At 40.4% G+C, this 57671-nt stretch carries 46 protein-coding genes and 2 tRNA genes (1 of these 48 cut by a window edge); 22 read left to right on the forward strand and 26 right to left on the reverse strand.

All coding sequences use genetic code 11. The annotated features are described in order from the left end of the window. Nucleotides 1-34: 34 nt before the first annotated feature. From H7U17_RS02080 to mltG, 4 genes are all read right to left on the reverse strand, one after another. Nucleotides 35-119, reverse strand: a tRNA-Ser gene (locus H7U17_RS02080). 133 nt (nucleotides 120-252) lie between these two features. Further along, entirely contained in the window at nucleotides 253-1191 is a 939-nt protein-coding gene (locus H7U17_RS02085; RefSeq protein WP_186754263.1) for a YihY/virulence factor BrkB family protein, read from the reverse strand. 14 nt (nucleotides 1192-1205) lie between these two features. After that, nucleotides 1206-1610 carry an acyl-CoA thioesterase gene (locus H7U17_RS02090; RefSeq protein ID WP_186754265.1) on the reverse strand — a complete coding sequence of 135 codons (405 nt, stop codon included), beginning with the start codon at nucleotides 1608-1610 and terminating at the stop codon, nucleotides 1206-1208. Between the two features lie 3 nt (nucleotides 1611-1613). Continuing rightward, nucleotides 1614-2660, reverse strand: coding sequence for an endolytic transglycosylase MltG (gene mltG, locus H7U17_RS02095; RefSeq protein ID WP_186754267.1), 1047 nt, complete (start codon nucleotides 2658-2660; stop codon nucleotides 1614-1616). Between the two features lie 181 nt (nucleotides 2661-2841). Here mltG and H7U17_RS02100 point away from each other — a divergent pair, with 181 nt between their 5' ends. From H7U17_RS02100 to ctlX, 5 genes are all read left to right on the forward strand, one after another. Continuing rightward, nucleotides 2842-3471: an L-threonylcarbamoyladenylate synthase gene (locus tag H7U17_RS02100; protein WP_186754269.1), complete on the forward strand. Its 630-nt coding sequence runs from the start codon at nucleotides 2842-2844 to the stop codon at nucleotides 3469-3471. A gap of 262 nt (nucleotides 3472-3733) precedes the next feature. Beyond that, nucleotides 3734-4363, forward strand: a complete 630-nt coding sequence (locus H7U17_RS02105; RefSeq protein ID WP_186754270.1) for a WbqC family protein — start codon at nucleotides 3734-3736, stop codon at nucleotides 4361-4363. Between the two features lie 82 nt (nucleotides 4364-4445). Beyond that, complete coding sequence (locus H7U17_RS02110; RefSeq protein WP_186754277.1) at nucleotides 4446-6974, forward strand: ATP-dependent Clp protease ATP-binding subunit; 2529 nt, start codon at nucleotides 4446-4448, stop codon at nucleotides 6972-6974. Between the two features lie 254 nt (nucleotides 6975-7228). Beyond that, nucleotides 7229-8155 carry a hypothetical protein gene (locus H7U17_RS02115; RefSeq protein WP_186754279.1) on the forward strand — a complete coding sequence of 309 codons (927 nt, stop codon included), beginning with the start codon at nucleotides 7229-7231 and terminating at the stop codon, nucleotides 8153-8155. A 42-nt stretch (nucleotides 8156-8197) separates the two neighbouring features. After that, nucleotides 8198-9139, forward strand: coding sequence for a citrulline utilization hydrolase CtlX (gene ctlX, locus H7U17_RS02120; RefSeq protein ID WP_186754281.1), 942 nt, complete (start codon nucleotides 8198-8200; stop codon nucleotides 9137-9139). Between the two features lie 229 nt (nucleotides 9140-9368). Here ctlX and purB read toward each other — a convergent pair whose 3' ends face one another. Continuing rightward, the gene (purB, locus tag H7U17_RS02125) at nucleotides 9369-10712 is read right to left on the reverse strand and encodes an adenylosuccinate lyase (RefSeq protein ID WP_186754283.1); all 1344 of its coding nucleotides are present in this window, start codon (nucleotides 10710-10712) and stop codon (nucleotides 9369-9371) included. 155 nt (nucleotides 10713-10867) lie between these two features. Further along, a complete protein-coding gene (locus H7U17_RS02130; protein WP_230981233.1) occupies nucleotides 10868-11602 on the reverse strand; it encodes a DUF4397 domain-containing protein in 735 nt (244 codons plus the stop codon). A gap of 399 nt (nucleotides 11603-12001) precedes the next feature. Between H7U17_RS02130 and H7U17_RS02135 the strand changes: the two genes are divergently transcribed. Together H7U17_RS02135 and H7U17_RS02140 are read left to right on the forward strand one after the other, a co-directional pair. Then, on the forward strand, nucleotides 12002-13111 hold the full coding sequence (locus H7U17_RS02135) for a ferredoxin--NADP reductase (RefSeq protein ID WP_186754287.1): 1110 nt from the start codon (nucleotides 12002-12004) through the stop codon (nucleotides 13109-13111). 11 nt (nucleotides 13112-13122) lie between these two features. Further along, nucleotides 13123-13602, forward strand: a complete 480-nt coding sequence (locus H7U17_RS02140; protein WP_186754289.1) for a hypothetical protein — start codon at nucleotides 13123-13125, stop codon at nucleotides 13600-13602. Between the two features lie 407 nt (nucleotides 13603-14009). On the opposite strand, the gene H7U17_RS02145 is transcribed toward H7U17_RS02140, so the two are convergent. The 9 genes from H7U17_RS02145 to H7U17_RS02185 all read right to left on the reverse strand — a co-directional run bounded on the left by H7U17_RS02145 (nucleotide 14010) and on the right by H7U17_RS02185 (nucleotide 22837). Continuing rightward, nucleotides 14010-14933 (reverse strand): DUF4097 family beta strand repeat-containing protein, encoded by a 924-nt coding sequence (locus H7U17_RS02145; RefSeq protein WP_186754290.1) that lies wholly within the window; start codon nucleotides 14931-14933, stop codon nucleotides 14010-14012. A 58-nt stretch (nucleotides 14934-14991) separates the two neighbouring features. Next, entirely contained in the window at nucleotides 14992-15786 is a 795-nt protein-coding gene (locus H7U17_RS02150; RefSeq protein WP_186754292.1) for an outer membrane beta-barrel protein, read from the reverse strand. A 31-nt stretch (nucleotides 15787-15817) separates the two neighbouring features. Then, nucleotides 15818-16834 carry an outer membrane beta-barrel protein gene (locus tag H7U17_RS02155; RefSeq protein ID WP_186754294.1) on the reverse strand — a complete coding sequence of 339 codons (1017 nt, stop codon included), beginning with the start codon at nucleotides 16832-16834 and terminating at the stop codon, nucleotides 15818-15820. Between the two features lie 24 nt (nucleotides 16835-16858). Beyond that, nucleotides 16859-17659 (reverse strand): hypothetical protein, encoded by an 801-nt coding sequence (locus H7U17_RS02160; RefSeq protein ID WP_186754296.1) that lies wholly within the window; start codon nucleotides 17657-17659, stop codon nucleotides 16859-16861. Beyond that, a complete protein-coding gene (locus H7U17_RS02165; RefSeq protein ID WP_186754298.1) occupies nucleotides 17652-18221 on the reverse strand; it encodes an RNA polymerase sigma factor in 570 nt (189 codons plus the stop codon). The genes H7U17_RS02160 and H7U17_RS02165 overlap by 8 nt, the downstream gene beginning before the upstream one ends. A gap of 303 nt (nucleotides 18222-18524) precedes the next feature. Next, complete coding sequence (locus H7U17_RS02170; protein ID WP_186754300.1) at nucleotides 18525-19007, reverse strand: carboxypeptidase regulatory-like domain-containing protein; 483 nt, start codon at nucleotides 19005-19007, stop codon at nucleotides 18525-18527. Between the two features lie 65 nt (nucleotides 19008-19072). Then, on the reverse strand, nucleotides 19073-20473 hold the full coding sequence (locus tag H7U17_RS02175) for an MBL fold metallo-hydrolase RNA specificity domain-containing protein (protein ID WP_186754302.1): 1401 nt from the start codon (nucleotides 20471-20473) through the stop codon (nucleotides 19073-19075). Between the two features lie 116 nt (nucleotides 20474-20589). Continuing rightward, nucleotides 20590-22503: a PspC domain-containing protein gene (locus H7U17_RS02180; RefSeq protein WP_186754304.1), complete on the reverse strand. Its 1914-nt coding sequence runs from the start codon at nucleotides 22501-22503 to the stop codon at nucleotides 20590-20592. Between the two features lie 4 nt (nucleotides 22504-22507). Continuing rightward, nucleotides 22508-22837, reverse strand: coding sequence for a PadR family transcriptional regulator (locus H7U17_RS02185; RefSeq protein WP_186754306.1), 330 nt, complete (start codon nucleotides 22835-22837; stop codon nucleotides 22508-22510). 453 nt (nucleotides 22838-23290) lie between these two features. Between H7U17_RS02185 and H7U17_RS02190 the strand changes: the two genes are divergently transcribed. Together H7U17_RS02190 and porU2 are read left to right on the forward strand one after the other, a co-directional pair. Continuing rightward, nucleotides 23291-24379 carry a putative type IX sorting system protein PorV2 gene (locus H7U17_RS02190; RefSeq protein WP_222439124.1) on the forward strand — a complete coding sequence of 363 codons (1089 nt, stop codon included), beginning with the start codon at nucleotides 23291-23293 and terminating at the stop codon, nucleotides 24377-24379. 10 nt (nucleotides 24380-24389) lie between these two features. Next, nucleotides 24390-29417 carry a putative type IX secretion system sortase PorU2 gene (porU2, locus tag H7U17_RS02195; protein ID WP_186754308.1) on the forward strand — a complete coding sequence of 1676 codons (5028 nt, stop codon included), beginning with the start codon at nucleotides 24390-24392 and terminating at the stop codon, nucleotides 29415-29417. A gap of 58 nt (nucleotides 29418-29475) precedes the next feature. Here the strand turns inward: porU2 and H7U17_RS02200 are convergent, their stop codons facing one another. From H7U17_RS02200 to H7U17_RS02220, 5 genes are read right to left on the reverse strand one after another with little or no spacing between them, the layout of a single operon-like run. Next, nucleotides 29476-30672: a hypothetical protein gene (locus H7U17_RS02200; protein WP_186754310.1), complete on the reverse strand. Its 1197-nt coding sequence runs from the start codon at nucleotides 30670-30672 to the stop codon at nucleotides 29476-29478. After that, nucleotides 30656-31360, reverse strand: coding sequence for an ABC transporter ATP-binding protein (locus H7U17_RS02205; protein ID WP_186754312.1), 705 nt, complete (start codon nucleotides 31358-31360; stop codon nucleotides 30656-30658). Before H7U17_RS02205 ends, H7U17_RS02200 begins: the two co-directional genes overlap by 17 nt. 11 nt (nucleotides 31361-31371) lie before the next feature. Further along, nucleotides 31372-32586 (reverse strand): ABC transporter permease, encoded by a 1215-nt coding sequence (locus H7U17_RS02210; RefSeq protein ID WP_186754314.1) that lies wholly within the window; start codon nucleotides 32584-32586, stop codon nucleotides 31372-31374. A 6-nt stretch (nucleotides 32587-32592) separates the two neighbouring features. Beyond that, nucleotides 32593-33816 carry an ABC transporter permease gene (locus tag H7U17_RS02215; protein ID WP_186754316.1) on the reverse strand — a complete coding sequence of 408 codons (1224 nt, stop codon included), beginning with the start codon at nucleotides 33814-33816 and terminating at the stop codon, nucleotides 32593-32595. Beyond that, complete coding sequence (locus H7U17_RS02220; protein ID WP_186754318.1) at nucleotides 33816-34556, reverse strand: outer membrane lipoprotein-sorting protein; 741 nt, start codon at nucleotides 34554-34556, stop codon at nucleotides 33816-33818. Before H7U17_RS02220 ends, H7U17_RS02215 begins: the two co-directional genes overlap by 1 nt. 457 nt (nucleotides 34557-35013) lie before the next feature. On the opposite strand from H7U17_RS02220, the gene H7U17_RS02225 reads away from it, so the two are divergent. Then, complete coding sequence (locus H7U17_RS02225; protein WP_186754319.1) at nucleotides 35014-35658, forward strand: hypothetical protein; 645 nt, start codon at nucleotides 35014-35016, stop codon at nucleotides 35656-35658. Nucleotides 35659-35938: 280 nt separating this feature from the next. Here H7U17_RS02225 and H7U17_RS02230 read toward each other — a convergent pair whose 3' ends face one another. The 3 genes from H7U17_RS02230 to H7U17_RS02240 all read right to left on the reverse strand — a co-directional run bounded on the left by H7U17_RS02230 (nucleotide 35939) and on the right by H7U17_RS02240 (nucleotide 39145). Beyond that, nucleotides 35939-37585 carry an alpha-L-fucosidase gene (locus H7U17_RS02230; protein ID WP_186754321.1) on the reverse strand — a complete coding sequence of 549 codons (1647 nt, stop codon included), beginning with the start codon at nucleotides 37583-37585 and terminating at the stop codon, nucleotides 35939-35941. Nucleotides 37586-37891: 306 nt separating this feature from the next. Continuing rightward, nucleotides 37892-37973 (reverse strand) — tRNA-Leu (locus H7U17_RS02235). A gap of 392 nt (nucleotides 37974-38365) precedes the next feature. Further along, nucleotides 38366-39145 (reverse strand): SAM hydrolase/SAM-dependent halogenase family protein, encoded by a 780-nt coding sequence (locus tag H7U17_RS02240; protein ID WP_186754323.1) that lies wholly within the window; start codon nucleotides 39143-39145, stop codon nucleotides 38366-38368. Nucleotides 39146-39248: 103 nt separating this feature from the next. On the opposite strand from H7U17_RS02240, the gene H7U17_RS02245 reads away from it, so the two are divergent. The 11 genes from H7U17_RS02245 to H7U17_RS02295 all read left to right on the forward strand — a co-directional run bounded on the left by H7U17_RS02245 (nucleotide 39249) and on the right by H7U17_RS02295 (nucleotide 50339). Next, nucleotides 39249-40238, forward strand: a complete 990-nt coding sequence (locus H7U17_RS02245) for a PhoH family protein (RefSeq protein ID WP_186754325.1) — start codon at nucleotides 39249-39251, stop codon at nucleotides 40236-40238. Continuing rightward, on the forward strand, nucleotides 40207-40647 hold the full coding sequence (locus H7U17_RS02250; RefSeq protein WP_186754327.1) for a GNAT family N-acetyltransferase: 441 nt from the start codon (nucleotides 40207-40209) through the stop codon (nucleotides 40645-40647). The genes H7U17_RS02245 and H7U17_RS02250 overlap by 32 nt, the downstream gene beginning before the upstream one ends. A 61-nt stretch (nucleotides 40648-40708) precedes the next feature. Beyond that, on the forward strand, nucleotides 40709-41254 hold the full coding sequence (locus H7U17_RS02255; protein WP_186754329.1) for an outer membrane beta-barrel protein: 546 nt from the start codon (nucleotides 40709-40711) through the stop codon (nucleotides 41252-41254). A 131-nt stretch (nucleotides 41255-41385) separates the two neighbouring features. After that, complete coding sequence (locus tag H7U17_RS02260; RefSeq protein WP_186754332.1) at nucleotides 41386-43350, forward strand: ComEC/Rec2 family competence protein; 1965 nt, start codon at nucleotides 41386-41388, stop codon at nucleotides 43348-43350. Between the two features lie 106 nt (nucleotides 43351-43456). Further along, nucleotides 43457-44182, forward strand: a complete 726-nt coding sequence (locus H7U17_RS02265; protein WP_230981234.1) for an enoyl-CoA hydratase-related protein — start codon at nucleotides 43457-43459, stop codon at nucleotides 44180-44182. Between the two features lies 1 nt (nucleotide 44183). Then, entirely contained in the window at nucleotides 44184-46106 is a 1923-nt protein-coding gene (locus H7U17_RS02270) for a RecQ family ATP-dependent DNA helicase (protein ID WP_186754336.1), read from the forward strand. Beyond that, nucleotides 46103-46696 carry a hypothetical protein gene (locus H7U17_RS02275; RefSeq protein ID WP_186754338.1) on the forward strand — a complete coding sequence of 198 codons (594 nt, stop codon included), beginning with the start codon at nucleotides 46103-46105 and terminating at the stop codon, nucleotides 46694-46696. Before H7U17_RS02270 ends, H7U17_RS02275 begins: the two co-directional genes overlap by 4 nt. After that, nucleotides 46689-47240 (forward strand): NUDIX hydrolase, encoded by a 552-nt coding sequence (locus H7U17_RS02280; protein WP_186754340.1) that lies wholly within the window; start codon nucleotides 46689-46691, stop codon nucleotides 47238-47240. The genes H7U17_RS02275 and H7U17_RS02280 overlap by 8 nt, the downstream gene beginning before the upstream one ends. 166 nt (nucleotides 47241-47406) lie before the next feature. Beyond that, nucleotides 47407-48123 carry a tetratricopeptide repeat protein gene (locus H7U17_RS02285; RefSeq protein ID WP_186754342.1) on the forward strand — a complete coding sequence of 239 codons (717 nt, stop codon included), beginning with the start codon at nucleotides 47407-47409 and terminating at the stop codon, nucleotides 48121-48123. Beyond that, nucleotides 48123-49085: an L-threonylcarbamoyladenylate synthase gene (locus H7U17_RS02290; protein WP_186754350.1), complete on the forward strand. Its 963-nt coding sequence runs from the start codon at nucleotides 48123-48125 to the stop codon at nucleotides 49083-49085. The genes H7U17_RS02285 and H7U17_RS02290 overlap by 1 nt, the downstream gene beginning before the upstream one ends. A 54-nt stretch (nucleotides 49086-49139) precedes the next feature. Further along, nucleotides 49140-50339 (forward strand): phosphoglycerate kinase, encoded by a 1200-nt coding sequence (locus H7U17_RS02295; protein WP_186754351.1) that lies wholly within the window; start codon nucleotides 49140-49142, stop codon nucleotides 50337-50339. Nucleotides 50340-50426: 87 nt separating this feature from the next. Here the strand turns inward: H7U17_RS02295 and H7U17_RS02300 are convergent, their stop codons facing one another. The 3 genes from H7U17_RS02300 to H7U17_RS02310 all read right to left on the reverse strand — a co-directional run bounded on the left by H7U17_RS02300 (nucleotide 50427) and on the right by H7U17_RS02310 (nucleotide 57259). Then, nucleotides 50427-50768 carry a septal ring lytic transglycosylase RlpA family protein gene (locus tag H7U17_RS02300; protein ID WP_230981235.1) on the reverse strand — a complete coding sequence of 114 codons (342 nt, stop codon included), beginning with the start codon at nucleotides 50766-50768 and terminating at the stop codon, nucleotides 50427-50429. Nucleotides 50769-50874: 106 nt separating this feature from the next. Further along, nucleotides 50875-51627 (reverse strand): peroxide stress protein YaaA, encoded by a 753-nt coding sequence (gene yaaA / locus H7U17_RS02305; protein ID WP_186754355.1) that lies wholly within the window; start codon nucleotides 51625-51627, stop codon nucleotides 50875-50877. 4 nt (nucleotides 51628-51631) lie between these two features. Continuing rightward, nucleotides 51632-57259, reverse strand: coding sequence for a T9SS type B sorting domain-containing protein (locus H7U17_RS02310; protein ID WP_186754357.1), 5628 nt, complete (start codon nucleotides 57257-57259; stop codon nucleotides 51632-51634). Between the two features lie 80 nt (nucleotides 57260-57339). Here H7U17_RS02310 and H7U17_RS02315 point away from each other — a divergent pair, with 80 nt between their 5' ends. Beyond that, nucleotides 57340-57671, forward strand: partial view of a PorP/SprF family type IX secretion system membrane protein gene (locus H7U17_RS02315; RefSeq protein ID WP_186754358.1) — the start only. Its footprint extends 718 nt past the window's final position; the window shows 332 of its 1050 coding nt (coding positions 1-332); its start codon is at nucleotides 57340-57342; the stop codon falls past the right edge of the window.

Genomic DNA, 57671 nt, shown 5'->3' on the forward strand with positions numbered 1-57671 from the left:
AAAAAAGCTAGGCATAAAGCCTAGCTTTTAAGTGCAGAGGAGGAGGGATTCGAACCCCCGGTACCTCGCGGTACAACGGTTTTCAAGACCGCCGCATTCGACCACTCTGCCACTCCTCTGGGTCTGATGCGTATTATTTGAAGACGTTTATGTTTGTCTTACGGTTTGCAAAGGTACTACTAAGTTTGATATGTACAATACTTTGCTAAATAAAATTTATATAAAAATCTTAACTTACTGATTGCTTGGGGACTAAATTTTGGGCAAATGTTTGCGCTGGGCGGCCTTGTCCAAGCTGACATTGATTTCAAAACAGATCAATATAATATACGAGGTAATCAGCAGCCAAAGCATCAAAGCAATCATGGTACCAATGGATCCGTAGAGCTTATTATAGGAAGCGAAGTTGATCAGGTAATAGGAGAACAAGAAAAAACCTAAAGTAATCAGCAATCCTGCAGTAAGGGATCCTATGGAGAAGAAATGCCATTTGTCATGTACCGCTGGGGCAATCCTAAAGATAAAGGCTGTTGCAGACATAAAGAGGATCAGCAATACAGTAAATCTCAGTGTGGCGACCAGTAAATAAAGTATATTATTGGAGACCACGCCATACTCTGTCAACAGGGTCAGCATCTTATTGCCGAATATCATGACCAATACAGCTACACAAATATCCAAAACCAGGAATACGATGATGCCCACTGCGATGGCGCGGGTTTGGAAAAAGCTCCTGTTCTCCTTGGTGCGATAGCAGGCATTAAAGGCGCTCATGAGTGAGGCCACGCCATTGGTGGCCAAGTATAGGGCTAGAAAGAACCCAAAGGAAAGCATACCTTGTCTAGGCCTGCTGATGATATCCAGGATGGTGGCTTCTGTTCCCTCGTATAAGGGGCCGGGCATGACCTCTTTGATGAAGATTAGGATGTTTTCCGGGGTAAGCTCAGGAAAGAATATCTCAATAAAGGGCAATAGGTTCAACAGGAATAGCATCAAAGGAAATAATGCTACCGTAAAGTTGAATGCTACAGCATTTGCCCTGTCATCAATTTCATCCTTATGGAGCTGGTGGATAAATATCCTTCCGACATCATAAAGGTTCTGATCTGGATTTTTGAGGTGAATCCTGCGCAGTTTTTGAGCTTGCTTATCCAGTTGCTGTAAAAGGCTATGCACTTTCTTTTTGACCATCAGTGCTTATTTTTCTAAAAGTAAGTCTGTAATAAATCTAGTAAATCCTGTGGAGGTCTGCACGGTCGATGGCTGTCTTTTTTCAAGAAGGTCAAGATAGTGTGCCCCAGATGGATCAGTTCTTTTTGTTCATTGTGGATTTCATAATCAAATCGGATCTTTACTCCAGGGACTTTGGCAATATGGGTAGTAATGGTGAGTAGCTCGTCATATTTGCCCGGTTTTAAATATTTGCTATAGCTTTCCAAAACCGGCATCATGACGCCTTCATCCTCCATTCTTTTGTAGCTGAAGCCTATACTTCTTAAAGCTTCTACCCTGGCCACTTCAAAGTACATGGCATAATTCCCATAATAGACATAGCCCATTTGGTCGGTTTCAGCATATCTTACGCGAACTTGAGTTTTGGCAGTAAACATAGTTTATTGGTAGATTTTGGCTGCATTCAAGGCATTCTGGTATTTGCGTGCCTGGTTTAAATGGTCTCTTAGGTTGGTGGAAAATACATGGTATCCTGAAAAATCCTCTTTGGCACAGAAGTAGAGATAATTGTGCTTTTGATAATTGAGGACAGCGTCTAGGGATGAGATTTCAGGCAGGTTGATAGGGCCTGGCGGTAAGCCTGCATATTTGTAGGTATTATAGGGGCTTTCTATTTCCTTGTGTACATTGAGCACCCTTTTGATGGTGAAGTCTCCAAGGGCAAAAACCAAGGTAGGGTCTGCCTGAAGGGGAATATTTCTTTCCAGTCTATTGATATAAACCCCAGCCACTTTTGGGCGTTCATCTCTTTTTGCGGTTTCTGCTTGAACTATGGATGCCAAGGTAGAAACTTCCTCGGGGCTCATGCCAAGCACCCTGGCTTTTTCCTTGCGTTCATCATTCCAGAAATTATTGTATTCCCGGTACATGCGGTCAAAAAGCTGTTCAGGGCTGGTGTTCCAGTAAACCTCATAGGTATTTGGGATGAACATGCTCATGATGGTCTCTTCCTCAAAATCAAATTTCCTGATATAGAGGCTGTCTTTCAATAAATCCAGGAATTGATCATCCTTGATCTCTAGATTATTGGTAATCTTTTCAGCCAAGTCTTCTTTGGTCCTGATATTATTGAAGGTAATCTGAACAGGCGTTTGTCTGCCTGATCTCAGTAAGCTTACCAGTTCCTTATTGGACATTTTGGGCTTGATGGCGTAGAGTCCAGGTTTGACATTGTCTTGGTACTTCATGATCTTGGCTACAAAGCTGAAAGAGATCACGTCTGTAATGATGTTGTTTTCGGTAAGGATATCAGATACTTGTTTGAAATTGGCGTTTGAGGGGATTTTGAGACTGACTGTTTGCTCAGACTCGGTCAGGGTGTTGGGGCTGAAAAACACCTGATAGAAATAAAAGACAAATGAAGAGATCATGACGGAAAGCGCCACCATGCCTATCATAAAATATTTTTGGTTTTTCTTGGTGATCATAAGTTTAAATACGGCTCAGATTTTTGCTTGGGCAAAAATAGTTAAATAAAATTAAACCTAATCTAATCCTTTACAGGGCTTAGATTTCTCAGGAATAGGGCTTAGCTTTACTGTTGACTGGCCGAAAAAGATGGTTATTTGACTGTTAATGATTACTTTTCGGTATTAAAATGAGATTTTTATGGCAGCTGAATTTATTAAATTATATCCCGAAAACCCCAATCCTCGTCAGGTCAACCGGGTGGTGGAGGTCCTGCGGCAAGGTGGAATAGTTATTTATCCCACGGATACCATTTATGGGATGGGCTGTGATATTTATAACACCAAGGCCATTGAGCGGATCTGCTTGATAAAGGGGGTAAAGCCCCAAAAACAGAATTTCTCTTTTATTTGCTACGACTTGAGCGGTATTTCAGAATATACCAGGGTACTGAGTACTCCTGTTTTTAAGTTGATGAAGAAGGCATTACCGGGGCCGTTTACTTTTATTTTGGAAGCAAATAATAAGGTGCCCAAGCTTTTGCACAGTAAAAAGAAAACTGTTGGTATCAGGGTCCCAGATAATAACATTCCTCGTATATTGGTAAAAGAGCTGGGACAGCCTATAGTCACCACTTCTATTAGGGATGAAGATGATGTTTTGGAATACAGTACCGACCCGGAGTTGATCTATGAAAAATACCGGGATTTGGTCGATGTGGTGATTGATGGTGGATATGGAAACAATGTTGCCTCTACCGTCGTTGATTGTACAGGAGGAGAGATAGAAGTCCTTCGTGAAGGACTGGGGGATATTGATGAGGTGCTCTAGCCTTAAATTATTGCGGATTGAATTGATAAAATTAAATAATATCAGGCCGAGCGGGCCTGTCTAAACATCAGGTAAAGTCGAGGCCATATACTTCCTTCGACTCCATGCCTTTGACAGCAGACAGGTGCTTAGGATGATTACATTTGTAATCGGTATAGAAAAAGAAGGGAATCTCTTCATTGGGCAAGCGCAAAATTCTATTTGAATAAAAGGTAAAAGAAGATCGTAATAGGCAATAAAGCTCAAATGTTTATTTTTGGGCATGGAAAAGAAAGAATTGTTAGTTGACCTATTTTATCTGCCACCAATAGAATTTTTTGTTGCCATAGAAGGTTATAATAAGATAGTCTTGGAGAGAGAGGGGAATTATCAAAAGCAGACATATAGAAATAGGGCACAGATACATTTGTCCAATAAAGTGGAGACCTTAAGCATTCCCATTATAGGAGGGAATAAAAAAGTGAAATACAGCAAGGTCAAGATTGATTACGGGCAAAAGTGGCAGAATGTTCATTTGCGGGGAATAAAAAGTGCTTATGGCAAAGCACCCTATTTTGAATATTACTATCCCTATTTTGAAGATATATTCAATGAACAAATTGACAGTTTGTTTGAGTTGAACCATAAGTTGCTGACACTTTGTCTGAAATTACTGCAAATAAAGGCAAAAGTAGAAGTTAGCTCGAAATATGAGGAAGGTCCAGAAATGGCAGACCTAAGGGGCAAAATAGTAGCTAAACAGTCTTATGAGGCCAGGGGTATTTATACGCCGGAGCCTTACAATCAATTGTTTGGCCTAGACTTTGCACCTAATTTAAGTATTATCGATTTGTTGTTTTGTGAGGGGCCTGGTTCTTTGGAACTAATCCGACGATCAAAAAAAAAGAATTGAACAATCGCTAAAAGGATTGTGTTTTTAAAACAAATTCGGTAAAATTAGATATAGCAATTATCACAATTCAGAAAGGAAATAAATGGAAGCAAAATTTTCAAATAGAGTCAAGGAGGTGATCTCCCTAAGTCGTGAAGAAGCTTTGCGTCTGGGGCACGATTACATTGGGACCGAACACCTCTTGCTGGGCATGATCCGTGAGGGGGAAGGTGTCGCTGTTTCCATATTGAAGAAATTAGGAGTGCCTTTGGATGAGCTTCGCAATTCTGTGGAGCGGGCAGTAAAAGGAACGGCCAATCACAATGTGAAAAACTTGGCCAATATTCCTTTGACTAGGCAATCTGAAAAAGTGCTTAAAATTACTTATTTGGAAGCTAAAATATTTAAAAGCCAACTTATCGGGACAGAACATTTATTGCTGTCCATCCTGAGGGATGAAGATAATATAGCTACCCAAATCCTGCATAAATTCGATACTACTTATGATACGGTAAAAGAAATGTTGGAATTCCAAACGGATCAAAGCCCACGCTCAGGTGCTGAGGCGGATGATACTGATGAGGAAAGCAGCAAACTATTCGGTTCATCTGGTGGTTCATCAGGAGGTGGAGGCAAAGGCTCAACCGAAAAGTCCAGGACACCTGTTTTGGATAATTTCGGCAGGGACCTGACCCGAATGGCTGAAGACGACAAGCTTGACCCTATTATTGGTAGGGAAAAGGAAATTGAGCGTGTAGCTCAGATCTTGTCCAGAAGAAAGAAAAACAACCCGATACTTATAGGTGAGCCTGGCGTAGGTAAGACGGCTATCGCTGAAGGCCTTGCTTTGAGAATTGTACAGAAAAAAGTTTCCCGTGTATTGTTCAACAAGCGCGTGGTGACTTTGGATCTGGCATCTTTGGTGGCAGGTACCAAATACAGGGGGCAGTTTGAGGAGAGAATGAAAGCTGTGATGAATGAGCTGGAAAAATCTCCAAATGTGATCTTGTTTATAGATGAGTTGCATACCATCGTAGGTGCTGGTGGTGCCAGTGGTTCTTTGGATGCCTCCAATATGTTCAAACCTGCTTTGGCAAGAGGAGAAATTCAATGCATCGGGGCCACTACATTGGATGAGTACAGACAGTATATTGAAAAAGACGGTGCTTTGGCAAGGAGATTCCAGATGGTAATGGTGGACGCCACCTCTCCAGAGGAAACCATGCAGATCCTTAATAATATCAAGGACAAATACGAAGATCACCATAATGTGAACTATACACCTGAGGCGATTGAAGCTTGTGTGAAATTGTCTGACCGTTATATCTCTGACCGTTTCCTACCGGATAAGGCCATCGATATCTTGGATGAGGCTGGTGCTCGTGTTCACATCAACAATATCCACGTTCCTGATGAAATCCTCAAACTAGAGGAAGAAGTTGAGAACATCAAAGTGGAGAAAAACAGGGTAGTTAAAAGCCAGAAGTATGAAGAGGCTGCCCAGTTGAGAGATCGTGAGAAAAAATTGCTAGAGCAATTGGAAAACGCTAAAGCTAAGTGGGAAGAAGAAAGTAAAACCAAGCGTTATACCGTAGAGGAAGATAATGTGGCAGAGGTAATCGCAATGATGACAGGTATTCCTGCCAAGCGTATTGCCCAAAATGAAGGTAATAAGTTGCTCAATATGGGCGCAGAACTTCAAGGTAAGGTGATCGGTCAGGATGATGCCATTAAGAAGTTGACCAAAGCGATACAAAGAACCAGGGTAGGGTTGAAAGATCCTAAGAAGCCTATCGGTTCATTTATATTCCTAGGACCAACAGGGGTTGGTAAAACGGAATTGGCCAAGACATTGGCAACCTATCTGTTCGATAAGGAAGATTCTTTGGTAAGAATTGACATGTCCGAATATATGGAGAAATTTAGTGTTTCCCGTTTGGTAGGAGCACCTCCAGGTTATGTGGGCTATGAAGAAGGCGGTCAGTTGACCGAAAAAGTGAGAAGAAAGCCTTATTCAGTGGTATTGCTTGATGAGATCGAAAAAGCTCACCCAGACGTATTCAATTTGTTATTGCAAGTGTTGGATGATGGTATACTTACCGATGGACTGGGAAGAAGAGTGGATTTCAGAAATACGGTGATTATCATGACATCCAATATAGGTGTTAGGGACTTGAAAGACTTCGGAGCGGGTATTGGATTTGCCTCCAAGGCCAAAGAGGAAAATATGGATGAAGTGATGAAAACCACTATCCAAAGTGCACTTAAAAAGGCCTTTAGCCCTGAATTCTTGAACAGGTTGGATGATGTAGTGGTATTCAATTCCTTGAACAAGGAACATATACACAAGATCATCGATATCAGTTTGGAGAAATTGTTCAGCAGAATTACTGACCTTGGTTATCATATTGAATTGACCGATAAGGCCAAAGACTTCTTGGCTGATAAAGGATATGATCAACAGTATGGTGCACGTCCATTGAACAGGGCCATACAGAAGTACCTGGAAGATTCCATTGCTGAGGAAATTCTAAGAGGAGAGCTTTCCGATGGCGATGTAATCAAAGCTGATTACTCTGGCAAAGGGGATGAATTGGACATCACGGTTGAGAAAAAAGAAAAAGCAGATTAACATTTTAATAGACGAATTAAAAAGAGGCCTATCTTGGGCCTCTTTTTTTTTGAGCTTATATTAACTTATTTTATGCATTAGCCTATTTGTTATATGTCATAACTGGTTTAAGGTCAGTGTGTAAACTATTGTTTCCTTAGGGTTTAAGTGCTGCTGATCATGACAAATGCGCATCGGGTTAAAAGTTAACATATTTTAAGAGTTAATGATTTAAGGTAAAGTTTTGTTGGCCTTTAATTTGTGAAAAGAAGCTTATGAAATTTGTATTACAATTTTTGCTGAAAATATCTTTTCTGGCCTCACTAATGCCCTATTTAATTTCTGAAAAAGTGTTCCAGAAATTTGAAATTAGAATCAATCCCCAAGTGGAGGATTCACTTTATACCAGTGGCAAAGAAATGGGCTTGGTGGACCACAAACGCATCGATGAGGCCAGTGGCTTGGCATATTCCAGAAAATATGATAATGTACTCTATACCCATAATGACAGTGGAGGATTGCCAGTACTTTATCAGATGGATAGTACGGGAAAAATCACCAGGGAAATAGCCTTGGATGGGGCAGATAATCGGGATTGGGAGGATATCGCCATAGGTCCGGGAAGGAATAAGGAAAAGTCTTATATTTATATAGGTGAAATTGGAGATAATAAGGGTGTTTATCCCTCAATCAAGTTATTAAGATTCGAAGAGCCTCTTCCAGGTCAAGATAAGATTGAGGTGAAGCCTGAAGTAACGGAGCTTACTTATCCAGATGGACCAAAAGATGCTGAAACTTTGATGGTGGACCCTTGGAATGGAGATGTGTATATAGTGACTAAGCGGGATTCCAGTAATGTACTATACCGCTTAGGTGCTGAAGACACCGAAAAGGAGCAGGCAGAGCTTGAAAAGGTGTTGGAACTCCCCATTACCATGTCAGTGGGAGGGGATATTTCTCCTGATGGGAAGGAAATCATCATCAAAAATTATTGGGTGGTCTACCATTGGGAAAGGGAAGAAGGAGAAAGCCTCGTAGATGCACTTTCCCGAAAGCCTGTTCAATTACCTTATGTGCCAGAACCCCAAGGCGAGGCTTTGGCATTTGGAAAGGATGGAAACAGTTATTTTAGCCTGAGTGAACAAAGATTCCGGATTAAACCAATACTCTACCAATATTATAAAAAGCCAAAGACCCCTTGAGGAAATTTGGCAAAGTATAGACATTGATAAGATGGTGATTTGATGAATTCCCAGATAGCTTCCACGGTTTTGATGGTTAGACCTGCTGCTTTTGGATATAATCCAGAAACAGCCGTGGATAACCTGTATCAAGCGCAGGATGAGCGGCCAAATTCCCTTATTCAGCAAGAAGCATTGGTAGAGTTTGATGGGATGGTAGCCATGCTCCGTGCGAATGGTATTGAGGTTATCGTATTGGAGGATACCGTTTCGCCGATTAAACCGGACGCTGTTTTTCCAAATAATTGGTTCAGTACGCATGAAGACGGCAGTATCTTGCTTTATCCCATGATGTCCCTGCTCAGGCGTGCTGAGAGGAGAAAAGACTTGGTCCGTAAACTTGCCGATTATGATTTTAAGACCGAGGAGGTAGTTGACTTGACATTTTTTGAAGATGATGGACAGTACTTGGAAAGTACAGGGAGTATGGTGCTGGATAGGGAAAATAAAATTGTTTATGCCTGTGCTTCAGAGCGAACACATTCAGTTCCCCTGCATTATTTCCAACAATTAAAAGGTTATCAAGTATTGCTGTTTCATGCGGTACAGCAATTGAAATATCCAAAGCGACCAGTTTATCATACCAATGTGATGATGCATGTGGGATCTAAGATGGCCGTGGTCTGTTTGGATAGCATTGAAAGGGAGGCGGAAAAGATGATGGTAAAGGAAAGTTTGGAAAAGCATGGTAAGAAAATCATTCCAATAACCTTGCACCAAAAGAATGCTTTTGCTGGTAATATGTTGGAATTAAAGAATACGGAGGGGAAGCATTTTACAGTAATGTCTGCCAGTGCCTTCAAAAGTCTTAAGGCAGGGCAAAAGCAAATCATTTCAAAATATACAGATTTGATTGTTCCTGATATTCCCACCATTGAGAAATTGGGTGGTGGTAGTGTCCGCTGTATGATGGCGGAGATTTTTTTGCCAAGGGTGAAGAAGTAAAAAAAACAGGCTGTTTCATAAATCCACGTCATTGCGATTGTAGCGATAGCGAAGAGAAGCAATCTCCCTATATGTACAATGTAAGTACTTCGAGATCACTTCGCTTCACTCGTGATGACGTATTTCCGACTTATGAGCCAGCCTGTTTCTATGGTCTATGGTTTAGGATAAACTTAAACCCGAAATATGCATTAGCCTATCTGTTAAGATTCCCAATGCATGATCCGGCTTAGATTCCAGTGTAATTGAAAGGAGTGATCACCTTCAATTCTGCTTTTACCTCATCAGAAACATTTAAAGTATCGATAAATTCCCGGATGGAGGTTTCAGTGATTTTACTATTGGTTCTGGTGAGGTCCTTCAGTGCTTCGTATGGTTTTGGATAACCTTCTCTTCTTAAGACGGTCTGAATCGCTTCAGCTACCACGGCCCAGTTTTCTTCAAGATCAGCATCGATAGCCGCTTTGTTTAATTCCAATTTGCCCATTCCTTTTTTCAATGATTCAAAGGCAATAAGCATATGGGCCAATGGCACGCCAATTACTCTCAAAACTGTACTATCAGTAAGGTCTCTTTGTAACCTGCTGACAGGTAGTTTGGCTGCAAGGTGCTCCAATAGTGCATTGGCGATGCCCAGGTTACCCTCTGCATTTTCAAAGTCAATAGGATTCACCTTATGTGGCATGGCAGAAGATCCTACTTCGCCTGCTTTGATCTTTTGCTTGAAATAGTTCATGCTTACATATTGCCAAACATCCTTAGAAAGATCCAAAAGGATGGTGTTGATTCTTTTCAAGCCATCAAAAAGAGCAGCAATATTGTCATAATGCTCAATTTGAGTGGTTGGGAAGCTTCTTTCCAAACCAAGGTACTGGCTGACGAAGTTATTGGCAAATACATTCCACTCTTGATCAGGGTAAGCTACTTTGTGGGCATTCATATTACCTGTAGCACCACCAAACTTCGCGGAATGAGGTACTTGGTTCAGTAGGGTCAATTGATTTTCCAGTCTGGTCAAGAAAACCTGGAATTCCTTGCCCAAGCGCGTTGGGGAGGCAGGTTGACCATGGGTCTTTGCCAACATCGAGATGTCTCCCCATTCTGCAATTTGACTTTTTAGTTTAGTCATTACTTCTTCCAAGACCGGAAGCATTACTTCATTCAGCCCTTCCTTGAGCATGAGTGGGGTAGCGGTATTATTGATATCCTGAGAGGTCAATCCAAAGTGGATGAATTCCTTTTGTTCTTCAAGTCCCAGTTGGTCAAATTTTTCTTTCAAGAAATATTCAACTGCTTTAACATCATGATTAGTGGTCTTTTCAATTTCTTTGATAGACGCTGCATCAGCCTCGGAAAAGTCGTCCACAATGGCACGGAGTTTTGGGAAGATATCTTTGGAAATGCCTTTTAATTGAGGTAATGGCATTTCACAAAGCGCGATGAAATATTCCACCTCAACCTTTACCCTGTAAAGAATCAAGGCATATTCAGAAAAATAAGCTCTCAAGGGAGCAGTTTTGCTTCCGTATCTTCCATCCACAGAGGATACTGCGGTCAGCGTATTTAAATTCATGATGATTTCTTTTTGTTTGAATGACGCCACAAAAATAATTTATTAAAATGTAAAAGCCTTTTATTTGGAATTTTTTTAACAAAAGGGAATGGGAGACATAAAAAAGGGGATTACCATCAAGGTAATCCCCTCCGATTATGCGGTAATAGTCGGTTTTAATAATTTGGATAGTTTCTTATCACTTGAAGGCTTAGCCCCTTATTCGTTTCTGAGGAATCCATATAGCCTCTTACCACTACGGTATAGACTCTTTGGCTGCGAAGGTTGAGGTCATCAGCAGTCAGGAGTACTTCACCGGAATTGGCATCTGTCAAAGAAAAATTGCTCATTTCAGCAGGAATCTCTTCAAAATCAGTTACGTCCATATAAGCTCCATTGGAAAATAATGGTGTTTCGCTGTCATTTATAGTAAGATTGACCTCCGGTGCATCAGGGGAAAGGTGTACCAATCTGATCATGGCATTGCCTTCGTTAGGCTCATTCCAATTGTCTTCTGCAATAAGGGTCCCCATATCTGAGTCATCATCTTCTGCAGCATCGATAAAGAAGAATGAATACGCTTGATTCTCAGTCAAGGTCACGGTAGTGTCCAATAATGAGTTAGCGGCATTTCTGTTTTTGAAAGACAATGTTCTTTCTCCAGTAAAATAACGTCCATAATTGAAGTAATCAGTATACTCAAAATTATTGGTGTTATAAACCCTTCCATCAGCATAAATACTTACTGATCCCGTTTCAGGTGAGCCGTGATAGTAAGCTACATAGGCGACAGGACCATCATAATAATCCGTGTCATCATCATCAAGGCAGCTGGTGATCAATAGGGGTGATACAGCCAAGAAAAAAAGACCCAGGCTTTTTTTCCAATTTTTGAACAGGCTTCTATTCATGATTTGCGTTAACATAATACTGTTGGTTTAATCTATTTTTTTGTTGTTTTTCTTTGCTTTTCCCCAAAACGTAAGGTCACAAAGAAACGCTACAAGGCCTTGAAATTTTTTTGTGAATTTTTACCAAAGCGACTGCTGTTATTATTGGCTCCATATGAAATTTAGTGTGGTTAAACCTTAATAAGGAAAACAAAGTAAAGGTTACCCCTGTAAATCATATAGAACCTTATTATTTAAAGAAAAAGGACTGGTTTTTGAGTTAATATTGCTGGGCTTGGGAACATCTTTACCATTTAAATGTTCTTTAAGGGATTTAAAGATTGGGATTAAGGGGATTTTAAAAAAATCAGCCTTAATTTTGAGGACGATTATACGAAGTAGATAAACTCAGTAGAAGGAATGTTATTTAGCTTATTTAAAAAGAATAAAGGAGAGAAGAAAAGAGGGAGTCAGTATTTGTCACTGAAGGTAAGGGAAGTTAAAAGGGAAACTTCTGAGGCCATTAGTATATATTTTGAACAGCCAGAGCCCTATTTGGACTATAAGCCTGGACAGTTTTTGACATTGATATTGGAGGTAAATGGTAAAGAAGAACGTAGATCTTATAGTTTATGTACTTCTCCCTATGTAGACCCACATCCAGGGATAACCGTCAAGAAAATTGATGGTGGCTTGGTGTCCAATTATTTGAATGATCATATCAAGCCAGGGAAGACCATAGAGGTCATGAAGCCATTAGGACATTTTACCACAGATTTTCATTCTAAAAACAAGAACCATTTTGTGATGATAGCTGGAGGAAGTGGTATTACTCCGATTATGGGAATAACTAAGTCAGTATTGGTCAATGAGCCACTATCCAAGGTGACTTTGATATACTGTAACCGATCTGAAGATCAGATTATTTTTGATGATCAGTTGACAGCACTCTGCAATAAGTATGAAGGGCGCTTTGAGGTAGTACATACACTGTCCCAACCTAAGGAGGAATGGACTGGATTGAAAGGAAGGCTGAATGAGGAAATGATAGCCGATATAGTGAAGGAGAAGCATTATGCTGATGCGGATAAGGAGATTTATTTTTTATGTGGCCCGGAAGGATTGATGGAAGGAAGTGTGGAGGCACTGCTTAAGATGAATGTGTCCCATGATAATATCCACAGAGAGAGTTTTTATACCTCCTCATCTGATGAGGCAGAAAAAGCTCATGAAGAGGAAAATGCCAATATTGAACTTACCCGAGAAGTGAGTATTAATCTTGAGGGGGAGGAGCATAGCTTTGAAGTGCCTGCAGGAAAAACTATCCTTGAAGCGGGCTTGGATGAAGGGTATGATATGCCTTATAGCTGCCAAAGTGGCTTGTGTACGGCTTGTAGAGGCAAGCTGGTGAGTGGTGAAGTAAGTATGGATCAGGATGCGGGGTTGAGCAAAAATGAAAAAGAAGAAGGTTATATTCTTTGCTGTGTGTCCCATCCAAAGACAGGAGATGTAAAAGTAGATATAGGCTAATGCTAGAAGTGATGAAGAGAAATTTTAGGCTGCTTGAGCGAAATGTATTGATACTTATCGCCATCCCCTTGCCGGTGTTTGCTTTTGCCTATTTGTATACAAGCAGTGGCAATATGGAATTGGACTTGCCACAGTTGTCTGAGAAGCTAAATACAATTGGGTTAGTATCAGTAGGTGCAATTTTAATTGCTCAATTTGTACTGTTTAACCAAGGATTGAGAAATTTAAGAAATCCTGATATGCCACTCGAAGTAAAATTGGAAAAATATGCTCGGCTCACCATGCTACGGTTTTGGATGCTCTTTGTTTCCGGGTTTCTATGTGGTGCTGGATTATTGTTTTTTGATAATCCGGGTTTTACCATTGGATATGCGCTGACATTGGGATTTGTTTCATTGGGCAAACCCACTCCGGATAGGATCATCAGGTTGTTAAAGCTTAAAGGAGAGCAAAGGGCCACTGTCGCTGAGTTTGGCAGAAGAGATGAATAGAAAAAGGCATCGGAATCAATTTCCGATGCCTTTTTTGGTTTTTTATATATCTGCTATTTTAATAGTGAATAATTAAGACGAATAGGAATTGTGTCTGTTTTTAAATGTAATTCTCTTTCAACTTCTGTCATTCTATCAATATTTTTTGAAAATGAGGCCACTGGTGTCATTGCGAACGTAGTGTAGCAATCTCGTTCTAAGAGTAACCAGTCAACTGTAATCAGACCTCGGTAAACGCAGTCATTCCTACGGAGAAGGAATCTCTTTTACTAATCGTATTGAAGCCATATCAACATAAAATATTATCAACCACAGATTCACTGAATGAACACAGATGGATTCAAGTCATTGCAATCCCAAACTGTAATCAGATCCTTGACACGTCATACGAATAATTAGATGCTGTTTTAATATTTTTCTATGGAGATCATTCCTGAACCGATATTCCCCTTAATGGTATAGGCAGCACCATGGTCAATAAGCAAATGGTCACTTGAAGACTGTTTGCCGACTTTGACCATGCCACTTCCTGCATTCATGTCATAGTTATAATTGTCCAGCAAGGCATTGGCTTTGACTTTGAACATTCCTGAAGAGCCTGAAAAGGAGGTGTTGGGGCCAAAGCCGACTTTTTTGGCATTCATCATACCGGAAGATAACTTTAGCGCTCCTAAAGTAGATATATCTTCCAGGTCCACACTTCCAGAAGTGATTTTTACATTTAATTCACCTGCAACATGTCTGGCTGTGATCTTACCACTGCTAGAGCTCAAAGAAGTATTTCCTTTAATATATTCCAAGTCCATGATTCCACTGGTCATTTTACAGTCTACATCCCCCTCCACATTGTTGACTTCTATTTTTCCTGAGGAACCGGCTAATCTTAAATTACCGGAGATATCTTCAATATGAATGATTCCTGAGCTTGCCTTTAATTCAGTAAGTTCAGAGGCCACGCCCTTTATATGCATTTTTCCAGAAGAGTTAACAGCTTTAAGCATAATGACTTCAGGACCTGTAATATGGATATATCTTTTGTTCTTATTGTTGTTCCAGTTCCCGGTTTTTTGGTAAGAGATTTTAAGGGTGTTTCCTACTGTAACAAAGATCAGGTTTTTGTCGCCATTCTGATCATCACCGAGATCAGCAGTGACTTCTATGGATGATTGGGATGCATTGCCTTCATAGCTTAAGGAAATACTTCCTCCCTGGATTTCCAGTTTTTCAATATTGTCAAATGACTTTTCGATTTTTGATTGGCCCTGGCTGTGTCCCAGGCTAATTCCAAAAAGGAATAATAGGAAGCCAATATAACGGAATGAAGTTTTCATAGTTTTAATGGTTTATGTTCAAGGAAGCATTGGGTAGGTGGTGTGTATTTGCTGATGTTTAAAGGATTATTCCAAAACTAAGTGCATTAACTTCTGGTCCTTTTCCGGTTTGGAATACAGGGTTGAGGTCATAATTAAGGTAGAAGTCAACCTCTCCAACCCCAAGGGTCAATCTTCCACCATACCTAAGGTCATTGTTAAACATATTTGACTTCTCGAATTTTTTATGGGACTTGCCTTCTTCATCCTCATAGACAAACTTGCCTCTTCCACCAAGTCTATATCCTATATACGGGCCAAGTCCTATTCTGATTTTTCCATTTTCGCTATGGTAGCTCGGGATAAGACTGAAATTCGCATAGGAAGATGATATTTTGGATTTGGTACCCTCTCCATCTTCAAAAGGTTCAAAAACAATCCCATCATCGGTTTTGAGAGGAATCAGGTCTGAATCCTCCAGTTTGAAATTATACCAACTTACGCCAAGGGCTGGATTAAATGTAAAATGTTTGCCGAGGGAATAAACGTGCTGATAATTCAAGCCGACATTCCAGCTTCCCCAAGCTTTAATAGTAGGAGAGGAAGGGTCATTTACCCAGGTATTGATCCCAAGGTCTATATTGAACCTTTTTTCATAGTTGCGCTTTTTCGGACCATCTGTTTCTACAATAACATCACTGCATCCTTCTGTATTTATGGTCCATGATCTGTCAGCATATTTTTCATAAATCCATTGGTTTCCAAAAAGACGAAAATTTTTCACTTTCACCACCTCTTTTTCATCACTTTCCTGTGCGATGGAAATTGCTGGAATACAGGTGGAAAGGCAAATAAATAAAAGTAGTTTTTTCATTATTTTAATTTAATAGTATTATTCTTTCATATTAAAAAACAAGGCCAAAAGTGATAGGGTTGAGTGCTGGTCCCTTATCGTCTTGGAATAGCTCGTTTAAGTCATAAGTGGAGAAGAATGTGATTCGTCCCACACCGATTTCTCCTCTAATGCCATAGCGTACATTATTTAGGTATATGCCCGTATTAAGCTTGTCTTTTTGTCTTCCTGAACCACCAAGTTCCCTGTAGACAAATTTGCTTCTTCCTCCTACGCGATAGCCAAAATAGGGGCCCGCTGCTATTTTAATTCCTTTATGACCATTATCATTGATCCTGCCAAAGTCCAGTCTCAATAAGGTCATGGCGGTAATATAGGAAGCACTGACTTTGCTTTTAAATCCATCCACATCAGTTCTTTGGATAAAGTCAATTCCTTCATCGCCTCTTACAGCCTGAAAATCCCTGTTTTCAAATTTGAAATTGTACCATTGCATCCCCAGTCCGAAGTCCCAATAGAATCCTTTTGAAAGTTTTTGGCTGGCCATCCAGTTAAGTCCTACGTTCCAACTTCCCCAGCCTTTTACCGCATAGGGATTGTCTGATGTGGGGAAACTTCCGTCTTGGAGATAGTTGTTGATCCCCAGATCAAAATTGAAGAAGGTGCGGAAGGGGGGCTCGACCTTTTTCTTTTTTTCAAGTCGGACTTTTGTGTTTGGTCCAGATTCGTCAACAATGACCTTTATTCTACCTACTGATACAGTAGTTTCAGGACCATGTTCCTCCACGCGTACGATCTCTTTATTATCTCCTTCATCTTTGCTAAGTTCTACGACGGTAAGTTCTCCCGTTTCTTCATCTAATTCTAAATCCAATTCACGGATGATCTGGTTTACATCCAATGCCTTTAACTTTTCGAAATCCTCCTTATTGTCTACTAGGATAACTATACGGCCCGAATGTCCATATTCTACGATGATGCTGTCTTTGGCAGCCTGGTAGCTTTCATTGAAAGCAAAAGCTGTCTGCACAAATGCCATAAAAATCATGGCTAAAACATATCTTTTCATATTATTATCGATTAAAGTATTCGCTTAATTATCCTCTTTTTTACTGATCAATGAGGCAAATAGATTGTTTTTTGCATCCTGCAGGTCTGCATAACCTTTATCTACTTTGCCAATTAATCCTCCGAGGGTATTGATTTTTTCACCTATTTCCGAGACCAAATTTTCTTTTTGTGGTTTTTCTGAAATCCCGCTTGATTTGATCTTTACTGTATAAGCCACAGGCTCTTCTTTTTTGTCTACAGTACCATTGTCGGCGATGAGTTCATCTATAGAGATTTTTTTGTTTTCCAATTCAGGTAAACCTAGGTCTCTTTCAGGTTTGATTTCTGGAGCCTTTTCAATTGTTTTGCGATTTGATGCAGCTGCTACTAAGGAATTGTCTGGAAGTAGTTCTTTTTGCAGATTTTCTTTAGTAGGAGCAGGCTTGCTTTTAATGACCGGTTTATGGTCCTTTTCATCTTCTACCTTTTCAGTATCATTATTGGCATCTATTGGCTTTTCTATTTTTTCCACAGATTGTCGGCTTGAATCAGTGGGCACAACAGCACTTTGTGTTAGGGACTCCTGATTTAAAGCTGGTGTTTGCTCTGCAAGCATGGGGTAGTTTTCCTTATTTTCAGTAAAGTCAATGCGCCACAAAAGAATTGTAAGCGCAAAAATCCCGATGATCACAGCCGCTACCTTTATCCAGGCCGGTTTATTGGATTTTTTTTGATGTCCAAGCTGAGCGTCCAATCTTTCCCAGCTTAAATTGCTTGGCCTTTCTTGATGCTGTTTTAGTTTTTGGCTAAATAGCTCATCTATTGGGTGTTTTTGACTATCCATTGATACTCCTTTCTTTTAATTGTAATTGGGCGATCTTTTGTTTGAGAAGTGCTCTTGCTCTGCTCAATTGGGATTTGGAAGTGTTTTCAGCAATTCCTAAAAGCTCACTTATTTCAGCATGCGTATAACCTTCGATGGCATAGAGGTTAAATACCGTTTTATACCCTACAGGTAATTCACTGATCATTTCCATAAGCTCATCGGCTTCCATATCCACAGACTCGTACTTGGTGTTGCCAGCAATTAGGTCATGCTCCAAATGTACTTCCATCGCTAACTTTTGATGCTTCCTAAGGGCCAATAGGGACTGGGTGACGATGATGCGTTTCATCCAGCCTTCAAAACTGCCCTTGTGTTCATACTGTGGAAGTTTATCAAATATTCTCATAAAGCCTTCTATCATCACGTCCTCTGCCATGTTCCGATCCTTGATATAACGACGGCAGATTATCAAAAACTTTCCAGCATACTGATCATATAGGTGCTTTTGGGCGTTTCTGTTTCCCTTTAAGCAACCTTTGATGATGTCAGCTTCTGTTGTAAAAGTTTTTCTTATAAACATGATATTTTGTATTCCTTCGACAATGTTTGTTAATAGAGGTCTCAGGGAATCCGCAAAAAGGCTTGTGATCAGTAAAGGACAAACACAATGTGCGGGTTTCAATAAGGTAGATACAATTTACACAAAAAGGGTTGCATGGGGGTGTGAAAAAAAATGTGAAATTTTAATAGATGGTAAAATATAGCCTTTCAATAGGCAGTCTCTAAATAGCGTTTTGCAGTGTTTTTTCGTTTGGACGACAAATAAAAAGGCATCCTGATGAAATCAAGATGCCCTAGAGTTTTTCTAATAGTTAGTGACCTTTTAATAGGCCGCTTTATAGTTGATGAGAATTTCCAGTTGGGACCATTCTCCATCGATGACCTCCACTGGCTGGATATAGGTGTCCAAATCGAATACATTGGCAAAATATCCATCTTCTTCAACCGTGAAAATGGAATATGCCCCAGGGGGGAGGCCAATCACAAAACTGCCATCTTCCTCCGTTTCAATTTCCGCCACCATGGGAGTTTCTATTTCAGTAAATAGTAGATCCCCCATTTTGGCTTCATTGATATGGGTCCGCTCATAAATCCTGATCTTTCTTTTTACCTTTTCTTTGGGTGGCTTTTCAGGAACATTATTATCATCTGAAATAGTTGGCATTAGATTGCCTTCCACCCAGTACACTTGTCCCATAATTCCTTGTGTATCCACCCGCTGGGCTTTACATCCGAATAAAATTGAAGCTAGCCCTAGCGTAAAAAATGAATAGGCTAAAGTTCTTAGTATTTGCTTGGTTTTCATGTGATAATGTGTTGTGTAAAATAATGGTAGTTGAATTATTACCATCATAAATTATGCCCTATTTACTAGATTCCTTGAAAAATTTCATAAGATTCGAGGTAGTTGGGAACTAGTGTATTCCAGCTATAATTTTCATTGAGCGTATGAGCAAAGGCTTCTGCAGATTCCTTTTCGCCATGTATAACAAAGGTTATTTTGGGCTTTTCCGTGATACAGTCAGTCCATTTCAAAAGTTCACTTTCATCGGCATGGGCACTCAGTCCTTCAATATAATAGATGGAGGCTTTTACCTCTACGTCCAAACCATACATACGAGAATACTTTTCCCCGTCCAATAATTTTCTACCCCTGGTGCCTTCAGCCTGATAGCCTACAAAGATAAAGCTATCTTTTTCATTTGGGAGACGGTTATATAAGTGGTGGACGATGCGGCCTCCTGTAGCCATGCCACTGGCAGAAATGATGATGGCATCACCGCTAAAATGGTTCAAGGACATGGATGATTCCTGACTTTGGAAGTAATGTAAGTTTTTATGGGCAAAAGGATTGGCGTTTTCTTCATGTAAAGAGGGGCCAAGCCTGTGGTATTGCAAATAATCTTTATAGAGTTTGGTGACGTCTATGGCCATAGGACTATCCACATATATGGGGATTTGTGGGATTTTACCCTTTTGCTGGAGTTTGAATAAATAGTAAAGGATCAATTGTGTCCTGCCAACGGCAAAAGAGGGAATTACTGAGACACCGCCTTTTTGATAAGTGCTATTTATGGCTTCGGCCAAAGTAAACTCAGGCGTGTTTTCTACATGAAGTCGATTTCCATATGTGGATTCGATAAAAAGTACGTCTGCCTTGGGAATTCCTATTGGGGGATTGAGTATAGGGTCATTATACCTGCCTAAATCTCCCGAAAATACAATGGTTTTATTATAGGTGTTTCCACGAAGTTTGAGTTTTAATATGGCGGCACCCAGTATATGCCCGGCATTATAAGCCGTTAGGCTCACTCGGTCTGTTAGGCTTACTTCTGTATCAAATTTAATAGGATGTAGCTGACCAAAGACATTTTCTGCGTCCTCCACAGTGTAGAGAGCTTCTGGTTTTTCGTGTCTAGAATAGCCTTTTTTCTGGGCGTATGCAGCTTCTTCTTCCTGTAATTTCCCTGAGTCCAGCAGCAGAATTTTAACTAGGTCCAAACTTGGTTCTGTCAATATGATCTGCCCTTTGAATCCTTCTTTGACCAATTTGGGCAAATAACCCGAATGGTCTATATGGGCATGGGTCAAAAGTACCATGTCTATCTTTTCTGGATTAAAAGGGAATTCTTCCCAGTTCCTTTGCCGAATTTCTTTGATGCCTTGGAAGAGTCCGCAGTCTACTAAAATGGTGCTGTTATCAATCTCCAATAAAAATCGGGATCCTGTTACGGTTTGCGCAGCTCCTAAAAATTTTACCCTAACGTCCATAATGGTTATTTCTTAGTATAAGATAATTAAAAAAAGAATAAAAAGGAACCAAAAGAGAAAAAGCAAGATAGACCCCTACCTTGCTTTTCTAAAAATTAAATCAACGCATATAAAGTTTATTCCTTCATAAAGAATTCCTTTTGAAATTTCACCCTTGAAATACTGTCGCTAGGGGTGTTTTTATGTTCACTTTCACAGGTTAGACAGAGCATTCCTTCTTCATTGAATACCCAATAGTTTCTGTTATTGATATCCTTGAGTTTATAACCATTGGCATAAATGGTATTGCGGATCATGGATATTAATGATTTTTCCATTATGAATGGCTGATCGTAAGGTATATAAAGGGTTTGCCATAAATTTTGTCCTCTAAATTTAGCCATAGAGGAAAATTCCAATGATCTGTTAAAACTGATGAGAGAATCCTTTATGTCATAATTGTATTGGATATCTTGGGCATTTTGGTTAGCATCCTGCTTGCTTCTACCTTGTGACTTAAAGCGCTGAGACAGGTAGGCGAGGCTGTCCTCAGTGCCTTTGAGTTCTACATGAACCAGGTCCAGCTCGTTAAGATCCATTTCGTCATCATTGGCACCGATTACCCACACACTTTCTGGAAGGTCAAGTTTCGTTTCGATAGTATGACTTCCTTCATTCTTGAATTGTACAATAGTTTTGGGGATTTGAAAGGCACAGATCATGATGCTGAGCAGCCAAATACCAAAGGTGACCAATCCAAACCTTGAATCAATCAAACTTCTCTTGATAAGTACACTGATACCTAAAAGCGTAATGACTATACCTGGGATCAATACCACAGTACTGGCTGCAATAGCTAACCATACCGGTGCGAGTTCAGAAATTAGTTCTACTGGGACATTGTCTATTAAATGCCTAAAGCTATCATTGGTATAGAATTCAAAGTAGGCCCCCAGAAAAGCCAGAGGTGTCAGTGTAATGACCAATCCAATAAAGAAAATGATCAGCCCAAAGACTACTCGGATCACATCAAGAATGAACTTTCCGAAGGGGCCCAAGGCCTTTCCCAGCTTGTCGATAATTTTACCAAGAAAACGGAAAGGTGCCAACCAAGCCTTTTGTCTTTCTGTAGTCGGAGGAATGTCCGGGATCTGACGGTTTTGTATGATGGTGCTTTCGATATTGCTCAAAGTGATTTCCCCGCCTTTCATCTTTATCCTTTCGGTGATGGATTTGGCCAGTGGTGTGATTATCCAGAGAATGATATAAATCACAAATCCCGCACCTCCGGCAAATATCAACCCAACAAATGCCAGTCTGGCCCATAGTACTTCTATGTCAAAATAAGCAGCCAATCCACTGCAGACACCACCAATGACCCGGTCGTCAGGATTTCGGTAGAGCTTCTTGATCTTTTTGTCCTCTGGTTCCTCATAAGACACAGGAAGGATTACCCAAAGTACAATATAAGCCAATATGGCCCACCAACCGAAGGATACTGAAAAGTCCCAATCCCAAGGGAAGAAATCAAAATTGGTGAATGAGAACTTACCACTGAAGAGTAAAAGTATGGCTACTAATCTGGTCCAAAGTGGATCAATTGCCAAGTAGTTGGCAAGCCCAGCACAGACTCCTCCCAAAATCTTGCTTTTTTCCAGTCTGCTCAGTTTCTTATATCCCTTGCCTGAACCCTGATCAGGAGGCGTGATATATTTGTAAAATTCACTTTCTTCTTCATCCTTGGAAGTATTGCTTTTGTCATTTTCCAATTCCTGTTCATTTTCCTCTACTGCCTTGAAATCAGCAATGGTCCCCATTTTTTCAATGAGTTTGTCCACGTTTTCTGCTGTGATGACCTGCTTATTGTTTTTCAGGTTAGAAAGGAATATTTCGGCAATTCGGTTTTCTATATCCTTGATGATTTCCTGGTTGTCTTCATAATGCGAGAAGTGTTTGTTAATAGACTCCAGGTATTTCTTCAAGTTGTCATAGCCATCCTCCTCGATATGAAAAAGGATACCGCTGATATTTATGCTGATAGTTTTTTTCATGATCTTAATTTTTGGAAGTGATTAATGTAGTAGATTGAACCAGGTCAAGCCAGGTTTCATTTAGCTTGCCAAGAAACTCGCTTCCTTCTGGGGTGATTGAGTAGTATTTTCTTGGTGGACCAGATTCTGATTCTACCCATTTATAGGAAACCAAGGCTGCTGTTTTCAGCCGGTTTAGCAAGGGATATAAGGTGCCTTCCACCACAATCAGCTTAGCCTCTGTAAGTTCTTCTATCATATCCGAGGCGTAAACTTCCCCTCTGGAAATGATGTGCAATATGCAGAATTCTAGAATTCCTTTGCGCATTTGTACTTGGGTGTTTGATGCTTTCATCTATGTTGATTTTTATAAAGATGAAACAAGAATGATTGATGATTAACCATTGCTATCTCATGTTTTGCATGATCCATTTGACTTCTCTCTTCTATATCGAAAAATAATACCAAAGTTAACTAAGCTACCTTGTTATACCTATTTCCTTGTTAAATAAGGATTCTTTTTATATATGTGATTCGATGTAAGCTGTTGTTTAGTAGTGTTTTAGGGTGTTTTTTGACCTTTTTGGGAACCCTGTCAGAAAATATGGCATCGAAAAAATATTTTTTTTGATTCACTCAGGACTGATTTGTGGTGTATATCTAATGAACATACTTTGTTCGGTAGTGAACAGTGTTCAGCTGTTTATATAGGAGAGAATTTTAAAAGGCCTATTTCGTTTCATATCAATTTATTTTTTACTTTGCATAGGTGGAAAAAAACAGAAAAAAAGGTTTTCAGCATTGTTTTTTGGGGCTGATATTACTTTTGGCTATTGTAGAAGGGAGAGCACAGGGGATTACTCCAAAGTATTCCAATGAATTTATGAACATTGGCGTAGGGGCCAGGGCATTAGGAATGGGTGGAGCACAGGTGTCAGCCGTAAGGGATGTTACAGCCGCTTACTGGAATCCTGCTGCCCTTTTGGGAATCCAACATAAGTATGAATTCTCCCTCATGCATGCCGAGTATTTTGCGGGCATTGCCAAGTATGATTATGCGGGTTTTTCCACCAATATAGAAGAGGACAACCAAATAGCGATTTCGCTGATCCGATTTGGGGTGGATGATATACCCGATACCCGTTTTTTGTATGATGCCAATGGGGCCCTCAATTACGATAATATCCAGTTTTTCAATGCAGCAGATTATGCGCTGATGATTTCTTATGCAAGGGATATTAGTGATGTTTTTAAAGCGGGGGTCAATACGAAGATTATTCACAGAAATGTAGGGAAGTTTGCCAAGGCTTGGGGCTTTGGCTTTGACGTGGGAGGAATGTTCTTTTTGGAGGAATGGAAGCTGGGGATAATGTTGAAAGATATTACCACCACTTTTAATGCTTGGTCCCATAATGCCGAAATGGTTCGGGAGGTCTATGCTGGCACCAATAATGAGGTGCCTACCAATACCATTGAACTGACATTGCCCAGGGCCATAATCAGCTTGTCCAGAGAGCTGACGATACAGGAAATGATCACTTTACAAGCAGCTTTGGATTTGGACATGACTTTTGACGGTCGTAGAAATACACTCATACAAACAGACTTGATGAGTGTGGATCCTAGGCTTGGGCTAGAGGTGGGTTATAGGTCTGTGGCCTATCTGCGTGGGGGGATAAGCAATTTTCAGTATACAAAGGATTTTGACGGAAGGAAATCACTTGCCTATAAACCGAGCTTTGGATTAGGTGTATTTATCAGTGAAAAGGCTTCGATTGATTATGCATTGACAGATATTGGCGGCGTATCCGAAACGCCCTATTCGCATGTGTTTAGTCTAAAGGTAAGTCTTGAACCTTTGGGAGAAGGATTCAGGCTTTTTAATGGTTGGGATTAAAAGCTAATAAATGAATAAATTTGTACTAATTTTTATGCTTTTGCTGGGGTGGGCCCAGGTCACTTTTGGACAAAGTGAATGGATCGACTTTTCCCAAACTTATTATAAGATCAAGACGGAGACTAATGGGATTTACAGGTTAAGCTATACGACCTTGTCTGCTTCAGGTATGGATGTAGATGCTATTGATCCTAGAAATATCCAGATTTTTCACCGAGGTGTAGAAGTGGCCATCTATGTGCATGGGCAGGAAGATGGGCAATTTGACGCTGGGGATTATATAGAGTTGGTTGGAGAGAGGAATGATGGCAGCTCGGACGTGAAATTATATCCAGAACCCGATCAAATGGGTAATCCTTATTATAATAATCATAGTGATGCGACCGCTTTTTTTCTTACGGTTTCCAATGATCAAGCAGGTAAAAGAGTTGCCAATAGAGCTATAAATCCCCTTGCTAATGAAATAAGTGCTTATAGAACTGAAGCGCTTCAAGTTTTTTCGGATCAATATGCATTGGGGCAAACTTATTCTCTGGGAATTCATCTTGGAATTTATGATAGAGGGCAGGGCTGGTCAGGAAGGGCAGTGACGCGAAATAATAATATAGATGTAAGCTACAGGGATTTAGGGAGAATAATGAGCTCCTCAGAGGTTGTTCTGGAATTGGGGATTTTGGGTCGATCCGATGCTCCCCATGAAGTGGAAATTATGGTGGGACCCAATACGGATCAGTTACGGTTGGTAGAAAGGGTGGGTTTTGAGGCCTTTGAAATTTATAGATTGACAGCTGATCTGATGGTCAGCGATGTCGGTGATGACGGAAGATTTGTCGTTCGGGCACGGCCTGTTGGAACAGCCGGTTCCTCTGATAATATATCTTTGAGTTATGCCAAGTTGACTTATGATAAGCAGGCAGGGACAGCACCTGAAAATTTAGCGCCGATTTGGATAAGTGGCGGAGAAGGTAAACTTACTTTTTCTAACGAAGGAGATCAATATTTGGCTTATGATATAACTGATTTGTACCATCCTGTGAAGTTGGATAAAGAAGAATCCTCGGGCACAAGTAGTTTTCCTGTTGGGGCAGTGTCAGGGGAGTCGAAGCTATTGATACAGTCAGAAAGGGATATTATCGAACCCAATGTGCTTGAAAAAGTACGTTTCAGGAATCTATTGGCTCGAAGTGCTGATTATATTATACTGAGTCACCCAAGCTTAAGGCAGCCGACCTCTATCAACACTGATCCCGTGAAGGCTTATGCCGCTTACCGTCACTCTGCTGCGGGCGGTAGCTATGATACCTTGATTGTTACAGCGGAAGAATTGTACAATCAATTTAATTATGGGGAAAAATCCCCTTTGGGTATCAAGGAGTTTTTAAGACAGTTCTCCACCAAATATCAACCAAAATTCCTGTTGCTTTTAGGCAGGGCTTATGGCATGTACAATGCCCGGAACTCAGGCGGGGTAAGGTATTTTTACCGTGACAGGCCAGAGATTTTTAGTATTCAGGACCTAGTACCTACTTTTGGTTACCCTTATAATGACAATAGGTTTGTGACGGGGTTTGATCCTGAAGATCCCCTTAAAAAAACCATAGGAGTAGGGAGGATTCCAGCCAGAACGCCAGAGCAAGTCAATGATTATTTGGCCAAAGTAAAAGAAAAGGATGCCCTAGGAGCGAGTGAAGCTTGGCAGAAGGAGATAGTACATTTGAGTGGAGGTTTGTCAGCTTTTGAACTTGAAAGATATTATAATTTTCTGCTCGGCTATAAGAGTATAGCAGAAAGTGTGTTTTTTGGAGGGAATGTTACCACCTTTAGAAAGCGGTCAAATACACCGGTTGAGCTGATCAATATTTCAGATAAGATCAATGAAGGGGCAAGTATGGTGACTTTTTTTGGCCATGCAGGAACGTCCACCACAGATATTGATATAGGCTTTGTCAGTGTAGATGAGCTGGGTTATGATAATAATGGGAAATATCCCTTTTTGCTTATGAATGGCTGTGATGCTGGAAATGCTTTTGGCGGGGCCTATACCTTTGGTGAGGATTGGATCTTGACACCCGATAGAGGTGCTTCCAACTTTTTGGCCCATGCAAGTGTGGGGGTTGATGTTTATTTGAGAAGGTATTCAGAATCCTTTTACAGGAAGGCACTGGCGGATTCCTCAATGAACTACAAAGCTATTGGAACAATTAAATGTGAGGTGGAAGATTATTTTTATAAGCGATATGGTACTTCAGCCATCAACCAGGCCCATGCCAATCAAATGGTGATGCTGGGGGACCCTGCAGTAAAGCTTTTTCCCGCAGACAAGGTGGATTATTCTTTAGATGAGAATGAAGTAGTTTTTCAGGATTTCAATGGGGAAGCGATTAATTCCCTTACAGATTCCATAGACCTTTCTTTTGTGGTCAGGAATATTGGTAGGGTGGATTTAGATACAGTGGATTTTAAAATCAGTAGAACCCTTCCTGATGGAACGGTTGTCCCATTTGAAGCAGAGGAGCTTGCTCCAATTTATTATAGGGACACCGTGCATTTTACTGTCCCCAATACTGGATTGGTATCTGCAGGTGATAATGTCTTTACCATTACGGTAAATTCACAAAAGGAGGTTCCTGAAATGACCTTTGCCAATAATACCATAGTGATCAATAAGTTTATTGAATCCAGCGGGACACAAAATTTAAGCCCATTGAATTATGCTATACATCAACAACAACAGGTGGAGCTGATTGCCCAAGTACCTGGTAAATCCACTGAGGATCGTGTATTGGTGATGCAATTGGATACCTCTCCTGATTTTAACTCGGCATGGCGGAAAGAATCACGAGTAACGACCCGGAATATAGCAACTTGGCAAGAAAGTATCGGAGACAAAGTAAGCGGTTTAGATTCAGTGACCTTTTATTGGAGAACTAAGTTTTTGGAAAACCGTGAAGGGGAAAGTGCCGAATGGACCACTAGTAGTTTTACCTATATTCCTGATGGACCTGAAGGTTGGATCCAACAGGAATTTGCTCAATTAGGAGAAAACCAAATTGAGAACATGGACCTTGATCAAGAGCAAGAGCAGTGGAGGTACCAAGGTACAAAAGTGGATATGGATGTGATGACCTTCGGCTCAAGGACAGAAGGGCTAAGTTATGGTCAGGTGCAGATTGAACTGAATGGTACTGCCTATAATATTGACATGAATTTGAGGAGGTGTACCAATGGTTCATTTGCCTTAATGGCTTTTGATCAAAGAAGTCTGTCTCCTTATTTGGTCGTTCCCTTGACCAACTTTGATGTGTTGGATGGAAAGAGCTGCGGGAAAACTCCACAGATCATTCAAAATATACGGAACTCGTGGATAACAGGAGAAGGGCAAACTATGCTTTTGGATTATATAGAAGGTCTAAAAGAAGGAGATTATGTCATAATATTCTCTGTGGGTGCGGTTGATTTTGAAAACTGGCCGGATGAGGCATTCCTAAAGATGAAGGAAATCGGTGCCAATGAAGCTACTTTGAGGAATATGCAAAATGGAGAGCCTTATATTTTATTTGGGAGAAAGGGTATGCGTCCGGGAGAAGCACAGGAGATCTTGGCAGATAAGGATGCTGCATTGCCAGCTGATGAACAGGTCATTACTTTTCATACACAAATGAAAGGCTTTTATGATCAAGGAACGGTAGCCGCTTCCAGAATTGGGCCTGCTTCCTCTTGGGATACGTTTTATAATCATACGGTTCCGGGCACTTCGATTAATGTGGAAGATTTTGTTTTCGATGTTATTGGGGTGACCAGTGAGGGCCATGAAGAAATTTTGTTTGATAATATTAGGGAAGAAGAACTCAGGATTCAAGATATCAATGCAGAGGCCTATCCTTATTTACGCTTAAAATATGAAGTGAGGGATTCTGAAACAGAGGTTCCACAACAATTGAGAAAATGGCAGGTGAATTATACTGGTGTGCCGGAAGGGGTTTTGATTTTGCAATCCAAAGAAGATGAATTCCAACTTCAGGAAGGAGAGGAGGCCACGGTCAAGTTTGAATTTGTCAATATCTCCAATTATGACTTCACAGACTCCCTTACTGTAGATTATGGGCTTCAAAACAAAACCAATAATACGGTCAAAAAGGAGTCTTTTAATATTCCAGCGGTAAAGGCAGGGGAGCGTTATGCTTTTGAAATCACCTTTTCTTCATTGGGAGAGGCGGGCAAGAACTCCATGAATGTTTTCGCCAATCCAAGGGAATATTTGGAACAATCCTATAAAAATAATGTGCTGGATTTGGCGGATTATTTCATAGTGGAAAAAGACGATCAAAACCCTGTCTTGGATGTCAATTTTGATGGGGCCTATATCATGGACGGAGATATAGTATCACCTAATGTGATGATTACGGCTTTGGTAAAGGATGAAAATAGCACCCTGCTGAAACAGGATACTACAGGCATGGAAGTGTATTTGAAGAGAAGTTGTGAGGGATGTACTTTTGAAAGAATATCATTCAGCAATCCTGCATTGAAATGGTTTGAGGAATCGGACAATACGGATTTCAAACTGGAGTATCAGCCAGGCCCTTTGGAAGATGGTATATACACCTTAAGGGTCAATGCAGTGGATGCTTCTGGTAATAAAGCGGGAGAAAAACCTTATGAGGTGAGTTTTGAGGTAATCAATGAATCCACCATCACCCATTTTTATCCTTATCCCAACCCATTTAGCACCAGTGTACGCTTTGTGTTTACGGTGACAGGTATAGCCCCGCCTGACCAAATCAAAATTCAGATCATGACGGTGACGGGCAAGGTGGTCAGAGAAATTCTTCAGGAAGAACTTGGTCCGATTAAGATCGGAAATAATATTTCCGAATACGCTTGGGATGGCAAGGATGAGTTTGGAGATCAATTGGCCAATGGCGTCTATATTTACCGTGTGCTTGTAAGGAAAGATGGACAATTTGTGGAGCATAGAGCTACAGCGGGAGATAAGGCCTTCAAAAAGGGTTATGGCAAGATGTATTTATTAAGGTAGTATAGAGTAAAGAGTATTGAGTCATGAGTATTGAGAAGTGTGATTTTTAGGTTGCAAATTAAAAACTCCATTTTCCCCGTAAAAAATAAGAGGTGGAATAGGAACGGAATTTATCCCTTGAAGTATCCTCTGCATAAAAGGCCTGGACGATAAAGTCTAGATCAAAATCCTGAAATACATTCCAAGTCGCAAAAGGGGAGAGGAACATGGCTTTGTTCTGAGGAAACAGCATCATGCCAAATCCTGCATTGATAAGGGGGTGGGCTTGATAGCTGGTCTGAACGAATCCGGAATGTTTATAAGGTGACAGGTTTTTGGCCGTCAGTGCGCGACTATTGAGTTGGATTAATCCTTCTGCCCCTAGGTTTTTATAGCCTGACTCATTGAAAAGGTAAGATATATTATAGAACAATTTTCCTATGGAATGGTCCAGAGAGATACTTCCTACAAATGCCTTTGGGTCTGCTTCAGTTTCTTCTTTCGGGTAGAAATAGGTGAATTCCCCTTTTAAACTGGCACTGCCCAGATTACCGGCCCAGCCAGCACCAAGCACCCAGTTTTCTCTGCTATAGCCTCCCATAAACTGGAAGTCATACCCCCATTTATTGGTCTTGTACATCAAGGCAGAGGAAAAAATATTCATTGCTGTACTGTCAGGATTTATGGTTTTAGAAGGAAGGCTAATAGCTACCTCAATACTGGAATTGGTTCCTGTGTAATACTCTGTTCTAAGGGCATCGATTCCTGGTCGCTCTTCATAGTCAAAGTCAAAATAAGAATAGGCATTGAAAATATCGTTTGGATTCCATATGGTATTGATGCCCCAATTGATCCTTTGTCGGCCCAGTTTGACCGTAAGGTTTTCTATGATCCACTCCATATACAACCGATCAATCATTGTGTTGAGTACTACACCATTTTCATTGATTGGGGTCCAGTTTAGATCAAAGTAGTAGGTGTCATAATCGATGAAATCCTCAAAATTTTCAAGGTACTTGCTTGTTTGACCAATAAATAACCTGGTTCTCAAGGCCCCATAAAACCTGAAGTTATCATTTGGATACCATTTAAAATTGAGTCGATTATGGATGAGGTTGTCCATCAATGCACTGTCGCCAAGATCGTTTGCGGAGATCATTTCTTTGAGATAACCATTGACAAAGAAGGTCTTGGGCTTTTCTTCTTGCGCAAGTATATTGCTTTGGATAAAGCCAAAAAATAGGCAGCTAAATAGTATTTTAACGAACTTCATCATATTTGATCATGCCATCTTCTAAGGTGACGACTCTTCTGGCCTTGTCGATGACCCTTTGGTCGTGTGTGGAAAAAATAAAGGTCATATTTTCTTCACGGTTCATTCGGGCCATCATATCTAATAAATTCCCTGCAGAGGCAGAGTCAAGGTTAGCGGTGGGTTCATCTGCTAGGATAAATTTTGGCCTGGAAGCCAATGCCCTGATTACTGCTACCCGTTGTTGTTGTCCTCCCGATAATTCTGATGGGCGGACTTTGGCCTTATCCTCCAAGCCAACCTCTTTCAGAAGTTTCATGGCTCTTTCTTCCATTTCCTTTTCGGATTTTTTTTGCAGCAACATGATAAATTCTACATTTTCTTTGGCTGTGAGCACAGGGATGAGATTGTATTGCTGAAAAACGAAACCAATATGGTGCAACCTGAAATCTATAAGCTGAGACTCTTTTAAGTTGGAAATGTCGGTATCTCCGATAATTATCTTCCCCTTGCTGGGCTTATCAAGACCCCCAATGATATTCAGGAGTGTAGTTTTCCCAGAACCTGATGGGCCAACGATGGCCGTAAATTCCCCTTCTTCAATCTCGAGGTCCACATCTTTTAAGGCCTGAACAGGGATCTTCGACTCGTGGTAAGTCTTGGCTATATTTTCAGTCTTTATAACAATTTTTTTAGCTACTGTTGTTTCCATTTCTGAGTCATTTAAACAGTGTGTAGGGCTTTGGTCGGATTGAGCTGAATGGCTTTGTAAGCAGGATAAAGCGCACCAATCAGCGCGGTAATAATCACGCCAATCGTCACAAATATATAGATGTTGTTTTCAATGCTTGGGTACAAAATACTATCATAACCATAGGCTTTTAGCCCTTCGGAATAGGCGCTTAAATCAATGCCGTGAATGCCTAACCAGTTCATGGTGGCTAAACCAATGATAATTCCCAATGGACCACCAACCAAAGAAAGAAAAACGGTTTCGATCACAATCATCATATAAACCCGCCATTTGTTCATTCCTATGGCCATCAACATACCCAATTCCCTATAGCGCTCCAATACGGCCATTAGCATAGTGTTGATAATTCCAAAGATGAGTGCAATCATGATAATACCAAAAAGTACCCATAGGAAGCTGTCTGTCATGGAAAGAAAGAGTTCGAGCTCGGGGGCAATGGTCCTCCAGGATTCTATTAGCAGGTCTGGGTGTTCTTTTTTAAGTTTGTCCATTAATGGGGCTTCATCATTTGGGCTTGATAGGAAAAGGGCAATTTCATGAATGTTTTGGCCTATTCCAGCAATGCGATTAAAGTCTTCCATTTTTACATAGGCGGTGAATTTATTGATGCTAGGTGAGGAGGTCTCTATCAGGCCTGCTATGCGAAATGCCCCTGCGACCAAATTATTATCTTCATCTTGGAAGGTGAGCACGATTTTCGAGTTGATGTCTACCTTGAGTTCTTCGGCCAGCTCATTTCCTATTATAACTGGGTTTCTCTGCTTGGATTCAAAATAAGTTCCCGCTGTTAACAGTGAGTCGTGGTGGGTAACATGTTTTTCCAATTCTGGAATGATGCCATAAATACGGACTCCATTGGCTTTTCTGGTGGAGGAAATCATTCCATTGGCAAAGCTTCTGGGAGAAATGGCGGCAACCTTGGGGTCGGAAGAAAGTGCTTCTTTCAGGGAAAGCCCATTGGGTATGGAATAGGCTATATCGTAGTCCTGTTTGAATTTTGGATGGTGGATTTGTATATGGGAAATTTCATGTTCTATAGCCCCGTTGATATAGGAAACAGTGAAGCCATTCATAAAGCCCAACATGAAAAGCAAGGCCCAAATGCCCACGACAATAGAGCCAATGACCACTAAGCTGCGGCCTTTGTTCCTCCAAACATTTCTCCAAGCTATTTTGATTAACATATTCATTTATCTTCCTTCTCTCATAGCATTTACAGGGTCCAGTTTCCATATTTTATAAAGAGGGTAAATGCCTAGGACCAATGCCATAAAAAACACCACCCATGCCTGACTGGTAAATACTATTGGTTCTAAACTGAATACATAGACAGCTTCGATGCCGAATTTTTCAAAAGCCTCCTTATAGGTGTCCGATAGGGAAATTGGATGATGATAGAAATAACTAATAAGGGGTATGCTTAAAGCAAAGCCCACCAAAACAGCAATCATAGCTAGCATGATGATTTCTGCAAATACAATCAATTGCAGTTTGTATCTTCTCATTCCTATGGAAAGTAGGACCCCAAATTCATATAGACGCTCAGTTGTCATCATCAGAAATGTACCAAACATTCCAAAGCCTATCACCACATATAGTAACATCAGCATGATTATTCCAGAAATATTATCTACCTCTATTCCCTGTATTAATTCCGGCATCATTATTCTCCAGTTCATGACTTCTAATGCCGTAGTATCGACTTCTTGTAGTAAACTAGCCTCAATGGAACTGACATGTTTGGGGTGTTCAGTGACCACAGCCAAGGCTGTCAGCAACTGTTCTGCTCCAAAGAAATATTGAGCTGAAGGCAAGGGCATGAAAACTGCCTGATTGGTGAGCTGTGGCAAGCCAAACTGGACCAGGCCGCAAACGGCATATTTCCCTGCAGCATTTGCCCCGTGGTAACCTTGGCTGATCAATACGATGGTGTCACCAACAGAAAGCTTCAGGTATTCTGCCAGCCCTGTTCCGATCAGTACATGTTTTTCGTCAATTTCAAATGGTTTGCCTTGGACGATTTTATCTTCGACATTGGTGAGCGCTGCTTCTTTCTGAGGGTCAATGCCTATGACCAATGCCCCTTTGGTTTTGGTTTGGTAGGAGGCCAAGGCAAAGGATTCCAGTCTTGGGACAGCTGCTTCTACATTTGCGATTCCTTCGACTTTTTTCTGTAGATTTGAAGGTGGGGTAAAGGCATTGTCAATCACCTGTTCATCCCAATATCCTTTTTTGTGGATCTGTAAATAACCGGTTAAAAAACGCACGCTATTATCAACCATTCTTTCATAGGAACCCAATTGCATAGAGCGCATAAGGCTGGATAGGATGACGGCAAAGGCTATACTGACAATGGTGATAATAGTCCGTCGCTTATTTCGCCAAATATTTCTCCAGGCCAGTTTTAATAACATCAACGTATGCGTTTCATTTTTTGAATAGAGAAAAAGCTTTCACTGATGTCGATATCAAAATCAATATCATTATAGATAATTACAGTCCTTTGATCTGGGTCTTCCGCAGGAATCATGTCTATTTTGCTAGGAATAATCCTCCCGTCCATCTCTTTGATTTCTGAAAGGATCATGGTATTGACCAGAAGACCGTCTTCATCATAATAGCGAATAAGCAGTTCAATATAATCTTCTTTGGATACAAATAGCTCAATAGCTCCCCATACCACAGCGGCATCCTCCTTTGGAATGAGCTCTAGCTTCCAGCAATCATAATTATTGATGCTGATATCCCCTTTGAGAAAATGGTCATAATCCTCAACCACTGAAGATTCTTTCACCAGGTCATCATTAGTAAAATCTGAGCCCATCCATGATTGGCTCATCATAGAAGGAGGAAGCTTCACCACCCTGTCAATGGTGGGCTGCCAATTCCATATTTCTTTGTCTCGCTTGAGGAAAGCGGTTCCTTGGTCCCTTGCGGGGCTGGTGATAAGGATGAGGGAATAGTCAGTCCCTAGGCTCCAGCCTTTCATTGAAATCTCCCTTGACCAATCTGGTCTAATAATCTTCATGGTCATATTGGAGGATGATGATTTGCCCCTCATTTTTTGATCTACCTTCTTGATGATCTCGGTGGCATCTTGTCCAGAAAGCAAAAGAGGTGTAAAAAGGAAAATGATACAAAATAGCGTTTTCATAAGAATGATTTTATAACCTGCTTTGAGTGGGTTATTATCATAATTTAATGATTCCAAATCCATGTTCCAATAGATTGTTTCTGGATTTGTTTCTATTTCAGGTAGTTGTTTGGTGCTTTGGTCAGTTTTAGAGGTGAGAAAGTCTGTTTTATGAATTATTTTTAGTCTATATGATTGGCTTACTCTTTTTTGGCATGATTATTATTTTCTCAAACTAAAATTGTTGAGGTAGTTTAGCATTTAGAATTATAGTAGTTAAAGCATTATGATTATCCGTTTTAACACCAGTAAACTTATTTCTCACAGCCTGTCCCGATTTATCGGGAGATTCCACGGATCTACACAGAATTAAATTAGTATTTCTTAAAGATATGTATTCTCTTAATAGGGAATGTTTTGAATGGTAAAACTTACTGGTGCAATTGCGGATATATATAAAGCATAATCAATAATAGAGATGAAAAACTTTTGGGCGTTTATATTTTTACTTATCGGAGTATCAAATTTGGCGGTTGGTCAGTCCATACAGCGGGATTTTTTTGGTGACCTGGAGTATGTTTCCAGAAATGGCCATTTTAAGGCAAAGCTGGACAGGGATATTTTTGAAAGTTTGGTCTATACTGATGACAATGAAAATAAAGTGACTTTTGAGAAGGAATACCTTGATGAAATATATGGAAATGAATTAAATACTGAGCAAGGAGAGAGTGTGTTTTTTATAGGCTTGGTCCGGCAGTATCGGAGAGATAATGGTTATATCGCAAAATACACCATCGACGTTTTTGATAGGGTGGTAATAGAAGATAATAGGCAAAATAAACTTGTAGAAGGGAAAGACGTTTTTGGAAATTATACTCGCGAAGAAATTAGAAATGGTCGTCGGGTTTATGTCAAGAAGGAGTTGGATGGTGGTTTAGTATTGGAAATGGATCAGGAAAAGGCTTCTTTGAAGAAAAATATTTTTGACAAGTGGGTGTATCAAGATAGTAGGGGGAATAAGCTGGAGTTTAGTAGAGGCACTTGGAAAGCCTTAAATGATCGGTATGGTAATAATGAAGATATTTTCAATTTTCTAACCAATGAACTGCTTTATCAGAATTAATTGAAGTAGGGGCGTTGTATTAATTTATTGGTCGCTTCTTTTTGTTACATTGTTTTAGTTAAGTAATAATCAGGCTAGTTTGATTTAAGTTATTGATGACTTTTTTAGTTGAGTGACAGATGCTATTATGATGATTTGTCTTTATAAAAGCCAACAGGAAAAAAGAGCGGACTATCAAGAAAAATGGAAAGAAAACAAAAAAGCTCCCCAATAGGAAGCTTTTTCTAGTTTAGCTTATTGATAATTAGTGAAGTACTATCAATGCATGATTTTAGATTTATTAATCCAATTGGTGATTTCCATCACCATCAGCTCCATACTTTTGCTTGTTTTTCTCATTTATTTTCTCGACATCCTCAGACCCTGATTTTACAAAAGGGAGTAGGTTTGGGGATTGGTTGCATTTGATTTTGATCACGTATGCCAATTGGGCTGGTAATTCATCTGGAAAAGAAAGATTCATCCCTTCTTTGCTTGACTTCCATTGGATAGGGCCGTTGTGTCCCAAAAGTTCTACCCCTTTGATGTCAGTTTCTTTCCAAGCTTTCAATGTTTGAATTAATTTGTCTTGAGATGGTTTTTCTAATAAAATAACATACAAATTGTTGCCTTTTACAGTAAATCTCACCTTGTCCTCCCCAAATACATTATATGGTCTACTACTGTAGATGGCCTCACCGTTTTGGTCTAGCCAGCTTCCGAAATCCCTTAAGATAGTTTTTGTGGCATCGTCAAATGAACCATCAGGTCTTGGGGGAACATTAAGAACAAAATTGCAGTTTTTAGAAACCACGTCAATCATTTCGTGTAGCAAGCTTTTTGAGGAACGGTAGGATGTTTCATTGCCATTATAGAACCAAGGGCCGATAGAATTTTCGGTTTCCCTCATGGGATGTACAATGTCGTTTTCTCTGGTACGTTCTAGGACCACAGAGGAGATGCCTTCATAAAAATACCCGTGGTCCTTTATATCTTTAATAACCATAACACCTTCGTTTTTTCCATTATGCCGGGAAGCATTATGGTTATAATAATGGGCAAGAATTTCCAGACCTGCCTTGCCCTGGTCATTCATGAATGGTAGGGCACCATCGAAGTAAAGGTGGTCAGGGTGATAATTGTCTATGAGGTCCTTAATGCGGTTTTTCCAATGTTCCACCCAGGCTTCTGAAGGCTTTAATGGATGCCTGATCTGATTGTATTCTTTTCCAATTTGATCTGCCGAGGCTTTTTCTAAATATAAATCCTGATAAGAGGGATCGTTTCCATCATAAGGAATGCCTTTTTTTGCTCCGGTGCTATCAGCTCCTTTATTGGTCTGAAACCAGCTATATGTTCGTCCCAAGTGTGTTCGTGCTCCCCATCGCAGTCCTGCATCATGAGCGGCATCTCTCATTTCTTTGCAAACATCCACTTTTGGACCATAATTCAAAGAGTTCCATTTGGGTTGATACTTTGAGTCCCAAAAATCAAAATTATCGTGATGAACTGCCATGGTCATGACGTATTTTGCTCCAGCATCAGCAAAGAGGCCTATCCATTTCTCGGCATCGAACTTGTCCCCTTCCCATGCTTCGATAATGTCTTTATAGCCGACTTCAGATGGGTGTCCCCAGTTTTTTAAATGGTCTTTATAGGCTGGGTGGCCTTCTTGATACATATGTCTGGCGTACCAGCCACTGTTACTGCTTTTAGAGGCGGATTGTGCATTCCAATGACAATAAATCCCGAATTTTGCATCCTTGTACCACTCAGGAGTTTCATATTGCTGTAAAGATTCTACAGTTGGCTCAAATTTAATGTTGTCCTTGGAAGTTTCTTCGTGTTTAATTTTGGATCTACATCCTATCAATATGGCGAAAACCATGCACCAAATAAGTGAATTGAAGGAAATGTCCTTCTTCAATAGTTTTTTAGTATTAACCATTTTGAGTGAATCATTTAGAATTTGCATAATCTGTGACCTTCGCTGTCTTTTTTTTGGGGCAGTACTAATTAAATTGAAGGATGCAATATAAGGAAATATTTTCCTGTATAGGTCAAATGGACTAGGTGAAAAACATAGTTGTTTCGTAATATCATAGCTATTTCAGGTGATATATTTCAATGAAAAATAGCTTTTTTGAAGATGTGTAGGGTAGTTCTTAATTTGATAGGTTGGCTGGAAAAAGCTAAGTAGAAAATTTGATCATTATGAATTCAAAAAAAAAGCTCTCCAAAAAGGAGAGCTATGTACCCAGGGCCGGAGTCGAACCGGCACGCCCGAAGGCATTGGTGTTTGAGACCAACGCGTCTACCAATTCCGCCACCTGGGCTTAGTGACATGGTATGTTTAACCATTTTTGTCAAAACATTGGAGCAATTTTTCTCTTGTTTTGTTTCCATTCCTTCCTGAATGGGATGCAAATATGGACAAAGATTTTTTCTTGTGCAAGAGCTAGAGCCTAGATATTTTGATTTTTTTCAAATTAATTTTTTTCGATTATCAGATCGTTTAAAACCAATTCTTGTTGGTTTGGTGTTAAGTGTTTGTACAGCTGTTGGTTAGTGGTGTTTCTTTAGTTCAGGTAGCTTAAAGCTGGTGTAGAAGATTTTTTTTGATTCAAGTGAAAAGTTTTTTCGGGAAGTGATTTTAATCAAAAAAATGTAAAACCTTCCAGGGAAGGTTTTCGCATAGCATAGGAAAAATTATGCTATGCGTTTTCAATTAATCTTCTTCCCGGTGGAAGTTAATCATTACTGGACTGTCATATTTTAGGCCAAGCAAGTCTGCTCCATGTCCATGATTGATCCCGATTTCCAGAAAATCCAAGCTATTGAAAAAAGCAAAGCAATCACCTGGTTCTACATTATCATAGGATTGGTTGATTTCTTCTAATATTTCACGGCTAAATTCCAAGGTGAATTTGCCTGGGTTAAGGGTGTTGAATACATCTTTGGGGATGTTTGTAATCAAATTGCCATAGTTGTCCACCCTTAATACATGGCCGACGATTTGCTTTTTAGTGGCTTTGATCTGTCTAGGCATCATCTTCTTGATTTGCTGTAAAGGTCCACCAAAATCATGAATGGCGGCCCCGCTGGCCACTTTGGCGGCGATTGGGGCGAGAATGTCTTTTGCTGGAAAAGAGCTGTCCTTAATATGAATGTCAGCAAACTGGACAATAATTCCTGGGTCGTAATCTGCCAACATGCTCAAAACCCCATTATTGGGTCCTATAAAAATATGCTCTTCTAATTTGATGCCGATAAATCCTGATGTAATGCTACTAGTGCTATTGATAGCAACCAGATGGATAGTCCCTTTTGGAAAGTCCTTATAGACAGACCTTAGTACGAAAGCAGCGTGGGCAATGTCATAGGTATCAATTTTATGCGAAATATCGATGATATTCAGCTGCGGGTTGATCGATAACATCTTGGCTTTTACTGCAGGTACATAATAATCACAATCTCCAAAATCAGACAGGAATGTTACTAAGGCCATGGAACGAAGTCAATTAAAATTTTGTACTTTTGTAAGTGTAAACAAAAATAGAAATTTTATTTGTCTAAGAATAATCTGACAAAGCTAAATACATAATATCGGATTGGTAGAAAAGGTAATTACTTTAGAAAATATCCCGCTTTTGGATTTTCTCGGCTCAGAAAATGAGAATATCCGTCAAATTGCTGCGGCTTTCCCAAAAAGCAAAATTGTTTCGCGCGGAAATGAAATTCGTATTCAGGGCATGGCTCCTGAAATTATTCGAATCAACGATGTTCTTAATATGCTCTTACAACATTTTAACCGTTTCGGTCAGGTGACCCCGGAGAATGTGAAGGAGTATATAGACTTGGAAGGAGTGCCTTTTGAGGAAGAACATAAAAATGATATCATCGTATTTGGCAATAAGGGTTTAGTCATTAAACCGAAGTCCAGCAATCAACGTAAGTTGGTGGATGCAGCTTTTAAAAATGACCTTGTGTTTGCACTTGGTCCTGCCGGTACAGGAAAAACCTATATCGCAGTAGCCTTGGCCGTGAGGGCGCTCAAAAACAGAGAAGTAAAGCGGATTATTATTACGCGGCCAGCAGTGGAAGCTGGCGAAAACCTAGGCTTTTTGCCTGGTGATCTTCAGGAAAAGCTGGATCCTTATTTGAGGCCAATTTATGATGCTTTGGGGGATATGGTTCCTGCTGAAAAGTTGAAGTTTTATCAAGAGAATAGGGTGATTGAGATTGCTCCGTTGGCTTATATGCGTGGTAGAACCTTGCATGATGCTTTTGTGCTATTGGATGAGGCCCAAAATACTACTAGAGAACAGATCAAAATGTTCTTGACCAGAATGGGCCCTAATTCAAAAGTAATCATTACAGGAGATCAAACTCAGGTGGATTTACCAAGTAAGCAAAAGTCTGGTCTAAGAGAGGCGCTTCGTGTGTTGAAAGATGTGAAGGGCATTGGCTTGGTGAAACTGGGCGGCAAGGATGTGATTCGACATAGGTTGGTGAAATCCATTATTGAGGCCTATGACAAAGATGATTTGGAAAAGGAAAAACTCAAAGATGAATTTAAGCGTCAAAAAGGTTCAGAATAAAGAAGAGCTTGAACAGGTCTTTAAAATCAGGGAAGAAGTTTTTGTGGTAGAGCAAGAGGTAGACAGAGAAGAGGAGTATGATGAATTTGAACAGTCTTCTACTCATTTTTTGGCCTGCTTGGACGGAAATGGAGTGGGTACCGCAAGATGGCGATTTACTGAAAATGGAATAAAGCTGGAGCGTTTTGCCGTGTTAAAAGCAGCACGAGGAAAAGGTGTTGGACAAGCTTTGGTGGCTGCCGTTTTAGAAAATATAAAAGAAAATTCCGAAGCAAAGAATAAGGTACTTTATTTGCACGGCCAGTTGGCAGCTGTTCCTTTATATGAAAAGTTTGGCTTTAAAAAGGTGGGAGATGTTTTTATCGAATGTGATATCAAACATTATAAAATGGAGAAAACATTTCCCTAAGCTTGTTTGTTGGAGATTTGTCCATGGTTTTTACAATTGATCAATTATTTAATTTATCCATATGAAAAAGTTACTAGTAGTATTGATGTTTTTTGGGCTTTTTTTACAGGCCAATGCCCAATCAGAAGAAACATATAATAAGAGCGAAATTAAGCTCAATATCCTCAATACAATCATTCAGGGTTCTGTTGAGCTCGGTTATGAGTATTTTGTTGAAGAGAATCAGTCTATTGGCGTAGAATACCTTATCAATGACCGTTTTGGGTATAATTCTGAAAATGATTCTAAAGAATATAATACCAATAGCTTATTGGTTTCCTATAATTTCTATTTCTTGAATGATTACAGTGATGGAAGTCTTTATGTATATCCTTTCTTCAAATACCGTTTTGGTGATTTTCAGGAAGTAGAAGGTAATAATCCAATGATGGAAACCGATATGAACAGTGCCATGTTGGGCATTGGAGCAGGCTATAAGTTTGTTCAAGGAGACAAGTTTGCCATTGCACCTTATGTCAATATTGCAAGGGGCTTTAGTGATGAGGTGAAGGACAGGTTTTCAGCAGTTGAGTTAAATGCTGGGGTAAGTATTGGGTATCGATTCTAATACCTGGTTGAGAATAAGCAAATTTTGAGGCTGTTCCAATATGATCCGAATAGAGGATTCATTGTTGGGACAGCTTTTTTTATTTGAGATTTTAAGGAGGACTTCTTAAATTAATGGTAAACTTTTTTATCATGAAATTTAATGAATTCCCATTTTTACGCTACTTCGCTTTTTTAGCATTAGGAATTATTGCCTACCCAAATATTCATTTTTTCAATTCTAATGAGCTTCTATGGGTTGTCCTGCTATTATTACTGATTTATTTAGCAGCTTCTCAGGGACTGTTAAGTAAGAAAGCGTTTAAAAATCAATGGGTATTTCCTTTCTTGGCCTATGTGTTATTAGTTATTTCCGGCTATTATTTGGCTTTGCAGGCAGATGAAAGAAATGGGCAGGATCATTTGAGCCATTTTCAGGATGTGGAAGCCTATATGGCGGTGGTGTTGGAAACTGATCAGGAGAAAGCGAATTCCATTGCCAATAAGGTAGCGGTGCGAAAAGTAAAGACTCCCAAGGGATATTTTGATGCCAAAGGGAAGGTAATCATCTATCATCAGAAAGATGCAGCATTACATATAGGAGATGTTCTTTGGGTAGATGGCAGTCCGGATAGATTGTCTCCTCCAAGTAATCCTGAAGAGTTTGATTATAGAGGATTTTTGGCCAATAAGCAAATTTACCATAGTCAATATGTGGGCAAGAGATTGGAAGTTTTGGGCAGCGTAAATGAAAGGCCAATATATTCCTGGATCAGCGAAATTAGGAATAATGCTATGCTGATGATTGATAGGAGTATTGAGGATGGGAAAGCTTCCCAGGTCTTAAAAGCATTTTTGCTAGGAGAAAAACAGGATTTGGACGAGGAGCTAAGTGAAGCATATGTCAAGGCGGGTACCATGCATGTTCTGGCCGTTTCTGGTTTGCATGTGGGAATGATTTATGGTTTCTTTTTTCTTTTCTTTAAACCTATGCAATCCTCTCGAGGGAAGCGGTTGGTTATATTGTCTATTATTGTACTTTTAATTTGGGGGTATGCTTTGCTTACTGGATTGTCTCCTTCTGTTAAGAGGGCAGCTAGTATGTTCACCATTTTGTCTTTTGCCCAAGTTATGTCCCGCTCTCCATCAATCATTAATTCTTTGGCTTTATCAGCGGTGGTATTGCTGGTTATTCAGCCTTTCATTATTTACGAAGTGGGGTTTCAGCTTTCATATGCTGCGGTGCTAGGTATAGTGGTTTTGCAGCCAAGAATCAGAAGATTATGGCTGCCTAAAAATAAGTTGCTGTATTATTTATGGGAGATAAGCTCAGTAAGTATTGCTGCCCAAGTGGCTACATTTCCCATTTCGGCTTATTATTTTCATGTTTTTCCCAATTATGGTTTGTTGGCCAATCTTTGGGCCATACCAGGGGCATTTTTGATTATGACTTTGGGACTGCCTTATTTGCTATTAGTGGTCTTTGGGATTTCATTTCCTCTTTTGACCAAGGTCTTGGAGGGAGTGGTCAAGCTCCTAAATTATCTTATATTCAGTGTTCAGGAGTTGCCATTTGCCCAAACAGAAGGAATTTATATAAGCCTTGTTGGGATGCTGTTGTTTTGGATAGGGGTGGTTTGTGTATTTTATGTTTATGAGTTTAGAAGAAAGACCTATGTTTTTGTGTTTTTAGGTCTGTGTTTTTTGGGAATTGTTTTGCATCATTCCAATTGGATATACAATACCCAAAGAGATGAGCTGTATATTTACTGTCTCAATAAGGGGGTAGCTATTGGCTATTTCAGCAAGGGGGATTATTATAAATTCAATTGGGATTTGTCAAAGAGCGAGCAAGCATTCAAAGTAGATCCCCACAGGGAGTCCTTGGCAAGTCAAAGGTTTTATGAGTTAAAAAGCCAAAAAACAGCTGGGGGCAGATTAGTGTATTTGCCAAATGGTGAGGCCCTTTTTGTAAATAAGGATTATCTTGATCTAGGTGCTGTCAGTACCAAAGAGCTGTCTTACTTTGATAAGGAAAATTGGAGGGTTTTAGCTCATAGGGATAGTTTGAGACTAGGAGATAAAGCCTATAAGATTATTTTGAGTTCAGGAAATTAATTTTTGGAAGAACAGTTTACTCCACCTATCTTCAACTAACCAAGGGATAGAAATTATGGGAAATCACGTTGTCACAGAAAAACAGGGCTCGATAGCTTATATCATTATGAATAGACCAGAAAAGCGCAATGCGCTTAATGGGGAAATGGTTGATGGCTTGCTGACTGCATTAGATTTAGTGGAAAGGGATGAAGAAGTGAGAGCGGTTATTTTAAAGGGAGAAGGAAAGGTGTTTTGTTCTGGTGCGGATCTAGAGGATATTAAAAAAATGGAGGCCAATGGTTTTGAGGAAAACTTAGCCGATAGCCGACATTTAAAGACGTTATTTTATAAGATTTATACTTTTCCAAAAGTGGTCATTGCCCAAGTTCATGGTCATGCCGTTGCTGGTGGCTGTGGGTTGGTTGCTGTGTGTGACTTTTCTTTTGTAGTTCCTTCGGCTTTTATGGGGTATACTGAGGTGCGGATTGGTTTTGTGCCGGCAATGGTCTTGGTGTTTTTGCTGCGAAAAATCGGAGAAGGAGCAGCCAAAAGCTTACTTTTGGGAGGTGAATTGGTAGCAGGAGAAAAGGCTAAGGAATTAGGCTTGGTGAATGACGTGTTTGAGACGGAAGAGCTGGAAGGAAAAGTAAAAGCATTTGCAGAAGGTTTAGTAAAGCAAAATTCGGGGCAGTCACTTGCACTGACCAAAGAAATGATCGCCAAGGTGCAAGAGATGGACTTGGAAGAGGCTTTGGATTATGCTGCCCATATGAATGCAAAGGCTAGGGGAAATGAGGACTGCAAAAGGGGAATTGCGGCATTCCTAGAGAAAAAGTCAATTGAGTGGTAAGTTGAAAACAAAAGCATTATCTGTATTAAAGAAGGTTTTCGGTTATGATGATTTCAGGCCGATGCAGCAGGATATTGTCCTTTCTGTAGCGAATGGGCAAGATACGTTGGCATTACTTCCTACAGGAGGAGGGAAATCCATTTGCTTTCAAGTACCTGCCCTAATGCAGGAGGGAATTTGTATTGTGGTCAGCCCACTGATTGCTTTAATGAAGGATCAAGTGGATAATTTGCGTCAAAGGGGGGTGTTGGCTACTGCTATTTATTCTGGCATGCGCAAAAGGGAAATTGACACCACTTTGGACAATTGTATTTATGGGAATTACAAATTCCTATATGTGTCTCCCGAGCGTTTGCGCACAGATTTGTTTATTGAGCGGTTTAAGAAGATGAATGTTAATCTGGTGGCCATTGATGAAGCCCACTGTATTTCCCAATGGGGATATGATTTTAGACCTCCTTATTTGGAAATTGCGAAATTAAGGGAATACCAACCAGATGTTCCTTTTATAGCGCTTACTGCTTCAGCTACACCAAAGGTCAGGACTGATATCTTGGAGAAACTGACCTTGAAATCTCCTAATTTATTTGTGAAGTCCTTTGCCAGAAAAAACCTAAGTTATTCGGTCAGAAAGGTGGAAAACAAATTGGAGAAAGCCATTGATATTCTGAAAAGGGTTAATGGGTCGGCCATTGTTTATGTAAGAAGCAGGAAAGGATGCAAGGAGTTGGCCATAGCCTTGCATCAGCTGGGGATTTCAGCGACATATTATCATGCCGGACTGGACAAAGCCACACGGGAAATAAGACAGTTGGACTGGAAGAATAATAAAATCAGGGTCATGGTGGCTACCAATGCTTTTGGGATGGGAATAGACAAGCCGGATGTGAGACTGGTCATCCATGTTGATATGCCAGAAAACCTGGAGAATTATTATCAAGAGGCAGGAAGAGCAGGGAGAGATGAATGGAAGGCTTTTGCAGTTATTCTCTATCAAGACCGGGATTTAGAATTGCTCCAAGAGCGGGCGGAGCAGGCTTATCCTCCCGTAGAATTTATTAAGAGGGTTTATCAGAGTCTGGCAAATTATTACCGGATAGCTGTAGGCAGTAGTCTAATGGTCAGTTATGATTTTGAGATTACAGCATTCACCAATATTTATAGCCTTGATATCTTGATGACTTACCATGCACTAAAGATTCTACAAGAAGAGGGCTTGGTAGAGTTAAATGAAGGTTTTTATAGTGCGAGTTCTTTTCACTTTTTGGTAGATCAAAAAGAACTTTATGGCTATCAAATAGCTCAGGCAAGTTTGGACCCTGTAATAAAAGTGCTGCTAAGGATGCATGGTGGGGAGCTTTTTACAGAGTATATCAAAATCAATGAGGAAAAATTAGCCAGTATCCTGAATATGCCAGAAGGACAAGTGGTCAAGCTTTTGGAGCGGATGGAGAATCTAGGGATCGGTGCTTATAATAAGAAAAAGGACAAGCCGCAGGTGACGTTTTTGACTCCTCGTTTTGATGCGGGAAGGTTGCCACTTAATGTGAAGCGGATTGCTGAAAGGCGGGAGAATAGCGTGGAAAAAGCCAAGTCCATGGTCCAGTATATCGAAAATAGGGTGTTGTGTAGGACGCTTCAGATATTGTCTTATTTCGGAGAGGAAATAGATGAACCTTGTGGTATTTGTGACGTTTGTTTAGAAAATAAAAAGGCAGGGAGCTTTGGAGGGCATCTTGAGGACACAAGATTGCGGATAGTGAAAACTTTAAATACAGGAGCTTTGTTTACCTATAAGGAGCTCTTGTCAGAAGCAGGCTTAAGTGATGAGGATGAGGATGCCTTAAGAATGCTTCGGCAAATGGAAGAGGAAGGGCTTTTGATATGCCTAGAAGATGGAAGAATAAAGAAAAACGCTGAATGACATTTGTAGAAAATATTTTGAACAGGCTTTTTCCAAAGGAGAAAGAGACAATCAAGCACCGGGAAAATGCCAAATATACCCTAGAGGACAAAGATAGTGTGCGGCAATGGATGAGATCAGGAGAGGGGCAAAAGCTGTTTGAAGCTGTTTATTCCAATTACCACTTGCAAAAGATTGGTGAGGAGGTAAGTCCTGAAATTCAGGTGTATCGTTCGCCTTACGCCAATGGAATAGCGGTTTTTTACGATTTTCCCTTCAATTCTGAAAATTTTCGCCAGCTTTTCTTTGCATTTGGCGAACGAATGTTAGATTTAGGATATGATCGAGTAAGTATTGAACGATCTGTTCAAGAAAAGAAGCAGGGAATCAATGTTACTGAAAAACAATACCTTAAGCCCAAGCCAACCTTAATGGCGGATCAAACGGACCAACTTTTTGGCAATGTCACTATTGAAAAAGTGTTGGTCAATCATCAACCTCAAATGATCAAAATCCTAGTAACAGTTTATTCTGACAGGTTGTATACCAAAGCAAAATCGTTTGATTCCTTTATTGAAGCAATATTTAATCACCCTAATAAAAATGAATAGAGAAGGACTTAGGAAAATATTAAATAATTATCGGACTCCCTTTGAGGAAGAAAAATCGTTTGTCGATGACTTTGTAAGTCTTGCAGATGATCCACTGGCTTTCTCAAGAGAAAGAAAGGAAGGTCATTTTACTGCATCTTCTTGGATAGTGAACAAGACCAGGACACATGCCTTACTCACTCACCATAGGAAATTAAACCGGTGGTTACAGTTGGGAGGACATGCTGATGGGAATGAAAACTTGATGGAAGTAGCCATGACAGAAGCCAAGGAGGAAAGTGGATTGATCTCTTTAAAGTTGGTAGATACTTTTATTTTTGATATCGACAAGCATCTGATTCCAGCCAATTCCAAAGACCAACAGCATTACCATTATGACGTGCGATTTTTGGTGGAGGCGGCCATGGATGAGCCCTTAACTATTAGTGAGGAAAGTAAAGATTTAGCTTGGGTCAGTTTTGAAACGGTCCCTGATGTTGTTAACAGCAATGATTCTATTATTAGGATGTTAGAAAAAACAAGCAAGTCTGAGTTGGTTTTTTAGCCATTTACTTGAGTCTTTTTTTGTAATTTTAGTTGTCACCAAATAGCTGTTTTTGAATGATGGTAATCTGTTGATTATAAGTGGTTGTTAGATATTTGGTAAAGATTGAACTAATAGTCTGCCAGATCATTTATAATTCTTATCTTTGTCTGAAAAATTACCAAAAGTGAGAAAATTACTAATATTGCCTTTGCTCATCGTAATATTTTGGGCTTGTTCGCCATCGGAACAGGAACTTTATGATGCGGGTGTTAAAGAATTGCAGAGCGGAAACTACCCTGAATCGATCAGTTATTTCGATAAAGTGATCGAGAAAAATGCAAAAAACACCGCTGCCCATAATGCAAGGGGGGTTGCTTTTTTTGAGTTGGAAAAATGGGATGAGGCAATAGCTGCATTTGAAATTTCTAAAGAAATAGATTCTACTTCCTACAAGCCTTATTTGAACTTAGGCAATGCGCTCCTTGAAAAAAAGGAGTATAAGAATGCGGTCAAAAATTATAATATGGCGAGTTTCCTTGATCCCAACCAGACAGATATTTATTATAACCGTGGTTTGGCATTATTGGGTATGGAGCAATACGAAGATGCTATCCTTGATTTCGATATGGCCCTACAGGTAGATCCAAACCAAGCTTTGGTTCACTTTAACAGAGGGAAAGCCCTTTTGGGAAATAATAATCCCCTAGAAGCCATCAATGCCCTTGAACAGGCTGTTGTGCTTGATGATCAGAATGCTCCTGCCTTTTACCTTCTTGGTGTTACCCAAATGAGTGCCTTGGGTAAGAAAGATGAAGGATGTGTGCATCTAAAAAAGGCTTTGAGTCTTGGGTATACAGATGCAAAGGAATGGATTGATGAATTTTGTGATACGGATTCTTAATGACAGTAATCGGAAAAGATATTATCAGGGCAAAGGAGACCCTAGAGGCAGGTGATCTAGTAGGTATACCTACTGAAACGGTTTATGGTCTGGCTGGAAATGCCTTAAATCCTCAAGCAGTTAGCAAGATTTTTGAAACTAAGAACAGGCCTAGCTTTGATCCTTTGATAGTACATACAGGTAGTGTAGACCAGATACAGGCCTATACTACTGGATTGTTGCCGGAATTGGCGGAATTGGCTGAAAGGTTTTGGCCGGGGCCACTTACTTTGTTGTTGCCTAAAAAAGAAATAGTGCCGGATCTAGTGACCAGCGGATTGGAACAAGTAGCTGTCAGGGTACCAAGTCATCCATTGACGCGGGAATTATTATTATCCCTAGATTTTCCTTTGGCAGCACCAAGTGCCAATCCATTTGGTTATATTAGCCCTACCCAAGCTTCTCACGTAGTGGATCAGCTGGAAGGAAAGATACAATATGTACTGGATGGGGGGAAATGTGAGGTTGGTTTGGAAAGCACCATTGTGGGAGTCGAAGAGGGACAAATTATTATTTACAGGCTTGGAGGTGTGGAAGTATCGGCGATCAAAGAGGTGGTAGGGAATGTGTTGATTTTACCCCAGTCTAGCAGTAATCCAAAGTCACCAGGTATGCTAAAAAGCCACTATGCACCAAGAAAGCCTTTTGTTTTGGGTGATTTGGAGCAATTGGTTCCTTATTATTTGGAGAAAGGGGAGGATTTCGGAGTACTGAGTTTTCAGAAGAAATATGAAAATATTGCTAATGAAAATCAAATTGTACTTAGTGAAAGCGGAGATTTTAAAGAAGCTGCCCAGCAACTGTTTGCTGCTATGCGTTATTTGGACCAACAGAAAGTGTCTGTGATTTTATCGGAGGAATTACCCGAAAAGGGACTAGGTAAAGCGATCAATGACCGCTTGAGAAGGGCTTCTGCCAAATAGTATTATTTTAAATTGAATTAGAAATTAGAAAATCATATTAAAACCTATTTAACCATGAACAGTAGGATAAAATCTGTTGATAACCTTAGCTTTGAAGGTAAAAAAGCCCTAGTAAGAGTGGATTTTAATGTTCCGTTGGACGGTGATTTCAATGTAACAGACGATACCAGGATCCAGGCAGCTTTGCCGACCATCAATAAAATATTAAAAGATGGTGGCGCAGTGATTTTAATGTCCCACCTTGGCCGTCCAAAAGAAGGCCCTGAGGATAAGTTCTCTCTAAAGCATATTTTGTTGGATTTGGAAAAGGCTTTGGACCGTCCCGTGAAATTTGCACCTGATTGTGTTGGTGATGAGGCAAAACAATTGGCTGCAGGCCTAAAGGGAGGTGAAGTTTTGCTTTTGGAAAACTTGAGATTCTATAAAGAAGAAACGAAAGGCGATGCTGAATTTGCTAAGCAATTGGCTAGCCTTGGAGATATTTATGTGAATGATGCCTTCGGAACCGCTCACCGTGCGCATGCTTCTACAGCTATTGTAGCGGAGTATTTCACTGATAAAGTTTGTGGTTATTTGATGCTATCTGAATTGGAAAATGCTGATAAGGTATTGGGCAATCCAGTTAGACCTTTCACAGCCATCATGGGAGGAGCCAAAATCTCCGATAAAATCTTGATCATCGAGAAATTGATGGACAAGGTGGATAACCTGATTATTGGTGGAGGTATGTCTTATACTTTTGCTAAAGCAAAGGGAGGCACCATCGGTGATTCATTATTGGAAGAAGATAAAATGCCATTGACACTTGAATTGGTAGAAAAAGCAAAGGAAAAGGGTGTTAATCTTTATTTGCCGTTGGATAATATCATCTCTACTGATTTTGCCAATGATGCAGAGCAAGGAACGTCAAAAAGCGGTCAAATTCCAGACGGATGGATGGGCTTGGATATCGGAGAAGAAACCCGTACACTTTTCGCTGATGTAGTGAAAAATTCAAAAACCATTCTTTGGAATGGCCCAATGGGCGTGTTTGAGATGTCTAGCTTTGACAAAGGAACAAAGGCTATTGCTGATGCAGTAGTTGATGCGACCAAAGAGGGTGCATTTAGTTTGATCGGTGGTGGTGATTCCGCTGCTGCGGTGAATAAGTTTGGACTAGGTGAAGATGTTTCCTTTGTATCAACTGGTGGAGGTGCTTTGCTAGAATATATGGAAGGTAAAGAGCTTCCTGGTGTAAAAGCTTTGGAACCTTAAGAACTAAAAAAAATAGTGACTATAACTGTTAGGGCTGTCTCGAAAGAGGCAGCCTTTTTTTGTGTTTTTTTAGTGATCAAGATGATGCTAATATTTTAGCCTTACAGGAACGATACCTTCTTGAATCATATTGATTTTTCTAGCTGCTTTTTTTGAAAGATCGATTACTCGTCCAGATACAAATGGCCCCCTATCATTGATCCTGACTTTTACGGTTTTTCCGTTTTTAAGATTTTCTACCTTTACGATCGTTCCAAATGGAAGTGTTCTATGGGCAGCGGTTAATTTGCTATGACTATACCGCTCTCCACTTGCAGTTTTTCTTCCATTAAACTTATTGGCATAATAGCTGGCAAGTCCCTTTTCGCTTCTTCCGCCATTATGAGAAATACTGGCACATGAGCTGAGTAGGAGTATTGTTGCGAGCATTATTAGGGCGCTATCTTTTTTCATTTGTGGACTTATAATACTAAGGCCAGCAGGTTTAACAAGATGTTCTCCCTGCTGGCCTTACTTGAGTTAGGACTTCAATTATTTATCTAACGAAGATCCATTCATTTTCTGTACTTTGTGGAGCAGAAAATTCATAGCCATCTACATTGAAAAGCTTGATTTTTTCAGGCTCAGTGATTCGGTTTTTGATAATATAGTCTGCCATTAAGCCTCTGGCCTGTTTAGCAAAGATGCCTATTATTTTGTATTTACCATCTCTGTGCTCTTTAAAGTTGACATTTATCATTGGTGATTTTAAAGCCTTTTTATCCACCGCTTTGGCATATTCTTGGGATGCAAGGTTGATGATCGGTTCACCCTTTGCGATATCATTCAGGGCTTTGGAAATCTTCGTGCCCCAATATTCGTAGAGGTTTTTTCCTTTTTTGTTTTCTAGGGAGATACCCATTTCTAATCTATAAGGCTGTATCAGGTCCATCGGTTTTAATAACCCATAAAGTCCAGATAGAATCCTAAGGTGATCCTGGGCAAAATTGAGGTCATCTTCAGAATAGTTTTCTACATCCATGCTTTTGTATACATCTCCTTTGAATGCCAAAAGTGCTTGCTTGGAGTTGTCTGGATTGAATTCAGCGCTGAAATTTTGATACCTTTCCTCATTGAGCTGGGCAATGTTTTCACTTACCTTCATCAGCTTTTGAATGTCCGAACTGGACTTTTTTTTCATCAATGAAACCAAGGTTTTGATATCTGATTTAAAGTCCGGCTGCGATGCCAAGGAAATATCGGTGGTGCTAAGATCAAGGGTCTTGGCGGGGGATATTATTGCAATCATATTTTTACTCTACTACTACTATAGCTTTTTTTATGGTTTTCTCTAAATTTTGTTCTTCGCTATTAAACTTAATAATAACAGGATAGGTTCCTACAGGGACTTTCTCACCATTTACAGTGCCATCCCAGGTGCAGAAGGGGGAATTTTCTGGGACGTTTTGTTCTATACAATGTTTGATTAATTCTCCCCATCGATTATAAATCAGTACACTGATTTCGTCTACAAAGTCATTGACATACACGACGAAATTTCTGTTTGGATCTTCTGGAATAAGCGCTTCAGGGAAGATGATTCTTAGCCTACAGTCTTCTATTACCTCAAAAGTATCCACATACGAGCAGCCAGCGATATCACTGAGCATAAGCGTGTAATTCCCTGGCAAGGTAGGCGTGAAGGTAGAGTCTGTGCTCACCAGTTCATCTTCGAGGTACCATTCAAAGCTATCCCAATTGCCCAATGAATCTAAAGTTTCTGTTACTCCTTCAATAGCACATATGGTATAGGAATCTTCCAATACTGGAGGCAGGTTATCCGAGGCAAAGACGGTTATTTTATCATTGCCTATGGAGCATAGCCTTCCAAATGCTTCTGCAATCAGACGTACCCGGTAGGTGCCTGGTTCTGTGACGGTGATCTCATCCATGCCATTTAGGCCGGGGATTTCAGTGCTGACATTATTGTTATCGACAGTATACCAATAGGTTTCCGCTTGGATATTGCCAAGCGGAGGATAGGTGGCGGTAAGGGTGGCAGCCGCATTTCCATCACAGATTGGATCAGTTATCGTAATTTGAATATCTATATTTTCTGGTAGGGGCTCTACTACAAACTCGAGGGGAGCTTGAGGGCAGGAAGTACCAAGTCTTGGCTGCACGTCAAGGGAGTAGGTACCTTCAATGCTTGTGGAAAAGCTTTGGTTTCTACCCACAATTTCACCTATGGAATTTCTCCATAGGAAAATATAATTTGAAGGATCTAGGCCAGCTCCCAGTTCTGCTGTGTAGAGGGCGCCATCATCGCAATCATAATCTGGTTCTGGTAAGCTGAATGCCACTTGATCATTTATGGTAAGGTTCATTTCTCTTGTCCTAGGACAATTTATTCCATTAGGGTCTTCTCCTAGGACAGTGTATAAACCTTCTTGATCAAGCACATAAAGACCATTAGGTTGAGGAGTGATCATTGTGCCATCAGGCCCAGTAATGGTATAGTCAATTCCTGTTGCCGGTTCAGGAGAGAAATAAAACGCTTCACAGGCTATTGGATTGGATGGAACGGTAAAGCCTACTGGGAATTTAGGCTCAATGATATAATTTTCAGGATCAGGAACAGCACAATTATTAGGATCGGACACTTCAACGGCATATGTGCCCGCTGAAAGTGGAATGGTGGCGCTACCTGTTATCGTACCAGTAAATTTTTCTCCATCTTCTTCACTGGTGATAACGTAAGATCCATTTGTAATACTGCCTGTCAGCGTGATAACCAAACTTCCATTTGTGATTCCATTTACATCACATTCTTCAGGAGAAACTGCGATGGTATACTCAAATCCAGCAGGTGGGTTTTGGTTTTCTATGCTTACTGTTTCTGTAAATGAACATCCGTCATTTTCTGCAGTTATGGTATACACGCCAGGTAATAGATCGATGATTGGTCCTAAAGTTTCACCAGCCGCCACATCTGTGAAGGTCTCTCCAGTTTCTTCTATGCTGACCGTTTGCGCATCGGAAACCATGGTGATTTCAAAGCTGCCATCTGCTGTGGCACAATCAAATGCATTATTGATAATATTGGTAGTGAATTCAGGAAGTGGATCGACCAAGAGTTCTACTCTTTTTTCCACTACACAACCAGGTAGAATAGGGTCGTCAGCCCTGAAGATTATATCGTATAGCCCTGGGCCAGGTAGTGATTCTACATTTATTTCCCATTCATAACCCGTTCCCAAAATAGTAGGTGCCTCGCTACTTCCTTGTGGCTGATAGGACCATTCCCCGCTTACCGGGGTGTCAGGAGCAAAGCTGATATAGTTTTCTTCATAACAAGATTCCTCCGCACCCTGGGTAAGCTCAAAATCGAAAGCGGGCCCCACAAAAACAGAGGAGCTGGCAGGACATGATTGAAAGGTAGAATCTGCGTCTGCCGGAATGATGTGGTTGACCGTTACTGTATAAATGCTTTCCTCGGAAACATCAATGGAATTGGAAGTACTGTCACCTAAAATTTCACCCTCAGCATTTATCCATTCAAATGAATATAAGCCCTCAGTAGGATCATAACCATCTATTGCTGTCAGTGTAACGGTATTTCCTGCACAAAGTGTAATGTCATCTTGAAGGGTGATGGTTGGTGGAGCTACAACTTCTATTTCTAAACTTCCAGCATAATAATTAGGATTCCCACATCTTTCCACATCTAATAGGACCGTATAGACGCCTGCCGAATCAAAGGTATATTCCATGATTTGAAAGTCATCCCCCTCCCCATTATAGGTGAAAATAGGAGCATTATTGCTGTCTGTTATGGTCCAATTATAAAAGTCAATATCAGGTTCACCAGCACCTTCAAATTCTACGAAGGCCTGTCCATCTTCGTCTAAGCAGACTCTTTCAGGGCCAGAGATTTCAGGATCGGGGACATTGCTACCTGAGTTTTGCACATAGGAAGGCAAGCCAAGGTTGTTGGTGCCATTTGTTATTGGGCCTTGTTCATTATAAAAGCTGGTATTGCACTCAGCACCTGGCTGGATGGTGCCTACCTGTGGAGCTCCTACAACAGATACATAGATTTGGCCGTCAGGTCCCATTTGAAGAGCTCCCAAGTTGCTGCCGCTACTTCCTGAAAGAGTAGTCCTACTGTCTTGAATACATTGTTCTATTTGAGCTTGGTTGTTTGCATTTTCAAAGCAACTGGGACAAACACTGGTAATAGGATTGTCAGGATCAGTATCATCAGTCAAGGTAACACCCTGTATAGGTATTTCCTCGATGCCTTGGCCATTCTGATATGAAACGAAAATTTTATCACTATCATTACCAAATTCCAAACCGTATACTTCATCATCACAACCTAGATCTATAATAGCGTACTCGCTAAGTTCTCCGGTCTGCTCATCAAAGTCAAAAATGTCCACTGCGCTACAACCATTGGCATCTACAACCGTAACAGCCAGCTTTTCACCATCAGGACTGAATTTCATGGCCCCAACGCCTGTACCAAAGTCATGGTTACTCCCAACAGAGCTATTGATAGATTGACCTACCCCTTGGGAAGTAACAGGGTATGCCCTAAAGGTATTATTGCCCATTTCATGGAACATCACCCAAGTGGTGTCTCCCGAGGTGATGGCTGCTGATTGCTCTGTGGCAGGATCAAAAAGGAAATTGTTCCCGCTAACCACGCTGCCAATTCCCTGTTGATTTTCACCTTTTATATCTACTAAGGAAAATTTAACTTGATTTGATCCACCAGAAGCGGATTCTGTGGTGAACAAATAATAAAGGGTTTGTTCTCGAGGGACTTTTACTGCAATGACACTTTGTGAGGAGCTATTGTCTCCTCCAATGTCCTCTCCGCCCTGCATTGGGTTTCCGTTTAAGTCCCATACAGTTTGACCATCTGTGTAGAATAATACCTGTCCGGCTTGGTCTGAAATAGTAGTGGTTCCCGCTGGTAAGTTCCAGGTAAATCCAGGGTCTTCTACTGGTCTTGGGACCGGGGCGTTGGGGTCATCCGGATCTGGGTTAAAGTCCAGGCCTGCGCCATCACCGAAATACCAAATATTATTGGTTTGGTCATTAACTTTTTCATTGGCTACAGGATCCCACATTTTAACGGTGGTTTCTGCATATACATAACATGAAGAACCAGGTTCACGGGCCAATACCCAATAGGTGCCGGGTTCACAGACCTCATTGGCTCCTTCTGCAATCCATCCTTCCTCTTTTTTATTGGACCAAAAGTACTCATAGGTGGAGCCACTTCCCTGATCACCGCCACCGGTTCCAGGAATGCCGATGCCACCTCCGCTACCGCCTCCTCCAGAGCCACCGCCCTGTCCTTCTTCTCCTGATTGTACCTCCAGCATTTCATTTAGGTCCAAGCAGGTCAAACAGGTAGTCGTATCTGAAGGCGTAAAGCTTGCTTGCAGATTGTTTTCTTGAAAGGATATTGGATATGAAACCGTCTCTGTGCTTCCGTCTGCTAGGGTAACCGTTAGGTTTACGGTGATATTTTGCTCACCGGTAGCGTCTGCAGGCAATAATAAATGTTCTTCGGTCAAGTCTAATTCAATCTCTTCACCATCTTGGTCTGTTGGCGGTGGTAATACTTCCCACTCGTAGGATTCTACTGGGATATTAGGAGGGGTGAGCAAGGAGGTGAGCTGCAAGGGATTGTTCATGCAGGGCATTTGTGGTGTCCAGCTGAAATCCACATTGATATCAATATCTGAATTAGGAGCAAATGAAGGGAATATCCCGCCACAAAAATCTGTCCCATTAAAAGGGTTTTCTTCCACTGTCAAAAGAGTGGAATCTGCTTCATCTGGATTCTCTAAAGTGCCAACATAGTAGGCATCATTGTTCTCTTCCTGATATATATAATAAAGTTGTCCATCTGGGCCTACTTTGACATCCATGATCTGCTCAATGGTTTCGGTGCCTGAACTTGGAGGGGTTGGGATAATCTCCGGTGTGGCAGCAGGGTCATCAATGGGAATCCTTAAAAGTTCATTTCCCTTGGAGAAAAAAATGAAGTTTCCATCAGGTGAAACGGATACACCACCATATTCGTCAGTGGGAATCCCAATAGATTGGTCAATGGTCCTTGGGTTAGAGAAAGTACCTGTTCCAGTGTCAAAATCCAAGACTGTAAGTGGATCAGCAGGGTTTTCAGGAATGATAATTAATGTTCCTGTGACTTCATCAAAAACAATTCTTTCAGGAGTACTACTGATGGATTGATTGTCAGAGGTGATAAAATCACCTTCTACATCATTGATTTCCCTCGATACCAGTTCACCACCCTCAAAGCTAATTAAGTAGCTCTGTGAATCTGGTGTTTTTACAACTGCTATGGCTCCAGATGCAGGTCCAATTACTTGGTCCAATGTAGTGACTTCACCCGCAGGAGGGGAGCCGGAAGGAGCTGACCCCTGGGCATTCATGTCCATTACGGCATATTGAAGTTGTCCAGATGGGCTGAGGTAAAAAGTATAATAGGTTTGTTCTCCTTCTGGGTCATAGTTCAGTGGAGCAATGGCAACGGTCTGACTCCCATCAAAATTGCCGTTAATGCCATTTGGGGCTCCTTGTATAGGTTCATTGAGATAGTTGTAAACTAATTCTCCATTGGTGTAGAATAAGGGCTCCCCAGTGATTGGATCGATGGCGATTGCATTGTTGTTTTGGCCTACAACCACAGAGCCTGGAAGGGTATTCACATTCGGGCTGGCCCCCTTTCCAAAGGAAATATAATTATTTTCGGTGCCTGATCCACAGTGTCCGAATATCCATTCGTTATTGTTATACCCCTGAGAAAAAGTGTTGTTGGAAATAAAAAAACATAAAATTATCCCATAATATATATAAATCAATCTGAAATTTATGTATATATGGGTCCTTTTCATAATTTAACAGTTGATGTAAACAACACCTTTTTTAGGTAAAACGTTTATAGTCTTAGTTATTCAAATTAACGAACAAATAATTGTTTAGGTCTTATATAAATATAGTTTTTTGCACTTTAGCATTTACGTTCATTACTAAAATTAGTTTTGGACAAGATCCTCAATATAGTCAGTATTATGCTGCGCCGCTATATTTGAACCCAGCTTTTGCTGGATCTGACTATCAAACTCGTATTGGGGCCAATTATAGGACCCAATGGCCGGGGCTAGATGCGCAGTTTAACACTTTTTCGGTTTATGCAGATACTTTTCTTGAACGCTATAATAGTGGTTTAGGTCTCATGATCATGAACGATGTGGAAGGTGCAGCGAATTTAAAATCCCTAACCATTTCTGGAATATACTCATATGA

Origin of the sequence: Echinicola salinicaeni, assembly GCF_014280965.1 — a bacterium.
In the GTDB taxonomy this organism is placed as follows: domain Bacteria; phylum Bacteroidota; class Bacteroidia; order Cytophagales; family Cyclobacteriaceae; genus Echinicola; species Echinicola salinicaeni.

Bases quoted from the DNA above. Each gene is read 5' to 3' on its own strand.
- H7U17_RS02105 (WP_186754270.1), top strand. From the start codon at position 3,734: ATGGAAAAGAAAGAATTGTTAGTTGACCTATTTTATCTGCCACCAATA.
- H7U17_RS02110 (WP_186754277.1), top strand. From the start codon at position 4,446: ATGGAAGCAAAATTTTCAAATAGAGTCAAGGAGGTGATCTCCCTAAGT.
- H7U17_RS02205 (WP_186754312.1), bottom strand. From the start codon at position 31,360: ATGGAAACAACAGTAGCTAAAAAAATTGTTATAAAGACTGAAAATATA.
- H7U17_RS02260 (WP_186754332.1), top strand. From the start codon at position 41,386: ATGAAATTTAATGAATTCCCATTTTTACGCTACTTCGCTTTTTTAGCA.
- H7U17_RS02255 (WP_186754329.1), top strand. From the start codon at position 40,709: ATGAAAAAGTTACTAGTAGTATTGATGTTTTTTGGGCTTTTTTTACAG.
- H7U17_RS02130 (WP_230981233.1), bottom strand. From the start codon at position 11,602: ATGAATAGAAGCCTGTTCAAAAATTGGAAAAAAAGCCTGGGTCTTTTT.
- H7U17_RS02155 (WP_186754294.1), bottom strand. From the start codon at position 16,834: ATGAAAAGATATGTTTTAGCCATGATTTTTATGGCATTTGTGCAGACA.
- H7U17_RS02200 (WP_186754310.1), bottom strand. From the start codon at position 30,672: ATGATGAAGTTCGTTAAAATACTATTTAGCTGCCTATTTTTTGGCTTT.
- H7U17_RS02295 (WP_186754351.1), top strand. From the start codon at position 49,140: ATGAACAGTAGGATAAAATCTGTTGATAACCTTAGCTTTGAAGGTAAA.
- purB (WP_186754283.1), bottom strand. From the start codon at position 10,712: ATGAATTTAAATACGCTGACCGCAGTATCCTCTGTGGATGGAAGATAC.
- H7U17_RS02100 (WP_186754269.1), top strand. From the start codon at position 2,842: ATGGCAGCTGAATTTATTAAATTATATCCCGAAAACCCCAATCCTCGT.
- porU2 (WP_186754308.1), top strand. From the start codon at position 24,390: ATGAATAAATTTGTACTAATTTTTATGCTTTTGCTGGGGTGGGCCCAG.
- H7U17_RS02175 (WP_186754302.1), bottom strand. From the start codon at position 20,473: ATGGACGTTAGGGTAAAATTTTTAGGAGCTGCGCAAACCGTAACAGGA.
- H7U17_RS02170 (WP_186754300.1), bottom strand. From the start codon at position 19,007: ATGAAAACCAAGCAAATACTAAGAACTTTAGCCTATTCATTTTTTACG.
- H7U17_RS02230 (WP_186754321.1), bottom strand. From the start codon at position 37,585: ATGGTTAATACTAAAAAACTATTGAAGAAGGACATTTCCTTCAATTCA.
- H7U17_RS02115 (WP_186754279.1), top strand. From the start codon at position 7,229: ATGAAATTTGTATTACAATTTTTGCTGAAAATATCTTTTCTGGCCTCA.
- mltG (WP_186754267.1), bottom strand. From the start codon at position 2,660: ATGATCACCAAGAAAAACCAAAAATATTTTATGATAGGCATGGTGGCG.
- H7U17_RS02225 (WP_186754319.1), top strand. From the start codon at position 35,014: ATGAAAAACTTTTGGGCGTTTATATTTTTACTTATCGGAGTATCAAAT.
- H7U17_RS02240 (WP_186754323.1), bottom strand. From the start codon at position 39,145: ATGGCCTTAGTAACATTCCTGTCTGATTTTGGAGATTGTGATTATTAT.
- H7U17_RS02215 (WP_186754316.1), bottom strand. From the start codon at position 33,816: ATGTTATTAAAACTGGCCTGGAGAAATATTTGGCGAAATAAGCGACGG.
- H7U17_RS02210 (WP_186754314.1), bottom strand. From the start codon at position 32,586: ATGTTAATCAAAATAGCTTGGAGAAATGTTTGGAGGAACAAAGGCCGC.
- H7U17_RS02180 (WP_186754304.1), bottom strand. From the start codon at position 22,503: ATGAAAAAAACTATCAGCATAAATATCAGCGGTATCCTTTTTCATATC.
- H7U17_RS02160 (WP_186754296.1), bottom strand. From the start codon at position 17,659: ATGGATAGTCAAAAACACCCAATAGATGAGCTATTTAGCCAAAAACTA.
- H7U17_RS02275 (WP_186754338.1), top strand. From the start codon at position 46,103: ATGACATTTGTAGAAAATATTTTGAACAGGCTTTTTCCAAAGGAGAAA.
- ctlX (WP_186754281.1), top strand. From the start codon at position 8,198: ATGAATTCCCAGATAGCTTCCACGGTTTTGATGGTTAGACCTGCTGCT.
- H7U17_RS02300 (WP_230981235.1), bottom strand. From the start codon at position 50,768: ATGCTCGCAACAATACTCCTACTCAGCTCATGTGCCAGTATTTCTCAT.
- H7U17_RS02165 (WP_186754298.1), bottom strand. From the start codon at position 18,221: ATGTTTATAAGAAAAACTTTTACAACAGAAGCTGACATCATCAAAGGT.
- H7U17_RS02185 (WP_186754306.1), bottom strand. From the start codon at position 22,837: ATGAAAGCATCAAACACCCAAGTACAAATGCGCAAAGGAATTCTAGAA.
- H7U17_RS02310 (WP_186754357.1), bottom strand. From the start codon at position 57,259: ATGAAAAGGACCCATATATACATAAATTTCAGATTGATTTATATATAT.
- H7U17_RS02250 (WP_186754327.1), top strand. From the start codon at position 40,207: ATGAATTTAAGCGTCAAAAAGGTTCAGAATAAAGAAGAGCTTGAACAG.
- H7U17_RS02280 (WP_186754340.1), top strand. From the start codon at position 46,689: ATGAATAGAGAAGGACTTAGGAAAATATTAAATAATTATCGGACTCCC.
- H7U17_RS02085 (WP_186754263.1), bottom strand. From the start codon at position 1,191: ATGGTCAAAAAGAAAGTGCATAGCCTTTTACAGCAACTGGATAAGCAA.
- H7U17_RS02140 (WP_186754289.1), top strand. From the start codon at position 13,123: ATGAAGAGAAATTTTAGGCTGCTTGAGCGAAATGTATTGATACTTATC.
- H7U17_RS02090 (WP_186754265.1), bottom strand. From the start codon at position 1,610: ATGTTTACTGCCAAAACTCAAGTTCGCGTAAGATATGCTGAAACCGAC.
- yaaA (WP_186754355.1), bottom strand. From the start codon at position 51,627: ATGATTGCAATAATATCCCCCGCCAAGACCCTTGATCTTAGCACCACC.
- H7U17_RS02145 (WP_186754290.1), bottom strand. From the start codon at position 14,933: ATGAAAACTTCATTCCGTTATATTGGCTTCCTATTATTCCTTTTTGGA.
- H7U17_RS02150 (WP_186754292.1), bottom strand. From the start codon at position 15,786: ATGAAAAAACTACTTTTATTTATTTGCCTTTCCACCTGTATTCCAGCA.
- H7U17_RS02265 (WP_230981234.1), top strand. From the start codon at position 43,457: ATGAATAGACCAGAAAAGCGCAATGCGCTTAATGGGGAAATGGTTGAT.
- H7U17_RS02220 (WP_186754318.1), bottom strand. From the start codon at position 34,556: ATGAAAACGCTATTTTGTATCATTTTCCTTTTTACACCTCTTTTGCTT.
- H7U17_RS02135 (WP_186754287.1), top strand. From the start codon at position 12,002: ATGTTATTTAGCTTATTTAAAAAGAATAAAGGAGAGAAGAAAAGAGGG.
- H7U17_RS02290 (WP_186754350.1), top strand. From the start codon at position 48,123: ATGACAGTAATCGGAAAAGATATTATCAGGGCAAAGGAGACCCTAGAG.